At 60.3% G+C, this 57,671-nt stretch carries 48 protein-coding genes and 4 pseudogenes (2 of these 52 cut by a window edge); 38 read left to right on the top strand and 14 right to left on the bottom strand.

Going from position 1 to position 57,671, the window contains the following annotated elements; translation table 11 throughout:
* From spo0A to B5E42_RS08125, 5 genes are all read right to left on the bottom strand, one after another.
* Positions 1–644: the 5' portion of a sporulation transcription factor Spo0A gene (spo0A, locus tag B5E42_RS08105; RefSeq protein ID WP_087238501.1), read on the bottom strand. It extends 100 nt beyond the left edge of the window; the window shows 644 of its 744 coding nt (coding positions 1–644); the start codon lies at positions 642–644; its stop codon lies off the left edge, out of view.
* Positions 645–993: 349 nt separating this feature from the next.
* Positions 994–2,040 carry a hypothetical protein gene (locus tag B5E42_RS08110; RefSeq protein ID WP_087238502.1) on the bottom strand — a complete coding sequence of 349 codons (1,047 nt, stop codon included), beginning with the start codon at positions 2,038–2,040 and terminating at the stop codon, positions 994–996.
* 289 nt (positions 2,041–2,329) lie between these two features.
* Positions 2,330–4,375 carry a serine hydrolase domain-containing protein gene (locus tag B5E42_RS08115; protein WP_087238504.1) on the bottom strand — a complete coding sequence of 682 codons (2,046 nt, stop codon included), beginning with the start codon at positions 4,373–4,375 and terminating at the stop codon, positions 2,330–2,332.
* 535 nt (positions 4,376–4,910) lie between these two features.
* A complete protein-coding gene (locus B5E42_RS08120) occupies positions 4,911–5,618 on the bottom strand; it encodes a nucleoside recognition domain-containing protein (RefSeq protein ID WP_087238506.1) in 708 nt (235 codons plus the stop codon).
* A 51-nt stretch (positions 5,619–5,669) separates the two neighbouring features.
* Positions 5,670–6,965, bottom strand: coding sequence for a recombinase family protein (locus B5E42_RS08125; protein WP_087239068.1), 1,296 nt, complete (start codon positions 6,963–6,965; stop codon positions 5,670–5,672).
* Positions 6,966–7,207: 242 nt separating this feature from the next.
* On the opposite strand from B5E42_RS08125, the gene B5E42_RS08130 reads away from it, so the two are divergent.
* A complete protein-coding gene (locus tag B5E42_RS08130; RefSeq protein ID WP_087238508.1) occupies positions 7,208–7,576 on the top strand; it encodes a BlaI/MecI/CopY family transcriptional regulator in 369 nt (122 codons plus the stop codon).
* Positions 7,569–11,336: a M56 family metallopeptidase gene (locus tag B5E42_RS08135; RefSeq protein ID WP_087238511.1), complete on the top strand. Its 3,768-nt coding sequence runs from the start codon at positions 7,569–7,571 to the stop codon at positions 11,334–11,336. Before B5E42_RS08130 ends, B5E42_RS08135 begins: the two co-directional genes overlap by 8 nt.
* A gap of 48 nt (positions 11,337–11,384) precedes the next feature.
* On the opposite strand, the gene B5E42_RS08140 is transcribed toward B5E42_RS08135, so the two are convergent.
* Positions 11,385–11,636, bottom strand: a complete 252-nt coding sequence (locus B5E42_RS08140) for a TIGR03905 family TSCPD domain-containing protein (RefSeq protein WP_087238513.1) — start codon at positions 11,634–11,636, stop codon at positions 11,385–11,387.
* A 386-nt stretch (positions 11,637–12,022) separates the two neighbouring features.
* On the opposite strand from B5E42_RS08140, the pseudogene B5E42_RS20030 reads away from it, so the two are divergent.
* Positions 12,023–12,220 (top strand): annotated as a pseudogene (locus tag B5E42_RS20030) (TetR-like C-terminal domain-containing protein); the annotation flags it as partial.
* Here the strand turns inward: B5E42_RS20030 and B5E42_RS08150 are convergent.
* Both B5E42_RS08150 and B5E42_RS08155 read right to left on the bottom strand, forming a co-directional pair.
* Positions 12,201–13,922, bottom strand: a complete 1,722-nt coding sequence (locus tag B5E42_RS08150; RefSeq protein ID WP_087238517.1) for a ferrous iron transporter B — start codon at positions 13,920–13,922, stop codon at positions 12,201–12,203. The pseudogene B5E42_RS20030 and the gene B5E42_RS08150 overlap by 20 nt on opposite strands.
* Complete coding sequence (locus B5E42_RS08155) at positions 13,913–14,155, bottom strand: FeoA family protein (RefSeq protein WP_087238519.1); 243 nt, start codon at positions 14,153–14,155, stop codon at positions 13,913–13,915. The genes B5E42_RS08150 and B5E42_RS08155 overlap by 10 nt, the downstream gene beginning before the upstream one ends.
* Before the next feature lie 102 nt (positions 14,156–14,257).
* On the opposite strand from B5E42_RS08155, the gene B5E42_RS19960 reads away from it, so the two are divergent.
* Positions 14,258–14,917, top strand: coding sequence for an NlpC/P60 family protein (locus tag B5E42_RS19960; protein ID WP_087238521.1), 660 nt, complete (start codon positions 14,258–14,260; stop codon positions 14,915–14,917).
* A gap of 256 nt (positions 14,918–15,173) precedes the next feature.
* A complete protein-coding gene (locus B5E42_RS08165; protein WP_087238523.1) occupies positions 15,174–15,575 on the top strand; it encodes a hypothetical protein in 402 nt (133 codons plus the stop codon).
* A gap of 71 nt (positions 15,576–15,646) precedes the next feature.
* Here the strand turns inward: B5E42_RS08165 and B5E42_RS08170 are convergent, their stop codons facing one another.
* Both B5E42_RS08170 and B5E42_RS08175 read right to left on the bottom strand, forming a co-directional pair.
* A complete protein-coding gene (locus B5E42_RS08170) occupies positions 15,647–19,564 on the bottom strand; it encodes an S-layer homology domain-containing protein (protein ID WP_087238525.1) in 3,918 nt (1,305 codons plus the stop codon).
* 65 nt (positions 19,565–19,629) lie between these two features.
* Positions 19,630–20,331, bottom strand: coding sequence for a dipicolinate synthase subunit A N-terminal domain-containing protein (locus B5E42_RS08175; protein WP_087238527.1), 702 nt, complete (start codon positions 20,329–20,331; stop codon positions 19,630–19,632).
* 125 nt (positions 20,332–20,456) lie between these two features.
* Here B5E42_RS08175 and B5E42_RS08180 point away from each other — a divergent pair, with 125 nt between their 5' ends.
* Positions 20,457–20,843, top strand: a complete 387-nt coding sequence (locus tag B5E42_RS08180) for a hypothetical protein (RefSeq protein ID WP_087238529.1) — start codon at positions 20,457–20,459, stop codon at positions 20,841–20,843.
* Between the two features lie 80 nt (positions 20,844–20,923).
* Here the strand turns inward: B5E42_RS08180 and B5E42_RS08185 are convergent, their stop codons facing one another.
* On the bottom strand, positions 20,924–24,745 hold the full coding sequence (locus B5E42_RS08185; protein WP_087238530.1) for an S-layer homology domain-containing protein: 3,822 nt from the start codon (positions 24,743–24,745) through the stop codon (positions 20,924–20,926).
* A gap of 560 nt (positions 24,746–25,305) precedes the next feature.
* Positions 25,306–26,772 (bottom strand): recombinase family protein, encoded by a 1,467-nt coding sequence (locus tag B5E42_RS08190; protein ID WP_087238532.1) that lies wholly within the window; start codon positions 26,770–26,772, stop codon positions 25,306–25,308.
* A gap of 576 nt (positions 26,773–27,348) precedes the next feature.
* On the opposite strand from B5E42_RS08190, the gene B5E42_RS08195 reads away from it, so the two are divergent.
* The 3 genes from B5E42_RS08195 (at position 27,349) to B5E42_RS08205 (ending at position 30,091) form a co-directional block, all read left to right on the top strand.
* On the top strand, positions 27,349–27,771 hold the full coding sequence (locus B5E42_RS08195) for a hypothetical protein (RefSeq protein WP_087238533.1): 423 nt from the start codon (positions 27,349–27,351) through the stop codon (positions 27,769–27,771).
* A gap of 144 nt (positions 27,772–27,915) precedes the next feature.
* The gene (locus tag B5E42_RS08200) at positions 27,916–28,395 is read left to right on the top strand and encodes a hypothetical protein (RefSeq protein WP_087238535.1); all 480 of its coding nucleotides are present in this window, start codon (positions 27,916–27,918) and stop codon (positions 28,393–28,395) included.
* Positions 28,396–28,501: 106 nt separating this feature from the next.
* Entirely contained in the window at positions 28,502–30,091 is a 1,590-nt protein-coding gene (locus B5E42_RS08205; protein WP_087238537.1) for an S-layer homology domain-containing protein, read from the top strand.
* Positions 30,092–30,232: 141 nt separating this feature from the next.
* Here B5E42_RS08205 and B5E42_RS08210 read toward each other — a convergent pair whose 3' ends face one another.
* Positions 30,233–30,496 (bottom strand): hypothetical protein, encoded by a 264-nt coding sequence (locus tag B5E42_RS08210; RefSeq protein ID WP_087238539.1) that lies wholly within the window; start codon positions 30,494–30,496, stop codon positions 30,233–30,235.
* A gap of 42 nt (positions 30,497–30,538) precedes the next feature.
* Here B5E42_RS08210 and B5E42_RS18815 point away from each other — a divergent pair, with 42 nt between their 5' ends.
* The 29 genes and pseudogenes from B5E42_RS18815 (at position 30,539) to B5E42_RS08345 (ending at position 57,608) form a co-directional block, all read left to right on the top strand.
* Positions 30,539–30,784, top strand: a complete 246-nt coding sequence (locus B5E42_RS18815) for a hypothetical protein (RefSeq protein ID WP_141242493.1) — start codon at positions 30,539–30,541, stop codon at positions 30,782–30,784.
* Between the two features lie 548 nt (positions 30,785–31,332).
* Positions 31,333–32,154 carry an FtsK/SpoIIIE domain-containing protein gene (locus B5E42_RS19145; RefSeq protein ID WP_162613936.1) on the top strand — a complete coding sequence of 274 codons (822 nt, stop codon included), beginning with the start codon at positions 31,333–31,335 and terminating at the stop codon, positions 32,152–32,154.
* A 41-nt stretch (positions 32,155–32,195) separates the two neighbouring features.
* Entirely contained in the window at positions 32,196–33,005 is an 810-nt protein-coding gene (locus tag B5E42_RS08220) for a hypothetical protein (RefSeq protein WP_087238543.1), read from the top strand.
* Positions 33,006–33,199: 194 nt separating this feature from the next.
* Positions 33,200–33,370: a hypothetical protein gene (locus tag B5E42_RS19320; protein WP_204244392.1), complete on the top strand. Its 171-nt coding sequence runs from the start codon at positions 33,200–33,202 to the stop codon at positions 33,368–33,370.
* Between the two features lie 467 nt (positions 33,371–33,837).
* A complete protein-coding gene (locus tag B5E42_RS08225; protein WP_087238545.1) occupies positions 33,838–34,737 on the top strand; it encodes a DUF6017 domain-containing protein in 900 nt (299 codons plus the stop codon).
* 5 nt (positions 34,738–34,742) lie between these two features.
* Positions 34,743–35,225: a PcfB family protein gene (locus B5E42_RS08230; protein ID WP_087238547.1), complete on the top strand. Its 483-nt coding sequence runs from the start codon at positions 34,743–34,745 to the stop codon at positions 35,223–35,225.
* Entirely contained in the window at positions 35,222–36,991 is a 1,770-nt protein-coding gene (locus tag B5E42_RS08235) for a type IV secretory system conjugative DNA transfer family protein (RefSeq protein ID WP_087238549.1), read from the top strand. Before B5E42_RS08230 ends, B5E42_RS08235 begins: the two co-directional genes overlap by 4 nt.
* Positions 36,992–37,023: 32 nt before the next feature.
* Positions 37,024–37,242 carry a Maff2 family protein gene (locus B5E42_RS08240; RefSeq protein WP_003510921.1) on the top strand — a complete coding sequence of 73 codons (219 nt, stop codon included), beginning with the start codon at positions 37,024–37,026 and terminating at the stop codon, positions 37,240–37,242.
* A 66-nt stretch (positions 37,243–37,308) separates the two neighbouring features.
* Positions 37,309–38,175 (top strand): CD0415/CD1112 family protein, encoded by an 867-nt coding sequence (locus B5E42_RS08245; protein WP_087238551.1) that lies wholly within the window; start codon positions 37,309–37,311, stop codon positions 38,173–38,175.
* A 14-nt stretch (positions 38,176–38,189) separates the two neighbouring features.
* Positions 38,190–39,092, top strand: coding sequence for a radical SAM protein (locus B5E42_RS08250; protein ID WP_162613937.1), 903 nt, complete (start codon positions 38,190–38,192; stop codon positions 39,090–39,092).
* The gene (locus tag B5E42_RS08255) at positions 39,093–39,515 is read left to right on the top strand and encodes a PrgI family protein (protein WP_087238554.1); all 423 of its coding nucleotides are present in this window, start codon (positions 39,093–39,095) and stop codon (positions 39,513–39,515) included.
* Entirely contained in the window at positions 39,445–41,886 is a 2,442-nt protein-coding gene (locus B5E42_RS08260; protein ID WP_087238556.1) for a conjugal transfer protein TraE, read from the top strand. The genes B5E42_RS08255 and B5E42_RS08260 overlap by 71 nt, the downstream gene beginning before the upstream one ends.
* Before the next feature lie 2 nt (positions 41,887–41,888).
* The gene (locus B5E42_RS08265) at positions 41,889–42,650 is read left to right on the top strand and encodes a phage antirepressor KilAC domain-containing protein (protein WP_087235118.1); all 762 of its coding nucleotides are present in this window, start codon (positions 41,889–41,891) and stop codon (positions 42,648–42,650) included.
* 2 nt (positions 42,651–42,652) lie between these two features.
* On the top strand, positions 42,653–43,288 hold the full coding sequence (locus B5E42_RS08270) for a hypothetical protein (RefSeq protein WP_087238559.1): 636 nt from the start codon (positions 42,653–42,655) through the stop codon (positions 43,286–43,288).
* The gene (locus tag B5E42_RS08275; protein ID WP_087238561.1) at positions 43,276–44,292 is read left to right on the top strand and encodes a DNA cytosine methyltransferase; all 1,017 of its coding nucleotides are present in this window, start codon (positions 43,276–43,278) and stop codon (positions 44,290–44,292) included. Before B5E42_RS08270 ends, B5E42_RS08275 begins: the two co-directional genes overlap by 13 nt.
* A complete protein-coding gene (locus B5E42_RS08280; RefSeq protein WP_087238564.1) occupies positions 44,293–46,191 on the top strand; it encodes a C40 family peptidase in 1,899 nt (632 codons plus the stop codon).
* 16 nt (positions 46,192–46,207) lie between these two features.
* Positions 46,208–46,948 (top strand): phosphoadenosine phosphosulfate reductase, encoded by a 741-nt coding sequence (locus B5E42_RS08285; RefSeq protein ID WP_087238566.1) that lies wholly within the window; start codon positions 46,208–46,210, stop codon positions 46,946–46,948.
* Positions 46,935–47,216: a DUF4315 family protein gene (locus B5E42_RS08290; protein ID WP_071430338.1), complete on the top strand. Its 282-nt coding sequence runs from the start codon at positions 46,935–46,937 to the stop codon at positions 47,214–47,216. Before B5E42_RS08285 ends, B5E42_RS08290 begins: the two co-directional genes overlap by 14 nt.
* A 109-nt stretch (positions 47,217–47,325) precedes the next feature.
* Positions 47,326–47,694, top strand: a pseudogene (locus tag B5E42_RS20035) (SH3 domain-containing protein); the annotation flags it as partial.
* 117 nt (positions 47,695–47,811) lie between these two features.
* A pseudogene (locus B5E42_RS20040) lies at positions 47,812–48,363 on the top strand (DUF4366 domain-containing protein); the annotation flags it as partial.
* A pseudogene (locus tag B5E42_RS08300) lies at positions 48,360–50,455 on the top strand (DNA topoisomerase 3). The pseudogenes B5E42_RS20040 and B5E42_RS08300, both read left to right, overlap by 4 nt.
* A complete protein-coding gene (locus B5E42_RS08305; RefSeq protein WP_025654209.1) occupies positions 50,445–50,972 on the top strand; it encodes a hypothetical protein in 528 nt (175 codons plus the stop codon). The pseudogene B5E42_RS08300 and the gene B5E42_RS08305 overlap by 11 nt, the downstream one beginning before the upstream one ends.
* Positions 50,973–50,984: 12 nt before the next feature.
* A complete protein-coding gene (locus B5E42_RS08310) occupies positions 50,985–52,844 on the top strand; it encodes an antirestriction protein ArdA (RefSeq protein WP_087238570.1) in 1,860 nt (619 codons plus the stop codon).
* A 669-nt stretch (positions 52,845–53,513) separates the two neighbouring features.
* Complete coding sequence (locus B5E42_RS08320) at positions 53,514–54,137, top strand: class I SAM-dependent methyltransferase (protein WP_087238574.1); 624 nt, start codon at positions 53,514–53,516, stop codon at positions 54,135–54,137.
* A gap of 64 nt (positions 54,138–54,201) precedes the next feature.
* Positions 54,202–54,717 carry a hypothetical protein gene (locus tag B5E42_RS08325; RefSeq protein WP_087238576.1) on the top strand — a complete coding sequence of 172 codons (516 nt, stop codon included), beginning with the start codon at positions 54,202–54,204 and terminating at the stop codon, positions 54,715–54,717.
* Between the two features lie 12 nt (positions 54,718–54,729).
* Positions 54,730–55,545 (top strand): methyltransferase domain-containing protein, encoded by an 816-nt coding sequence (locus B5E42_RS08330; RefSeq protein WP_087238578.1) that lies wholly within the window; start codon positions 54,730–54,732, stop codon positions 55,543–55,545.
* A gap of 14 nt (positions 55,546–55,559) precedes the next feature.
* Positions 55,560–56,219, top strand: coding sequence for an L-2-amino-thiazoline-4-carboxylic acid hydrolase (locus B5E42_RS08335; protein ID WP_204244393.1), 660 nt, complete (start codon positions 55,560–55,562; stop codon positions 56,217–56,219).
* 17 nt (positions 56,220–56,236) lie between these two features.
* Positions 56,237–56,728, top strand: a complete 492-nt coding sequence (locus tag B5E42_RS08340; protein ID WP_021661275.1) for a hypothetical protein — start codon at positions 56,237–56,239, stop codon at positions 56,726–56,728.
* Positions 56,729–56,741: 13 nt separating this feature from the next.
* Positions 56,742–57,608, top strand: coding sequence for an alpha/beta hydrolase (locus B5E42_RS08345; protein ID WP_087238580.1), 867 nt, complete (start codon positions 56,742–56,744; stop codon positions 57,606–57,608).
* Positions 57,609–57,656: 48 nt separating this feature from the next.
* On the opposite strand, the gene B5E42_RS08350 is transcribed toward B5E42_RS08345, so the two are convergent.
* On the bottom strand, positions 57,657–57,671 hold the final stretch of the coding sequence (locus tag B5E42_RS08350; protein WP_087238582.1) for a DUF6050 family protein. 321 nt of this gene lie beyond the right edge of the window; 15 of the gene's 336 nt are visible here — the last part of the coding sequence; its start codon lies off the right edge, out of view — the gene reads right to left on this strand; the stop codon is at positions 57,657–57,659.

Here is a 57,671-nt window from a genome sequence, read left to right on the forward strand (position 1 = left end):
TATTTCTGCAGGGTCTCCAGATCGCCCCGATCCCAGGCCACCTCGATGGCGTGGCGGATGGCCCGCTCCACCCGGGAGGCGGTGGTGCCGAAGCGCTTGGCCACCTCGGGATAGAGCACCTTGGTCACCGCGTTGATCACATCCATGTCGGCCACCGCGATGAGGATGGCCTCCCGCAGGTACTGGTAGCCCTTGATGTGGGCGGGCACGCCGATCTCGTGGATGATGGAGGTGACCTGGCTCTCCAGGCTCTCTCCCTCGACGCTGTCTTCCGGAGTGCCGCCGGACGGCTGGCTCCGGGCCGCCAGCTGCCGGACGCGCTCCACCACGGTGGGGATGCGGCAGGGCTTCATCATATAGTAGTCCGCCCCGTGGGCGGCGGCCAGCTCCGCCACATTGCCCCGGGCGAAGCTGGAGAGCACCAGCAGGCGGGGCCGCTCCGGCAGGGCGGCCAGCTCGCCCAGCACCTCCAGCCCGTCCATGCTGGAGAGCACCAGATCCAGCACCACCACGTCGGGGCGCAGTTCCCCGGCCAGACGGACGGCCTCCTCGCCGTCGCCGGTCTCCGCGGCCACCTCCATGGAGACGTCCGCCGCCAGAGCCTCCACGATCAGGCGGCGGAACTCCTCGCCGGCGTCTGCCACCAAAATCCTCGTTTTGCTATCCAATGTTGACACCCTTTCCGGCAGGTCTCCCTGCCCTATGTTTGTGCCTGGCCAAGGCTCTTTACCGGTTGGCTATAATTTACCATAATCAGACAGCAAACGCAAGGGATTTGCTGGAAATTTGTGGATATAATCGCTCGACTTCGTTCGACCTTTTTCTCCGTCCCGCGACACCGCCGGCGGCCTTCCGCCCACGTTCGACCAGCACTCCGCCGGGATTTTGAAAATGCCCTTTGGGCCTAATGGCAGAAGACGGGAGATAAGGCGGCCCCCGGGGCGGATGCCCCGGGGGCGGCAGGTTGGGGAAATGCAAAGGGAGGGTGAGGGATCAGGTGCCAGAAGAAATTCCAGCCCCACCATCCGGAATGTTGGTCAGCGTGTACACGTAGTCGCCGCCGGAGACTGTTCTCGAAAGGCTGCCGGCAGTGATGGTAAGATTGGCATCCGAGCAGGTGAACTCCAGATAGTAGGTTCCATCCTCATTCACTTTGGAGAGGGTGGAGGAGCCGAGGCTCGCGCCGGTCTCAGCATCCCATGCAGTCACACCACTGCTGAAGGTGACGGTGGGATTGGCTTCGAGACGTACACCGATGATCAGCTTGTTGCTGCCGCTGTCCACATCCGCCAAATCTTCGCTGGCGATTGTGTATACGCCATTCTCGTCAGCCGTAAGTTCAGTCGCAGAAGCATCGCCTGCCAGCATCCAAGTCACGCGCTCCAGGTGATAGTCATCGGGGATCTGTACCGTAAAGGTGACATCCTCCGTGTTGTCAAAGTAGCTGTTCTCACTGATGCCGATAATCACGTCCTCAGCATCCACGTCATCGTTGCCATTCATGACGAAACTGCCAGTCATGGCGGAATAGATGGCGCTCTGGGTCACGGTGATCGTGACATCGCTGCTGGCTGCTGCGGCAGAGAGGGTGTAGATCGTGCCGCCGCCGGTGCAGGTTCCCTCGTCAGATGTGTTTTTCCACGCAACCGACTGGATGCTCATATCATCCGCGGGAGTAACAGTAAAGGCAACGGCGGTACCCTGTACCGCATAGCTGGGATCAAAGCCCTCCGCGGCTGCGCCATTGTCCTCAACAGTGACCTGAACCAGGGCCTGGCGGGTCACAACAATGGTATAGGCCCGGCTGGAATAGTCATCGGCAGTCAGCAGGATAGTGATGGCAGCAGTGCCGGCAGTGGTCTCGAAACTCTCGCTGTAAGAACTGAGGCCGGAGACGGCGATGTCGGTGCCGCCGAGTATACCGAGGGCCGTCATGACCTGGGCCGCCTCAATATTGGTGATTTCATCCGATTCGGTGAAATTACTGGAACTCGCAGCGCCAGCCAGAAGCATGCTGAGAGGCCGTCTGAGGTTTCTCATCTTGGATTTTCCGCCTTCTAAGATTTGAGGCTCAGATTTCCCTATTCCACCAATATCCGGTGAAATAGGGAAACCAGAGGCGTATGACGAACCTTGTATCGACTCGAAAGTGAGGAAATCGTATGGTATATGACAGTTTTGAAGACGCTTGCAAGTCAAAAAGTGCCCTTGATAAACATTTAGTAGACCTGAGGCGGCAAAAGAAAGGGCGCGCAGCGGGAAGCCGCTGCGCGCCAATGGGTTGCGGGATTGAATTGGTAGACATCTGGTAGACTCGGACTCCGGTGGCTCACTCTGCGGCCTCGGTGAGGGCCAGGTGGAACCGCACGCCGGGGTCGCCGGCAAAGACCACCCAGCCCCCCTCGGGCAGAGTGGCGGAGGTGTCGCCCCAGGCCCAGGAGGCCGCCACGTTGGCCCCGTTGGCGTCGTAGACGGCGAAGCCGCCGTGCTCCGGCACCTGGACGGTCAGGGTCTTGCCCGCCGCGTCCGCGCCGATCTGATACCACCGGGCATAGCCGTCGGCCTGGATGGTGGAGTGGGAGGAGGGGCCGCCGTAGAGGGTCTCGATGGTGGTTCCGTCCACATAGAGGCCCCCCATGAGGGACAGGTACTCCACCCCGTCCTGCTCGGTCATGGTGATGTTCTGCCAGTCCCGGCCGTACAGGCTGGGGATCTGGGCCGCGCCCTCGGCCCGGTTGGCGTCCACGATGCGGTCAAAGGCCATGTAGCCGGGCATGTTCACCGGGTCGGTGGCCAGGGCCGCCGCGGGGAGGGCCAGGGGGTAGTTGATGTTGGTGTACTTCATATTCAGGGCCAGGTAGAGCTTGCCGCTGCGGGCATCCCAGGCGGCCTGGGTTTCCGGGGAGACCGGGTTCTCCGGCAGCTTCACGTAGATGTAGGAGGAGCTGGGCTGCTCCCCCAGGCCGGGAATGGAGGAGTAGCCCTTCTGCCACAGGTAGACCTGGCCGTTGTCCTCCTCCACGAACTTGAGCATAACGATCTGGTTCTCGTCCCGGAAGGAGCCGTCGCTGTAGTAGTACAGGGGCGTGTTTCCGGTGGACAGGACGCCGTCGGCCGTCACGGTGACAATGGCCGCCGAGGAGGAATCCCCGTATATGCCGGCGTAGTCCATCAGCTCGGCGGGCATCTCCGCCCGCTCCGCGGCGGGGAGGGTGTGGGCGGTCTGATCCACTTCCACCCCCTGCTGAGCCAGGACGGCGATGAGCATCTGGCCCGCCGCCATCTCGTTGTAGGTGCTGACGCCGCCGGAGGACAGCACCGCCGCCGCCAGGTTGTGCTCGGGGATCACCACCAGCCCGGCGTGGTAGACGATGGTGTCGCCCCCCTTGGCCGCGGCCTGGATATCGCTGTAGGCGAAGGGATACCAGTGGACGCTGTCCCAGCCCAGGCCGTAGCTCACCACGTCCTCGTCGTCCTCCGGCCACAGGCCCCGGGCGTACTCGTCGGCCAGGGCGGCGGTGCGGCTCTCCTGGTTGAGCACCGCGTCGGTGCACCACACCTGCCCGCCGAAGGCGGCCAGGTCGGAGGCGGAGGCGTAGATGCCGCCGGTGCCGTGGATGCCCACCGTCTCGTTGGGCAGGGCCCGGGTGTCCTCAGCGGTGAGATAGGTTTTGGCCAGCAGGCTCTGGTCAAAGTCCTCGCCGGGGAACCAGGTGTTGTCCAGCCCGGCGGGCTCCAGAATGGCCTGGCGGACGTAGGCGTCAAAGTCCATGCCGCTGACCGCCTCCACCACCAGCTCCGCCAGGGTGAAGCCGTCGTTGCAGTAGACGCTGAAGGCGCCGGGGTCGGCCTTCAGGGTCTCACCAGAGAGCTCCTCCAGCAGGGTGTCCGCCGCCAGGGTGTCCGGATCGTTCAGCAGGAAGCCGTTGGCGGTGGTGGAGCCGGGCAGGCCGGAGGAGTGGTTGAGCAGCATCCGCACGGTGATATCGGTATAGCGCTCATCCGCCATGGTGAAATCGGGCAGATAGGCGGTCACCGGGGCATCCAGGTCGATTTTTCCCTCCTCCGCCAGGTTGAGCACGGCGGCGGCGGTGTATGCCTTGCTCACCGAGCCGATGCCGTAGAGCATATCGTCGGTGAGGGCCCGGTTCTCCGTCCGGGAGTAGTCCCCGGCGTGGCCGGTGAGGATAATCTCCCCGTCCTGCCAGACGGCGTACTGAATGCTCTGGGCCCCGCCGGTGGTCAGGGCGGCCTGGGCGGCGGTCTGAGCCGTCTCCTCCAGGGTGGCCGGGGCGGCCTCCGCCGCGCCGGCGCCGGGGATCACCAGGGGAAAGACCAGGGCCCCTGCCACGAGCAGGGAGCAAATTCGTTTCATATCCAAATCCTCCTTTTTGACGGGGCAGCCCGGTTCGGCCGGGCCGCCCTGCGGTTCCAGGGAACCATATACCCTCCACACGGTGGAAGGTCAAGTAGACTTACGGTTGAACGCTGTGGATTTTGGGATTCTCCTCTCCTTCCCGATGATTTCCGACGGACGGCCCGGGCGGGGGCAAGCCCCCGCCGCAGGGTTCCGCCGGAAACATAAAAGCGGTGTTGAGTGCATAGCTCAACACCGCCTGATTGTGCTCAATCAAAGCGAACACGCGACTCCGATTTCCTGCTGTTCAGACTTGCAATGGGCACACTCCAACAGTATAATGGGAGTACGGTGCGGTCAAAACCGTGGTGCTGAGTGGTGCGTCACTCATCATCGGAGCATGGCGGGCGGCCACCCGCCATGCTCTGCCGCTATTTATGTTTCCACGCCAATTCTAACCGATAGCGGTGAAAAATGCAAGAGCCTTTCCCGGTGAAACGGCCCCCGCCGGCGCACAGCGCCCGGCGGGGGCCGTTCTATGTCTCCGGCAGGCTCAGGCCAGGCCCAGCAGGCGGGCGGTGGAGGCCGTCAGGAGGCACAGGGCCATGCCCACCCCGGTGGGGAGGGCGATGGACAGGGCCGTCCACTTGATGCTCCTGGTCTCCCTGGCGATGGTAAGGCAGGTGGTGGAGCAGGGCCAGTGGGCCAGGGAGAACAGCATGGTGCACACCGCTGTCAGCCACGTCCAGCCGTGGTCTGCCAGCAGGGTTTTCAGCGCCGCCAGGTTCTCGTATTCCACAAGGCTCCCCGTGGAGAGATAGGCCATGATGACGATGGGAAGTACGATCTCGTTTGCGGGGAAGCCCAGCAGGAAGGCCATGAGGATCACCCCGTCCAGGCCCAGCAGGCGGGCGAAGGGGTCTAAAAAGCCGGTGCACCAGTTGAGGATGCTGTCTCCCCCCACCTGCACGTTGGCGCACAGCCAGATCAGCAGGCCCGCCGGGGCGGCCACCGCCGCCGCCCGCCCCAGCACGAACAGGGTGCGGTCCAGCACTGAGCGCACCACCACCTGCCCCACCCGGGGCCTCCGGAAGGGGGGCAGCTCCAGAGTGAAGGAGGAGGGCACCCCCTTCAGCACCGTGGCGGACAGCAGGCGGGAGGTCCAGAAGGTGAGCAGGATGCCCAGCAGGATCACCCCGGTCAGCAGCAGGGCGGCCAGCAGGCCCCCCGCCAGTCCCCCCGCTGTGCCCGCGAAGAACATGGAGAGGATTGCAATGAGGGTGGGGAATGGGCCGCCAACGAAAGGGCAAACTCACAGCCGGCAGAGAGCCAGGGTCAGCGTCTCCCCGTCCCACCGGCACCCCTGGAGCATGGCCCGGCACAGGGCCCGCTGCTCCTCCCGGTTCAGCGCCGCCCCCGCCAGGGCTTCGTATTTCCCGGGGAGCTGCTCCAGCACCCGGGAGAGCACCAGCGCGTCGGTATCCGCGCCGCTGAGGTTCTGGCAGGGGCAGGCCCCCGTCCCGCCCCGCAGCTTGGCCCGGCAGATGTAGTCGTAGGCACCATCTTTCCGGGCCTTGGGCAGCATGGGAGAGCCGCACCGGGCGCAGAGCAGCAGGCCGGACAGCAGGGCTTTGGGGTTGTGCACCGCCGGGGCGCGGCCCGGATTCAGCAGGGCCTGGGCGGCGACCCACGTCTTCCCCGGCACCAGGGCCGGGTGCCTCCCCAGGGCCACGATCCACCTCTCCACCGGGTTGCGGGGGGAGCGGCCGCCGGTGTAGTCCCGCTTCTGGTAGGCCAGCAGGCCCCGGCGGGGGTCGCAGTCCGGCCGGCCGAAGCACAGATCGGCCCCCCGCTCCGCGAACCAGGCCCAGGCGTCGCCGTCGGCGGCGCAGTACACCGGGTTCTGCAAAATCTCCCGCAGGCCCGCCGGGGAGAAGGGCTTCCCCTGCCGGTTGACCACCCCCATGTCCCCCAGGGCGGCGGGCAGGCCGGTGAGGCCCTGCCGGGCCAGAAACAGGCGGAAGATCTCCCCCGCCGCCCTCCATTCGGCGGGCTCGGGGACAAGGCGGCAGGCGGTGCGGCAGCGGCCGTCCACGATCACCTCCGCCGCCCGCTCGGCCCGGAAGCCGGTGGGGGGCACGCCCCCCAGCCACCGCCCCGTCCGGGCCAGCAGGCGCATGTTGTCCCGTACCCGCTGGGCGATGGTCTCCCGCTCCAGCTGGGCGAACACGCTGGCGATGTACATCATGGCCTTGCCCATGGGGGTGGATGTGTCGAACCTCTCCCGGATGCAGAGGAAGCCCACCCCCCAGCCCTCCAGCTTCCGGATCAGATCGGCGAAGTCCCCCACGCTGCGGCTCACCCGATCCAGGCGGTAGCACACCAGGGCCTCCGGCCGCTCCCGGCGGATGTCCTCCAGCATCCGGCGGAACTGGGGCCGCTGGAGATCCCTGCCGGAAAAGCCCTCGTCCTCGTAGACGGCGATCTCCTCCGGCCCCACGTCCGGATACTGGGCCGCCAGACAGCGGCGGCACAGCTCCACCTGGTTTTCCACCGACTCCCCTCGGTCGGTGAGCACCGATTTGCGGCTGTAGATGGCAAAGCGCACGGTTTCCACCCCCGGTTTCCATCTGTACGCGGCGAGGGATGGGAAGTTGCGGGAGTTGTGGGCGCGCCGAGTCGTCGCGCCCCACAGGCCGGGCCGCCGCGCCCTACGCGTGTAGGGGCGCACAGCGTGCGCTCGCCTCACAGGGGCAGGCGGAAAAATTTCTCTTGACAGGAGAGGTTTGTTCGGATAAACTAGTTTTACAGAAAGGTTTCTTTGAACAAACCAACCAGGAGGACGAGCCTATGGAGGAGTATAAGCTGTTTGACGCGGAGTACCGGCTGATGGATCTGGTGTGGAGCCTGGAGCCGGTGAACTCCACCGCCCTGGCCAGGCGGTGCGAGGAGGCCTTCGGCTGGAAGAAGTCCACCGCCTTCAACCTGATCCGCAAGCTGGGGGAGCGGGGCTTCCTGCAAAACGACCACGCCACCGTCACCGCCCTGGTGAAGCGGGAGCAGGTGCGCCAGTACGAGAGCGCGGCGGTGGTGGAGCGGGGCTTCGGCGGCTCCCTGCCCGCCTTTGTGGCGGCCTTTTTGAAGGGCAACAAGCTGTCCCGGGAGGAGGCGGAGGAGCTGCGGCGGATGATCGACGAAAGCGGGGCGCGCCATGACTAATCTGTTCCTCATGTTCCTCCAGATGAGCCTGATGGCCGCCGGGGTGACGGTGATCGCCCTGCCCCTGCGGTGGCTGTTCCGGCGGCTCCGGCTGCCCGCCCTGGCCTGTGTGCTCCTGTGGCTGGTGGTGGCCCTGCGGATGGTGCTGCCGGTGGGGATGGTCACCTCCTCCTTCTCCCTGATGGGGTGGCTCACCCCGGCGGTGGAGGAGCGGGTGGACGCCCTGGCCCGGATGGAACCGGCGGCAGAGGTGCCGCCCGCCGCTGTCCCGGCGGCGGAGCCCGCCGCCACGGCCCCGGCGTCAGAGAGCGCCGCCCCTGACTTTGTCATCCCCGAGCCGGAGCCCGCCCCGGAAACGCAGACCGAGCCGGAAGGGCTGTCGCTCCCGGACATCCTGGCCCGGGTGTGGCTGGCCGGTGTGATCGCGGTGTGGGGCTATACCCTGTTCTCCTGGCTGAGAACCCGTGCCCTGCTGTCCACCGCCGTGCGGAAGGGCTCCATCCGGGAGGGATGGTGGTGGGAGAGCGACCGGATCCCCACCGCCTTCGTGTTCGGCGTGATCCGCCCCAGGGTGTACGTCCCCGCCGGGCTGGAGGGGGAGAACCTACGGTGGGTGCGCATACACGAGGAGAGCCACATCGAGCTGGGCCACTCCCGGTGTAAGCTCATCTATTTTCTGATCATGGGCGTCCACTGGTTCAACCCGGTTCTCTGGCTGTCCTGGGTTCTGCTGGTGCGGGATCTGGAGCTGGAATGTGACGAGAGAGTGCTGAAATCCTGCGGCAGCCCCAGGGAGTACTCCGCCGCCCTGCTGGCCCTGGCCTCCCCCCGTCGGGGGCCCCTGCTGCCCCCCGGCTTTGGGGAGACAGGGGTGAAGGATCGGATCAAGCGGGCCCTGAAGTGGAAACCCGCCGCCCGGTGGGCCGCGGTGGTGGTGGCGGTGCTGGGGACGCTGCTGGTGTTTACCCTGGCCGCCGACCCCACCTTCCCGGACACCGGCCTGGACGGCCAGTACCCCACCCTGCGGGTTCATCTGGACACGGACGACACGGAGGGGGAGACGGTGGTGGACATGGGCGCGCCGGAGGACGCCGACTGGCCGGAGACGCTGCCCGAGACGGCGTGCACCGCCGCCACACCCAGCCCCTGGGTGGATCTCTACCTGGACAACGGGCAGTTCCCCGACCAGTGGGTCATGACCGAGTACCTGGTGGAGGACGGCACAGCCGTCAATCCCCGGGAGGTGGAGCTGTCCACCCAGCGGGCGGAAAACGGCTTCCTCCTGCGGGTAGAACCCCGGGAGGACGCCCCCGGCACGGGCATGGAGACCCGGGTGTACGTGCTCTCCTGCACCTGGCAGGCGGGGCTCCGCACCCACGAGCTGGAGTACGCCTTCCGGCTCACCCTGCCCTCGGTGCCCCCCGGCCCCCTGACGGAGCCGGTGGTGGTGGCGGGTGACCAGCGGGTGGACTTCACCGGGGACGCCTCCGTGACGGCGGCCATGGGAGAGACCCTCACCATCATCCACCCGGACGAGCCGGGAAGCTATATGCTGTACTGCGGCGATCCGGCCGGGCCAAGCGGCAATACGGCGCAGCTCGGGGCCGGGATGTGGAACAGTTCCGGCTGGGATTCACTGACCCTCGGATACCTTGCGGATGGTATGATGCGGGCCGCCGAGCCCGGTGATCCCCCTGCACAGGAACAGCACTATACCCTGTCCTACACCTGGGAGGACGGAAGCCACGAGAACTATTACTTTACGGTTTATGCCTACCAGCCCAAGCCGGAGTGGGACGCGGAAAACCTGCGCATCCGCTTCCCCGGGGAGACAGAGTGGGTCAATCTGGACACCCTGATCCCCGTGCCCGCCGAGTGGGCCAACCAGGATCTGGCGGGCCGGAATGAGGCCACCGACCTGGTGGGCCTGCTGTCCGGCACCGGCGGGATGGTGGACGGTCTCAACGGCTGGTTTGTGTTCACCATCGGCCCGGCGGCGGGCAACGCGGACACCTACGTCTACCGCACTCACGACGGGGGCCGCACCTGGACGGAGACGGGGCGGCCCACCATGGCGTCGGAGACGGAAACGGTACACTGGTTTCCCTCCTGCGCCTGTTTTGTGACCGACGAGATCGGATTCCTCGGCTTCAGCCACTTCAACGGCGCCCCCGTGTTCCGCACCACCGACGGCGGCGAGACCTGGGAACGGATCACCCTCCCCCTGTCCGACGAGAGCTGGGAGCTGAGCAGGATGTACGCCAGCGGCTCCGGCGTGCTGGCGGTGATGACAAACTACCGGAGCGGCGAGCCGGAGAGCGCCGTCCTGTTCAGCCGGGACGCCGGGGAGACCTGGGAGACCCTGGAGCTGCCCCAGACCCAGTATGACAGCCTGGGCGAGCTGACGGTGGACCCCGACCAGTGGCTCAGCGCCCCCGTGCGCCTGCTGGGGGCCCTGCCCGACGGAAGCGCGGCCCTCTACGGCCTGAACCCGGAGGAGACCGGCCTGGACGGCCTGCTGGTGGAGTGGAACGGCAGCCTGTCCTATTTCTCCAATTTGACCTACAACACCGGCCCGCAGATCATGCTTTCCGGCCTGTCCCTGGACGACTACGACGGGGACGGGGCGGAGGAGCTGGCCGCCGCCACCTGCACCGGCACGGGCACCGGCATGTCGTCCTGGCGGCTGGATCTCTTTGAATGGCAGAACACCGGCGCCCAGTGGCAGCCCGCCGGGGCCCGGCTGGCCGACTCCCTGACGGAGGAGGAGCTGGCGGCGCAGATCAACGCCGCCGTGGACAGCACCTACGACCCGGAGAACAGGAGCTATCTGCTCCAGACCGGCGTGGAGACCTGGACGGCGGATCTCTCCTCGGAGGACGCCGACGCGCCCCTGGGCGGCCCGGTGGTGTGCGGCTCCTGGTTCCAGTACGAGCCGGAGGAGCAGCTGGCGGTCTATGCCCTGCTCTATCCCCAGGACATGCCCATGACGGCGGTGGCAGCCTATGCCTCCCACGTGAACTATGAGGACGGCCTTCTGGAGCTGAACACCGCCACCGGCACCCTTATGCCGGATGGGGACTACCCGCTGACCTTGCAACCCCCCGAAGCGCCCGCAACGCCCATCTCAGACCCGGAGGCCATCCTTCCGGATGAGCTGCCCTGGCCGTCCTATGAGGTGGAGGGGGAGTTCTGGCCCGACAACTACAACTGGCACGAGGCCCCGGTGAAGCTCATCGGCCTCTCCAATGACCGCGACCGCACCGCCGCGGTGTTCGCCTTTGACGGGTACGAAACAGGACAGGAGGGCCTGATGCTGTGCGTGGGCGGGCATCTGGCCTACTTCCCGGAGCTGACGTACCAGGTTACCTCCCAAGTGCACCCGGCCAATCCGGTGTGGGGGGATTTTGACGGGGACGGGGCGGACGAGCTGGCCGTGATCCCCACGCCCGGCACGGGCACCGGCGTCCTCATGCAGGATCTGTACGTATTTGAGTGGGACGGGGCGGAGCTCACCCTGGGCGGGGCCATCGACGCCTATGAGGTGGCAGACATGGATCTGGGCCTGCCCGCCAACCGGGGAGCGGAGAGCATCGTCCTCTTCGGGGCGGAGGGGGACGCCCTCCAGGTGAGCATCGGCGTGACCGACGGCAGCATCTTCAACTATGTGGGGGAGCTCACCGGCCCGGTGCGCTATGACGAACGGGGCCTGACCCTCGACCCGGCGGCGCTGGCCTACACGGAGGACACCAGCTTCTAGCAGGCCCGCAGACGCAAAAGCACCGGGACGCGATGCGTCCCGGTGCTTTTACGCTTCCTTCTTATACTGCTTGAGGGCCTGGGCCAGCTGGTCGGGGCAGGAGGTGGGCTTGAAGCCGCACCGGATGCCGTCCAGGCGGCGGATGGCCTCGTCCACGTTCATGCCCTCCACCAGGCGGGAAATGCCCTGGAGGTTGCCGCTGCACCCGCCCAGCACCTGGAAGGAACGGATCACGCCGTCCTCAACCTCAATCTGCATCTGCTGGGAGCACACGCCCCTGGGGCGGTAATTGATGGTCATGTCGGTTTCGCTCCTTTTCTGGTTTCGGGGGATATCATAACATATCTTTTCCAGGATTGCAATTCCTCTGCACGATGTGGTATAATGTTCCCTAGCGGGTTTCTATGGAATCCCCGGAGGAGGTGAGGCGGATGGCCCCCAGCACCAAGCTGGCTCTGGCGAACGCCCTGAAGGCGCAGCTGCAAAAAAAGTTCCTGGACGACATCACGGTCAAGGAGCTGGTGGAGGCCTGCGAGATCAACCGCCAGACCTTCTACTACCATTTTCAGGACATCTACGACCTGCTGCGCTGGCTCCTGGAGCACGAGACGGGGGAGGCCCTGGGCGGGGCGGAGGACTGGCAGGCGGCCCTGCTGGACGCCTTCCGCTACATCCGGGACAACCACATGGTGATCTATCACATCTACCGCTCCGCCGGCCGGGACAACCTGCTGGACTGCCCCTTTTACAGCCTGGCCCGGGCCATTGCCTCCGCCAGCCTGGAGCGGGAGGCCCGGGAGCTCCGCCTGCCGGAGGCGGACGCCGACTTCCTCACCGACTTCTACATGTATGCCATCGCCGGGGTCATGATCGGCTGGTTCGCCGGCGACATGCGGGAGGAGCCGGAGGAGTTGGTGGGGCGGCTGTCCCGCCTGCTGGAGGGGGAGTTCCGCCGCTCGGCGGAGAAATTTGCCCCAGAGGAGACGGCTGTCTGACCGCACAAAGCACCAGGGCCCCCGGCCCGCCGTTCGGCGGGCCGGGGGCCTTTTTGCGCCCTCCGGCGCATATCCTGTGGGGGAAGGAGGCGGTTCCGTGGGGAAAAACAGACCCCGGCGGGTGGTCGTGGAGCCGGCGGCGCCGGAGGATCCGGCGGCCCGGCTGGAGGTGCTGGAGGCCCTGCTGGCGGGGGTCAATTTGCCCTTCGGCCGGAGGGGGGAAACGCCCGTTGCAGGGCACAAAGCTGTTGGTGAGAATGGCGATGAGCCGCTCCCGGGGGGAGTCGATGATGCGGCAGCCCACCACCCCGGCGGCGTTGCAGCCGAAGCCCATGGACATGGTCAGCGCCTGTTTGCCGCAGGCCCGGGCCTTCTGGAAGGCGTGATCCAGGACGAAGGCCACCCGGGGGAGGTAGCCCAGATCCTCCAGCAGGGTGAACAGGGGGAAGAAAATAGCCATGGGGGGCAGCATGACGGACACCACCCAGGCCAGCACCCGGTACACCCCGTCCACCAGGGCGCCGAGGAGCCAGGCGGGGGTGTTGAGCCAGGCTAACAGCTCTCCCAGCCGGTCTCCCGCCCAGAACAGGGCGGTGGAGAGAAGCCGGGAGGGCACATTGGCCCCCGCGATGGTGAGCCACAGCACCCCGGCCAGCAGCAGGAGCATCAGCGGCACGGCGGCAATGCGGCTGGTGAGCAGCCGCTCCGCCCGCCCCCGCAGCGCCCCGCCGGGGCCGTCACCACGCCGGCGGCCGCCTTCTCGGCGGCGGACACCAGGGCGGCGGCGCACGCCCCCAGCCTCCGGCTCCACCCCGCCCGGCGCAGCCCGTCCGGGCCTGTTCCACGGCCCGGGACAGGGCTCGTCCATGGGCTCCGGCAAAGCTGCGTCCCCCTCCAGCAGGCGCAGGGCCGCCTGCCGGGCGGGGAGCCGTCCCCCCAGCCGCCCCTCCAGCAGGGGCCGCAGGGAGGAGACGGCAAACTCCACCGCCGGCGGATAGCGCACCTCCATGGCCCGGGGCGGCTCCGGGGCGGAGACGGTCTCCTCCACCGCGTCCAGCAGCTCAGACAGGCCCTCCCCCCGCCCTGCCGAGGCACCCACCACGGGCACCCCCAGCCGGGCGGACAGGGCCTCCAGATCCACCCGGATGCCCCGGCGCTCCGCCTCGTCCAGCAGGTTGAGGCACACCACCGTCCGGGGCATCAGCCCGATCACCTGGAGGGCCAGGATCAGCCCCCGCTCCAGACAGGTGGCGTCGCACACCACCACGGCCCCGTCCGCCCCGCCGGAGCGGAGGAAGTCCCGGGCCACCACCTCCTCCGCCGAGCGGGCCAGCAGGGAGTAAGTACCGGGGAGATCCACCAGCACATAGCCCCGGCCGCCCCGCTCGCACCGGCCCTGGGCGGTGGTCACCGTCTTGCCCGGCCAGTTGCCCGTGTGCTGCCGCAGGCCGGTGAGGGCGTTGAACACGGTGGACTTGCCCACATTGGGGTTGCCCGCCAGGGCGATGAGCCGGTCGTCCGGCCGCTCCCGGCGGACGGCCCGGCCGATGTCCGCCGCCCCGGCGCCGGTGGCGGCTCTGGTCAGTCCCATGCCGGCCCCTCCCCCAGGCGGACGCCTCCGGCGTCCTTGCGCCGCAGGGCGATCACCGCCCCCCGGATCAGGTAGGCCGCCGGATCCCCGGCGGGGCTCACCGCCGCGCAGGTCACCCGGGTGCCCGGCACCAGGCCCAGCTCCAGCAGGCGGCGGCGCATGGCGGGCTCGGCCTCAATGTGGCTGACAAGGGCGCTCTCCCCCACACGGAGGGTATTCAACGAGGGATTCATAGGTCTCCGCTCTCCTTACATACATTAGGTTGCGGGGACGGAGCCCCGCAACCTATCCTATTGCCCGCCCGCGCCGTTGGTGCGGCGGAGAGGAGGCCTTCCATGCGTCCATACCGCCGGCGCCGTCCGGGCGGCTCCATCCGCCCCCATCTGGCCGTTGTGCTTCTGCTGCTTGGCGTCCTGATCCCGCTGCTGCTCCGGGAGCCGGCCCCACCGGCCCCCGCGCCCCTGCCGGAGGGGGAGGTGCTGGAGTCCGTCCGCGCCGCCCTGCCCGAGGATCTGGAGCCCCTGCGGCGGGCTTTTGTGGAGGGCGGGGCCGCCCTGGCCGGGCGGGTGGGCTACTTCTGGGGCGGCAAGTCCGACGCGGTGGGGTGGGACGCCCGCTGGGGCGTGCCTGCGGTGGTCACCGCCCCCGGCAGCGACACCACCGGGGAGAGCATCCCCTTCGGCCTGGACTGCTCCGGCTTTGTGTCCTGGTGCGCGGTCAACGCCGCCGGGGACGCCGCCGCCGGAGCGGTGATCGGCAGCGGCGTGCGGGATCAGTGGGCCCGGTGCACCCCCGTGGCGTGGGACGAGGCCCAGCCGGGGGATCTGCTGGTTTTCCCGGATCTCTCCCACGTGGGCATCGCGGCGGGCCGGGGAGCGGACGGGAAGCTGATGGTGCTCCACTGCTCCCGCAGCCTGGGCGGCGTGGTGTGCTCCCCCGACGCCCGGGCCGTGGGCTTTGCCGGTGCGGGCCGCCCGGCGTTCTTCGGGCCGTAGGGCGGGGGCCTGCCCCCGCCGCGTTTCCGGGGCACCCAAGGAACGAGAATGGCGGCACCCCCTCATCCGTCACGGCTGCACCGTGCCACCACGGGGTAAGGAAGGGTTCCTTTTATCGGACTGTCCCCCGGACAGTCCGACCCCCCACGGGGGAAGGCTTCGGACGGATGACACACGCCCCCGCGTGGGGCGCGATGTCCGCTTTTTGCTGTACCGAGAACATCCCTCCCGGCGTGACAGCCGGGAGGGATGCTTTATGGCAGCGTATACAAGCAACTATCAGCTGCACCAGTGGGTGCCGGAGGACGACTTCCTCCGCACGGATTTCAACGAGGACTTCGCCAAGATCGACGCGGCGCTGGGGGAGGCTGCCACAGAGAGCGACTTGGCAGTGATCCGAGGGAATCTGTTGGACAAGTGCAGGGCCTACTGCGGGACATTCCTGGGGGATGGCACAGCGTCCCGGGTGGTAAATATCGGTGTGCGGCCCTATGCGGTGATCGTGACCAGCTCGGTCAATATGTTCGCCACCATGATTGTGGGCTCCACGCCGCTGGGCCCGCTGTCCATCGTTGACAACGGGTTTCAGACCGGTACCGGCGGCAACATTCCCCAGAACGAATCGGGAAAGCGGTATTACTTCTGCTGTCTGCGGTAAAAGCAAGCCCCGCCCCCTGTAAAGGGGGCGGGGCTATCAACTAATCGGAGAATCAGATAATTCTCAACTAGTTAGGCGCTAGCACTCATGGAGAGCTGAGCGTCTGCAGTACCCAGAGTGAGGGTAAAGGTCCAAGTGCCAGTCTGGCCGCTCGTCGTGGCCACAGTGCCGGTAGATCCGTCAGGACCAACAATGCTATTGCCGGTGCCGGTTACACTCAGAGTCAGATTGCCATTTGCAGACCCAGTGGCGGTCTGCGTAACGGTAACCGTAATCTGATCACCGGTCTCGCCGCTCAGGCGGTCAGTACTGACGTGATAGGTACCGAAGGTGGTGAGTGCCTGATCATTGTTGTTCGGCAACAGGACGTTGACGGTCACAGGGGTATCATCCACGCCCACAACGATATCCGCAGCAGGCATAGTGAAGTTGAAGGTCTGACCAGCGGTGGTGGGAGTAAAGCTCTTGCTCTCAGTACCGTAGGTTACGGTTACAGTTCTGCCAACGTTGCAGGTCAGTTCAACCGTCTCACCAGCGGCATAGTAGTAATCGCCGCCAACCTGTACCATGTCGCTAGTCTCGTTGACGACAGCATGCATATTGCCATCGACCTTCCAGCCGTCCACGATCACAATGTCGGTTCGGCTACCCACGGCCACAGGAGCGTTCAGAGTATAGATGTACTCACCGGCGTTGGGGCTGCTGACACGGGCAGAGGCATCGGCGTAGGTGGTTACACCGCCAATGGTGCTGACAGACAGAACCACGGGGCTGTTCACGTCGATGGACTCACCCTGAGCCAGGAAGTAATCGCGGTTGTTGTAGGTGATGCGGCGGACATCCTCGATGAGGACATCATAGATGCTGCTGTAGCCGTCGGTCTCCTCGATGGTGACCTCATAGGCATACGGAGCAGAGCCGGAGCGGATGGAGACACGCTCAATATCCATGCCCTCCATCTCGTCGCCGATGAGCTTGCTGACGTCGCGGCTGCTCAGATCATCAAAGACGTACTTACGGATGGTGATCACGTTGCCGGTGACGTCGTACAGGTTGGGATCATACACGCCGGAGACGTGGCCGGGGGTGGTGTCCTCGTCCTTATCCCACACCCAGGCGGTGCGGATGTTCTCGCCGCGGTCGCCGCCGGTAACCACAACAGCGTTCTTGTCGTTGTAGGTGAAGGAACCAGCGGTAACCTCCTCGTCGGCGCGGGTCACATCGGTGACATCCCACACGTTGGTGCTGTCCACGATGGTCAGGTAGTTCTCATTGCCCCACTCCACGGTGTCGCGGCGGATCAGAACGCCGTCATTCACGCCGATGGGGGCCTTAGTGGAGACGTCGTAGGTGCCGTCAGCGTTCTCGGTGTAGGCATAGGCCTTCATGTAGGAGTCCTCGACGTCGAAGTCGTGGTTGCCGTCGTCGTCGATCTGGATCTCAGCGGCGGTGCCGTCCTCAAACACCACGTTCAGCCACAGCTCGTCGCCGCGGTAGTAGTTGGCGTCCAGAACCAGCATGTAGTCGTTGCTGTCATTGGTGGGCGCGGAGTTGAACAGAACCAGATCAGCCAGACGGGTGGCCTCCCAGCCGCCCTGGCCGTCCTTCTGGAGCACGGGGTAGACCTGCGCGGCCGCGCCAGCGTCCACGTCGCTCATCTTGTCCCAGCCGGTAGCCACGCCGTAGGTGTCGCTGTCCACATAGTAGAAGGCGACGGTGTCCTTGTCGATGGCATAGGCAACATTATCACCGCGGGCATTGGGGTTGTCAACGTTGTTGTTGTTCTTCACGGTCAGGTACAGGGTACCGTCGCCGGTGCGGTAGTTGCTGCGCACCTCGTACTGGAGGTTCTGGTTCATGCTGGCGGAGGCGTTGTTGACGATGTAGGCGATGTCAGTATCCTCGTCGTCCACGTCCTCCAGAGGATCGCTGTTGGCGGCCTCACCAGTGTAGCCGTTGTCATCCAGGGTGTTGAGGTTCATGATGTTCTCGATGGTCAGCTCGTCGCCGGCATCGTTCAGGCTGTACTCGATGACAGTGCCGATGGCGGCGCCGGTGTTCTGGCCGCCCAGCACGTCGCGGGTGCCCAGGTAATCCTCCAGGGCCTCGTCACGGACGGTGCTGGAGGTGCCCAGGTAGGCAAAGACCTTGCGGGACTCGCTCCAGTTGATGTCGAAGGTCTTCTCAGTGCCGTCGGCCATGAGGACCTTGACCTCGCCGGACTTGGTCAGGGCGTTCTGCGTCCAAGCGGACTCCAGAACCAGGGCGTAGTTGGTCACCTTCTCCTCGGCGGGGCGGATGGCGATCACGTAGCCGTTGGAGTCCAGGATGAAGTCGTACAGATCATCGAAGCCGGGCTCGTTCTTGGCGTTGGTGATGTCAAAGCGGGTGACATCCACGTCCACCAGGGAGGCGGCATCCATGATATAGGACTGGCGATACTCGTCCGCGTCGTCCACGGTGATGTAGAGCTCGTTGTCCTTGTCGCGGTCGACACGGGTCATGGTGCCGGTGACGATCTCGGGCAGGTACACATAGGTGCGGCCGCCGTACTCCACGTACAGGATCAGGTCGTCGGTGGCCAGATCCAGGGCGTCGGTGGTCACCACGCCGCCCAGGGACACGGACTCGGTGTACACCACGTCGGCCAGGTCACGGGTGGCGGTCACCAGGGTGTCGCTGGTGGCCAGGTCGCCGTCCTTGTCATAGGGGGTGTAGAAGGAGAGCTCCTCGTTGCGCTCGCTGTAGCGGCTGACCTCGGAGAGGGTCTCCACCAGGTACAGGACATAGTCGGCGGTGCCGTCGTCATCGTTGTCGATGACCTCCACCTCGATGCCGTTCAGGTCAAACTTGCCGTCGCGGGCATAGGTGGTGTGCTCGTTGATCAGATCGATGGCGGCGTTCTCGCTCTCCACCGCGCCATAGTTCACGTAGTACTCGGTGTCGTTGTCCGCAGTCACGCCGGTGCCCTTCAGGTAGTCGCTGGAGGTGTCCTCGTTGGACACGTTGGTCAGCACCACGTTCTGGTCATCGTTGGTGGCCACGCCGATGACGGTGGAGTTGGACAGGATGGTGGTCTTCTCCACGTACAGGGTCACGGCCTTGCCGATGTACTCCACGGGGGTGGACACGTTGAAGGGCACGATGCCGTCAACCACGATGCCCTCTTCCACGCGGGTGTTGGCGGTGGTGGAGTCGTACCAGACCACGTTCTCCAGGTTGGTGCGGCCCTCACGCAGGGAGGCGTCGGAGTTGGTTCCCTGCAGCTGCGCCCACTCGTTGCCCACAACCACGCCCTCGACGCGGATCACGCCGAACACGGAGGACAGGATGGTGCGGTGGTCGTCATAGGCGATGGCGTAGCCGTTGCGGTACTCCTGGATCAGCTCCACGTCCAGGGCGTTGTAGATGAGCAGAGCGGCGTCGTCGCGGCTCAGAGGCTCGCTCACGTCCTTGGTGAAGTTGCGGAAGATGCCCAGCTGCTGCGCCAGGGCGGCGGTGTTCAGCGCCCAGTCGGGGCCCACCAGGCCCTCGATCTCAGCGTTGTAGCCCAGGGCGGCCAGCAGCATCTTGGCGGCCTCAACGCCGGTCACGTTGGCATCGGGGTCGAAGGTGTTGTCGCCGCGGCCGGCGATGATGCCGCGGACATAGCAGTAGTTGATGTAGCCGCGGGCCCAGTTGGCGGTAATGTCGGTGAGGCCGCTGTTCACGTTCGTGTAGAGCGTGTCGCAGTCCTCGTTGTTGGTCAGGGCGACAGAGATCATCTTCGCCATCTGCGCGCGGTCCACGTCGCCAGTGGGATTGTAAGAGCCGTCGGGCTGGCCCTCAATAATGCCCAGCGTGGTGAGCATGGAAACCGCATCCTTGTTCACGATCTCTTCCCGGTCGGAGAAATCGTTGTAGCTCACAGCGCCGGCGCCGACGACCATCAGGCCAATGACCATAACGACGGCCAGCACCAGGCTGAGAGCCCGTTTGAGGTTTCTCATCTTGGATTTTCCTCCTTCTAAAATTTGAGGCCAGTTTTGCCACTTTCATCCAATTTGCACCCATTTTATCCCAATATCAGGTAAAATAGGGAAACTAGAGCCGTATGACGACCCTTGCACGGGATTAGAAGTGAGAAAATCCTGCGGTATGCGGGTGTTTTTAGCCTGATTTGCAGCTTGGAAGTTCCCGTGGTAGACATTTGGTAGACACGAGACGGCAAAAGAAAGGGCGCGCAGCGGGAAACCGCTGCGCGCCAATGAATTGCGGGATTAAATTGGTAGACATCTGGTAGACACGGACTCAAAACACAAGAAAAGGGGCCAGCCAGGCAGCTTTGGAGAAGCACAATGTGTCCTTTCGCCAATGCGGTGGGCACGGCGTTGGCCACGGCCAGCTCCTCCCGGGCGAAGTAGTCGCGGAGGGTGAGGCCAAGCGCCTCCGCCTGTGCCCTGGCGGACGCATCCACCCGGCCGGCGCATACCACCTGCCCGGGGCGCAGGGCAGAGAATACCTCTGCCAAAGGGAGAGACTGCCGGGACAGGGGGGTATTGAGCCGGCCGTCCCCGCCGGCCGCCGGCAGGGGCAGCACCACGCAGTCGGCCAGCTCTGCCTCCGCCAGACCTTTCTCCTGCCGAACGCCCTCCAGCGGGCCCAGCTCCTCCAGGGCGAAGGTATGTACCGTGTGGCCGTCGGCGGAGAGCAGCTCGGCCAGCTTGGCCTGCCGCATATCGCCCCCCACCACCCAGAAATTCAGTTCGTTGCGCATGGGTATCCTCCCTTCGAGTGGTCTGCCCCATCCTATGCGGCGGGCCCGGAGAGGTGCGGGAGCCGCCCCATGTTCCCCCGTACCGCGAACATCCCTCCCGCTTCCACGAGCGGGAGGGATGCTTTTTGGCAACTTATACAGAAAACTTTGGCCTGCACCAGTGGGTCCCGGAGGACGACTTTCTCAGGACGGATTTTAACCATGATTTTCAGAAGATCGACGAGGCCATCAGGGCTGTGGCAGACACGGCGGGGCTGGTGGCAGACAAGTGCGAGCCACTGACCGGCGTTTTCACTGGCGACGGAGAGCCGTTTCGGGACATTGAGCTGGGAGTAGCGCCCAGAGCGGTCTTTCTGGTTAACCGCTCTACGATGGACATCTACCTGGCGACAGAGATCTGCGCCATGGGCTCTTTGCTGACCACGGAAACCGGCTTCCGTACCGGTGTCAACGACCGCACGGACCAGCAGAACAAGCGCTCCGTTGGCTATCTCTATCTGGCCCTTGCCTGAAGGACGGCAAAAAGGCGCGCCCACAGTGCGGGCGCGCCTTTTTGCGCTAGGTCAGGGATAATGCTGCGTAACGCTGGAAATCAGGGAGCAACGTCAGTAACATTGGAGATGGTCAGCTCAGGCTTCACGCCGCTGTCACCCATGGTCCAGGTGAAGGTGGCCTCGAAGTCGAGGACGGTGTCGCCGTTCGTGCCGGTGAAGGTGATGGTGTCAGTGCCCACAGTAGTGGTGACGCCGGCGGGATCGTTGTTATCCTCATCCTCCACATGATAGAGCAGCTTGGCAGTCATAGTGCTGTCGGGACTACTGGACGCATTGTCGTCCATGGTAAAGGTGGCGGAGGTGCCGCTCAGATCGAAGCTGCCGTAGACCTTCACGGTGAGGGTGGCGCCGGGCTTGGCGAAGATGTAGTCCGGGCCGACGGGGACAGAGGTGCCGTCCTCCAGCTCAACCTTGATATCGGTAGCCGGATTGGTGAAGGCGGAAGCCTCCAGCACGAAACGATAGTAGCCGGTGGAAACGACGACGTCGTGGGCGGGCATTTTGACGAACTTGCCCCTGGTATAGTTTACACCGTTGTCGACAGTATAGTAGGTGTTAGCGGTACCGACCTGATCCGCAGCGGCGAGCGCGCCAGCCGGATGGTAGGACACCTTGCCGTCGGCGGTCAGCTTGTAGACCTGAATCAGATCCATGCTGGTAGCGGCGCCGCTCCCGGTGTAGTCAACCATGAGGAAGCGGGAGATGCCGTCGGGATCGGTGTAGCGGATGGCCATATCGGTCCAGGCGGTGACCTCAATGTCGGTGCAGCCGTCGTCCTTCATCTTGGCCAGCAGGGCGTTGAACATGTCGTCAGTGGTGAGCAGGGTGCCGTCCTCGATGTAGAAGGTCGCATCGTTGTAGCGGCCGGCATTGGCGCGGAACACCTGAATCTCGTCGCTCAGAGTGGGAGCGGGAGAGGTGCCGGGCTTGGCCCAGATCCAGGCGGTGCGGACGCTGTCGCCATCGTCGGGCACAAACACGGTGTAGACGCGGACGTTGGTGAAGGAGCCCAGAGCAGCGGTATCATCGGAACGCTCCACATCGGACACATCCCAGATGCTCACGCCGCTGGGCAGAGACCAATACTGGTGGGTGATGACATCGGTGGTACCGGTATCGAAGTCGATGGTATCCCGCTTCAGCAGGTAGGCGGAACCAGCCTTAGACTCGCCCATGTCGCCGATGGAGTAGTTGCCGTCGGCCTTCTCACTGTAGGTCCAGGCCTTCATGAAGTGGCTGTTGTTGTCGGGATCGAAGTCGCCCAGGTCGTCTTCGTCCACATTGACAGCGGACACAGTGCCATCCTCAAAGACCACAGTCAGTTCCCACAGATCCTTGGTCTTGGCGTTGGCGTCCAGCACCAGCATATAGTTGGCGGTAGTGGTCTGAGGCTCGGCCTCAAACAGGATGACCTCGGCCAGATCGGAAGCGCTGTAGGTGCGGTTGGCCTCCTTGGTCAGCACGGGGTAGACCTGCACGTCGGTGACGTTCTCAATAGTGCTCATGTTGTCCCAGCCAGTGGCCACGCCGTACTTCACGGTATCCTTACCGTTGACGCGCTCGGTCCAGTAGTAGAAGGCAACAGTGTTGCGGTCCACGGCGTAGGTCTTGGTGTTGCCATTGTAGGTGTAGCTGTCCGTGTCGTTGTAGTCCACAGTCAAGCGGCTGCTTCCGGTGGTATAGCCGTTGATCTCATACTGCAGGTTGCAGGAGTCAGTGTAGTTACCAGCCGTGGTATCCAGGTAGATCACCACACCATTGTCGGACACGCCGGCGGTGGAAGTAGTGTTGATGTCCTGGATCTCCAGGCCATTCTCACCGGCCACATTGCTGTAGCCGTCGGCATCCAGCTCCAGGCTGTTGCCCTGAAGAACACTTTTGATGGTAAGGATGTTGTCCTCAGTCAGGGAGTAGGTGATCACAGAGCCGGTGGCGCCGCCGGTACGGCCGCTACCGTCCATAACGTCGCGGGTACCCAGGTAGTACTCCAGCTTCGCAGAGTCGCTCATGCCATCCACGTCGTCGCCACGGATGTCAGTCACCTCAGCAAAGGCATCGTCGGACTTGTTCCAGTTCAGAGTGTAGGTATTCTCAGTGCCGTCGGCCTTGAGGATCTTTACCTGACCGGAGCGGTCCAGGGCGTTCTGAGTCCAGGCGGAGTCCAGAACCAGGGCGTAGTTGACCTCGACCTCCTCAGCAGGACGAACGGCCACCACAAATCCATTGGAGTCCAGGATGAAGTCGTACTCGGTGTCGAAGCCGGGAATGTCGCGGGCGTCATCAATGTCAAAGTGCTCCATGTCCACGTCCACCATGGAGGCGGCATCGGGGATGTAGGACTGATAGTAAGTCTCGTCGTTGACAGTGATGTAGAGCTGGTCGTCACGGTCACGGTCCACACGGGTCATGGTACCGGTGATGATCTCAGGCAGGGACACATAGGTCCGGCCGCCGTACTCCACGTACAGGATCAGGTCGTTGTCGGCCACATCATCGGCAAATACCACATCGTCGAAGTCGCGGGTGACGGGAGAAGCGGTCAGATCCAGACGGCCGTTGGTGCGGTCGGGCACATAGAAGGTGAGCTCCTCGTTGCGCTCGCTGTAGCGGTAGACCTGAGACAGAGTCTCAACTGTGTACAGCACATACTCGGCGGTGCCGTCATCGTTATTGTCGATGACCTCCACCTCAATGCCGTTCAGGCCAAACTTGGCATTGTTGGTACCATGGAACGCGTTAGCGTACTCGTTGATCATCTCAACAGCGGCCTCACCGTTCTCGCAGTAGCCGTAGTTGACGTAGTAATCAGTCTCGGTAGCGGAGACAGATACGCCGGTACCCTTCAGGTAATCCTTTGCGGTATCCTCGGTCTCTACGGTGGTGTTGATGACGTTCATCTCGTCATTTGTAGCCACGCCGATGACCTTGGAATTGGCAAGAATGGTGGTCTTCTCCACGTACATGGTCACGGCCTTGCCCATGTAGTCCACGGGAGTGCTCCAGTTGAAGGTGATGGGTTCATCCTCCTTCACGCCCTCCTCCACGCGGGTGTTGGAGGTGGTGGAGTCATACCACACCACGTTGGACAGGGTGGTCTTGCCCTCGCGCAGAGCCTGGTCGGAGTCGGTCTCCTCCAGGCGGGCCCACTCGTTGGCGGTGACAACGCCCTCGACGCGGATCACGCCGAACACGGAGGACAGGATGGTGCGGTGGTCGCTGTACACCAGGGCGTAGCCGTTCTGGTACTGCTGGATCATCTCAACGTCCAGGGCGTTGTAGATCAGCAGGGCGGCGTCGTCCCGGTTCAGGGGGGCGTTCACGTCCTTGGTGAAGTTGCGGAAGATGCCCAGCTGCTGCGCCAGGGCGGCGGTGTTCAGCGCCCAGTCGGGGCCAACCAGGCCCTCGATCTCAGCGTTGTAGCCCAGGGCGGCCAGCAGCATCTTGGCGGCCTCAACGCCGGTCACATTGGCGCTGGGGTCAAAGGTGTTGTCGCCGCGGCCGGCAATGATGCCGCGCACATAGCAGTAGTTGATGTAGCCGCGGGCCCAGTTGGCTGCGATGTCGGTGAGGCCGCTGTTGACATTCTGATACAGAGTGTCACAGTCCTCGTTGTTGGTGAGGGCGACAGAGATCATCTTCGCCATCTGCGCGCGGTCCACGTCGCCAGTGGGATTGTAAGAGCCGTCGGGCTGGCCCTCAATAATGCCCAGCGTGGTGAGCATGGAAACCGCATCCTTGTTCACGATCTCTTCCCGGTCGGAGAAATCGTTGTAGCTCACAGCGGAAGCGCCGACAACCATCATGCCGATGAGCATGGCAGCGGCCAGCACCAGGCTGAGAGCCCGTTTGAGGTTTCTCATCTTGGATTTTCCTCCTTCTAAAATTTGAAGCTTGGATTGCCATATTCCACCAATATCCGGTAAAATAGGGAAATCAGAGGCGTATGACGACCCTTACACGCGATTAGAAGTGAGGAAATCCTGCAGTATGCGGGTGTTTTTGGCTTGATTTGCAGCTTAAATGTTCCCATGGTAGACATATGGTAGACGCAAGACGGCAAAAGAAAGGGCGCGCAGCGGAAAGCCGCTGCGCGCCAATGGGTTGCGGGATTGAATTGGTAGACATCTGGTAGAATTCTTCTAAAAACTCTGAATGACAGAAGGCCAATTACATGAGGCTACCATGCAGGGGTGTTCCGCCTCATGTACGGAGATGCTTTTGTGTCAGGCGTGCATTTTGCCACAGTCAGAACCCTGGTGGTTGGGTGGGACAATCTTGTTTAACTGAGCATTTTCATCCCGAAGGGTGGAGCAGCTCTATGACCGCCGGAAGCCTAGACCCTCTGGCCGGCGGCGCATTTGCGCCGAGCATGTAAAATCTCCTGCGGTACCCATAAAAATAACCACACCTTTCGGTGTGGTTATTTTTTTGGTGCAGTAGCCGCACCTAAATCCGAACCCTCCACGTCCTGGAGCGAAACAGTCTTAGACCCGTCTTTGTAGTTGAATGTCAAGACGATTTTATCGTCATAGAGGTAAATCGCATTGATAAAGCTGTCGATCAGGCGTTGCCGCTCCGTGGGCTTGGACATATCCATCGAGCGGAAGCGGTGGAGCCAGAAAAGAAACTGCTCCCGGCTGATAATGGGCTTTTGCAACTCGGCCAGCGTCAGACTGGTTTCAAGCTGGGCCTTTGTTTCCTCCAACTGTTCCAGCCTCGCCTTTGTGGAGGGGGTCAAAATACCCTGCTGGATGGCGTTCAGCAGGTTTTCAATGCCCTGCGCCGTTTCCGCAAGCTGTTTTTTCAAAAGGGGAATGTCGGTGTTCTCCCGCCTCTGGAAGTCCACCAGCTTGTCCGCCAGCGCCTCCATGACGGTATCATCGTACACCATACGCATGGTTTCCCGGACAACAAGCTCCTCTATCCACTCTTTCTTCACAGATTTCTTGTCGCACCCTTTCCGCTTCTTGGCGGTGGCACACTTGTAATAGCGGTGGACAGTCCCCGAGTGGCTGGTGCCGCTCTCCCCAATCATGGAGGCCCCGCACTTGCCGCAAAAGAGCTTTGTCGTCAGCAAGTATTCCTCGTCCCTGGCCTTTTTCCGGGCCGGGGCTTTCTTATTCTTCGCCAGACGCTCCTGCACCCGGTCAAACAAGTCTTTGGGGACGATGGCGGGAATAGCGTCCTCTTTCACAATGTCCCGGTAGCGGTATTCCCCGATATAGCGGCGGTTGTGGAGAATGCGGGTCACAACGTCAATCCGCATAGGGCGGTTGACCTGTGAGCGCAAGCCCCTTTCGTTGAGGTAGTCCACCAACTGCTTGATGGTGGCCCCCTGGTCGTAGCGGGTGAATGCCTCCAGCACCAGCGGGGCGGTGATGGGGTCGATTTGGAAATGCTGTTCCCGGTCGATGGTGTAGCCCACGGGGAGGCCGCCGCCGTTGTACCGGGTCTTTAGGGCGTTGTCGGTGAGGCCCCGGATCACTTTCTCGGACAGCTCGGCGGAGTAAAACTCGGCGTAGCCCTCCAGCAGACTTTCCAGCAAAATGCCCGTGCTGTCCTCGGCTATGGCCCCCTTTGCGGAAACGACCTTGACCCCGTTCTTGCGGAGGATGGCCTTATAGTGGGCGCTGTCGTAGCGGTTGCGGGCGAACCTGTCCAGCTTCCAGACGATTACCACGTCAAAAAGCTGTTTGTGGCTGTCCTTAATCATGCGCTGGAACTCCGGGCGGTGGTCTGTCTTGGCGGACAAGGCCCGGTCTATGTAGTGGGAGAAAATTGTAATGCCGTTGCGCTCTGCGTACTCCATGCACTCCCGGAGCTGGCCCTCTATGCTCTCCTCTCGCTGGTTGTCGGAGGAGTAACGGGCATAAATCACGCCTTTCATGTGGTCACGACCTTTCTTTATTCGTGGGCGGCTGTCGCCGCCGCTCGGTGGGGCGGTTCCCTTGAGTACATGACATTCAAAAAAATTCCTCTGTCAAGGGCTGATACCACATCAGTTCACTTCACCCTTGACAGAGGAATTTTTTTGAATATACTCCGCAAGGGGAACCGTCCTCCCGTCCGCTTCTCCCGCAATTATCATTTCTCCGGCAAATACTTATTTGCCAAAAACAGGCTTGCTTGCCGTGGGAAAATGTGCTATTCTTGTTCCATCGAGATAAATAGAGGCAGGACGTGGAGAGTTCGCACCTCCCCACGTCCCTATGCAGGAGAAGCGTCCTCCCACACAGCAGAGTTTCTGCGCCACACCCATTATGCCGATAACAACCCGGCATTTCAAGGGCGTGTTTTTGGTGAAATAGGTCTGTGGCGTTCCTCGGCGGTGTAGGGTAGTCATATCCTGCACCGCTTTTATTTATCTCGACGGGAAGCCCAAAGGGGGCCGGGAGCAATCCCGCCCCCAGCGGGCGGCACCGTTGAGAGAAAAGGCCCCACGGCCACACAGGAGGAGAACACAGTGAAAAAGGCGCTTATATTTGCCCTGTCTTTTGCATTGGCCTGTACACTGGCCGCTTGCGGCGATACAGGCAGCCAGACAGGAGGCACCAGTACAGACCCAGCAGACACCAGCACCACGGAAAACGCCCCGGAGCCAGCAGACACCACCCCAAGCCAGGGTGAGGACGGCAACGGGACAGAGAAAGTCATAACCATAGATGATGAAGATGGAACCATCTACGGCACCATTACCCTGTCCAGCTGGATAGACACCGGGAATGATGAATTTACCTTTGCGGATGGGGGAACTAAAAATTGGGTGTATTGGGACGTGGGGCTTGGAGGCACCTGTACCGTTGAACCCTCTGAACTGATAGGCTATACCTATATCCATTTGGTGGGCTACGAGCAGGAGAACGGGGTGTACTTTTTGACTGAGTAGGAAGGTTCCCCATACCACAGGCTCTTTGCAGACGGAGAAATTCATAATATCGCATTTGGCGACCAGGGCGGGGAATATCCGACCGCCAGCTATGGACACCCGGCTTATTTCACGCTTGGCCCTAATGATGGAGGCGAGCCGAATGTGGAGGGTGATCTGGACGATTTCACCTTGAAAGCTGACGGCACCATGTATCTGCTTGAGATCGAATTTTACGGGGAAGATGGTGAATATCTGTACAGTTGTCCCTCTCCGTTCTTTGTACAGGGAGGCAACGAAGAAGAACCACAAAGCGAGGGCAACACAATCGAGATAGAGGGTATCTCTTTTACCTATCCCGAGGGAATAGAAGCCACAAAACTGAATGAAAGTACGACCGAGCTTTCTTCAGGAGTTGCCCGGCTTGAAATTTCGGTGACACCACAGGAATATACAGGCGGCTTTTATGATGGAATTGTTGAGCATGGGACAAGGGAAACCAGCTCTGGCGGCGACCTCTACTACTATCAGGCGGATGAATACGGCTGGACAATCGCCACAGACAGCGGTGTGCTGATTGATATGACCGGGGACAGTGATTGGCGGTCAATCGCCGGTGCGGTAGAGTGGAGCGTTATCCAGTAAAGCCATATTGTTGTAGAGTGACAGAAAAAGGAGCTGAAGAACAAAAAGAAACATCAAAGTAAAAAGTGTTGCTCTCTAAAAATTATATCTTTGGGAGGGAAAAAGGATGAAAGGGAAACTTCTAAAGGCAATCTCCGTATTGCTCCTATTGGCAACCTTCTTGGCGACACCACCAGTGGCGTATGCCGACAGCACACAGGATTTCAGGAACAGCGAAACCTATCTGCGCACTTCATACAATAATGATAACTATGTAGAGTTGTCTATTTCCGGGAACTCGCTGACCGTCAGGGGGAAGCTCCAACTGGATGGCTTAACGGGGATTATGGTCAGATGCGGGGAACAAGGCCGCAAATATATTGATGCGGCCAGCGGGCAAGAGTTCTCCGTTCGCGTCGCTTTGTCCCATAGTGGGTCACTACCGATTAGTATATATACCCAAAAGAGCGGAGAAAGCTCATACTGGAGTTACGTTTGGGATAAAATATTTATTGAAAAGACAAGCGGAGGATACCGCATTATGCCCTCCCTTGTACTCGACCAAAACCTCTCCTTTGTCCAGGCCTATGTTGACCCAGACAATTTCCGAGACAGCAGCAAAGTCCCGGATTCCGTCAAATCCCTGTCAAACCAGATCGTCGGTGGAGAAACAGACGACTATGCTAAGATTTTTCTGCTCCACAAATGGGTAGCAGAGAACATTTACTATGACTACGATGCTTATCGCAGCGGCAAGAGCACTTTTTATGATTCGGCAGATATTCTCGTTAACAAACGTTCTGTGTGTGAAGGCTATGCCAATTTGCTCAGGGATCTTATCCTTGCGCAAGGGATTCCTTGTATGAAAGCAACGACCTACTCGTTAGGCGTTAGTACGAATGGCGGCTCTTTTTCCGTGAGAGCGGATGAAATTAACGCAGCTCGCTCCAATCACGCCCATGTCGAAGCGTGGGTTGACGGGCGCTGGGTCATCATGGATGCCACATGGGATTCCAATAACAAGTACGAGGACGGAAACTACAATACAGATCTGCCAAACGGATTTTACTATTTTGATATTACGCCGGAAGCTTTGGCTTTCGACCATAAGTACATCACCCGTGCCAATGGGCAACTAAAAATGCAAAATGGGACAGTCACCGGCGCGGATACCCCCACCGTACCCACCGAGCCGTCTGGCCGAGTTTTCTCCGATGTTCCCGCCGAAGCTTACTATGCCTCCCCTGTGGAGTGGGCTGTGGAGCAGGGAATAACCAGCGGCACCAGCGCAACCACGTTTTCTCCCGACAGCACTTGCACCACAGCACAGATTTTGACGTTCCTGTGGAGGGCGAAAGGTTCTCCCGAACCGGCCAGCGCCGCAAGCACCTTTACCGACATTCAGGAGAGCGACTATTTCTATAAGGCCGCACTTTGGGCCAAAGAAAACGGTTTGGTGACGGGAACAACTTTCAATGGCGATACCCCCTGCACCCGGTATGCCACTGTGACCTATCTGTGGAAGCTGGCGGGTCAGCCGGAGCCGGAGGGGGACAATCCCTTTACCGATGTTCCCAGCGAGGTACAGCCGGTCGTGTGGGCTATGGAGCAGGATATTACCGCCGGTACAAGCGCAACGACATTCTCACCCTCTGCAACCTGTACACGAGGCCAGATCGTGACGTTCCTCTATCGGGCCTATGCTGATAAATACTGAAAGATTGATTTCATGCTACATCTAAAAGGAACACAAAGTTTGCGGAAAATTACACAAGAAAGACGGTCAGGCTTGCTCCCTGGCCGTCTTTCTTCATGTAGGGAAAGCCCTTGCAGTAAGAAGCTACAAGGGCCTATTTATTTACGTTTGGAACTTCTGGCGCTGGATTATTTCCATCACTTCTGGTGTCATAAGAGATATATCAATAAACGCATATTGCCTTGTTTGTTCCTCTCTGTTTTCGTCTAACAACACATCTTTGAATTTCTGTATTTTCTCGTTTCTCCACTCCGCTTTAATAAATTCAGAAACATTTGCGTTCTCAGCCTCGTAAATTCCGTTTAAATAGGAGTTAAAAGATTCACTAATAGATATGGCGAAAAACAATGAGTCTATTTTGAGCACTCCGAACTTCCAGTCATCGAATATCGCCGCTGAACCAGATATATGAACGGAAAACCAACAGAATTTCAAGAGAGTGTGTATACTGTACTATACAATTACGATAAGATAGAAGTTGCCATTCAGGATGATGGCAAAGTGGTGACACAAGAACAAGTCAAAGCAGCGGCGGACGCCGGTACACCTATCCAGATGGTTTTTCAAGCCCTGGAATTCACCATTAAGGGAAAGAGCCAGTGGGAGGTACAGGCCAACGCATGTGCGAATAAGGCCCAAATTGTTAAGGGATAAGCCACCGGGGCGGCGAATCTCGCCGCCCCCCATCAAACCCCAATGACAGGAGGTTGATACTGATGCGGTTTTACTTCGAGGTCTTGCGCGGTTCCCTTGTTAATGCAATATGCAAGCCGCACCTTGGCCGGCGTGCAAGTGTTTTCATGGCCGTTATAGCGGCGCTGTTCGTCCTGTCCGCCTGTTTGGGAAACGGCCTCCTGCGCTGGGTGTGGTGCCCCCTGCCCGTCCTATATGTCGTACTCCACTATGGGGAACCGTTGCGGCGGCGGAGACTGGCTCATTTCTTTTCCCGGCTAAGGTTCTGGGGATATGATGGGAGGCTCCCCGTCTATTGGGGGCAAGACATTGTTAACAAGTATCTTGTGCTTGTCCGTTTTCGTTCCACAGTCCCCCCGACCCAATGGGAGAAGTTAAAGGGCGATTTCGAGATTTTTTATAAAATGCCACTATACAAAATGGAGCAATCCAGAAAGGATAAAAGAGTAATGAGCGTATCTTTTATCAAGGAAGAACTCCCCCACTATATCGAGTGGAGGGATAATCTAATGGAAGCTAGCGCGCGGTTCGCCATCGGGGAGAGCTACACCGGGAAAGTGGTGTGGGACGCTTCCGCCATGCCCCATGGTCTGATCGGCGGCTCCACCGGGAGCGGCAAGACGGGCCTCCTCCGCTGTATTATCCATCAGGCCATCAAGAAGCATTGGAATATAAGCGTGCTTGACTTCAAGGGGGGCGGGGATTATACCACCGTAGAGCGGCAATACCAGGATTTAGCAAAGGACTACGGCCCGTTTATCATCAGCGAAGCGGAGGAAGCCCGTCAACTGCTCATGGGGCTGACAATCGAGGTCAAAGGCCGGCTTGCGGCGTTCAAGGAGGCCGGGGTCAGCAATATCGAGGAGTACAACGCCCGGGGCCGGGAGCGGTTTGTCCCCTGGCTGTTGGTAGTGGACGAGGCGGCGGAATTGCTGGACGTGAAACCGAAAGACAAAGCCGAGAAAGAAATGTATTCCGAGATAGACCACTACCTCCGTACACTGGCCCGCCTGTCCCGAGCGGCGGGGGTGCATATCCTTATGGGCTTTATCCGCCCATCTGCTGACGTGCTTGACGGGCAAATCAAGAATAATCTCCTGTGGCGTGTGTGCGGCTACTTTTCAGATCCAGCGGCCTCCCGTATCGTGCTGGACAGTGAGAGGGCCACGGAACTGCCGCCCGAGGTCAAGGGACGGTTCATCGTGGGCGAGGAGGAAACACAGGCATATTATTTTCCCGTACCCCCTATTGCTGTGGAGGCCGAGGACGGCGGCGAAGCGGAGCGGGAGCCGTCCGCCCCGGCGTCCCCTGCGGAGCAGGGGACTACTTGACTAAATAACATATATCGATACCTGGGGGGAGGTGGTGCCTATTGAATGGACTGTATGTGAGCGGAAGCGATGTCTATCAGCGGGATATAGCGACATTGAAGCAATACCGGGAGGACTACTATCGGATAACGCTCCATAAGCAGATACGCCGTGCGGGATATGAGGCGATAGACGGAGATGGGACGAAAGGGAAAAAGAACACGGCGGGGAATGAGCGAAAATTAGCTGAAAGCCTTTCCCGGACGAAATCAACAATATTTGAATTGGCGCTCTGCAATCCTTGGGAGTGGTTTGTAACTCTAACACTCAATCCAGAATACCACGACAGGGGAAATTTGAAAGTCTATCAAAAGAAACTATCTGAATTTCTAAAGAACTATAATAGGCTGAACAAGACAGCGATAAGGTACTTATTGATACCGGAACTACATAACGACAAAATATCATGGCATATGCACGGGCTAATGATGGGCCTGCCAGAAGAGCATTTGGAAGCGTTCAGCGAAAAAGAGAGATTGCCACTACAAATACTAATTGAACTAAAACGGGGAAATCAAATATATCACTGGCCTGCCTACGAAAAGGCATTTGGCTACATCACAATATCGAAAATAAGAAGCGGCGAAGCCGTGTCAAAATATATAACAAAATACATCACAAAAGAATTGAACGAAACAAGGATAGACCTGAACGACCATTTATATTATTGCTCAAAGGGATTGAAGCGGGCGGAGAAGTTATATCAAGGGCCGCTGACAAGAGAGATAGAAGCAGATTACAGCAATGAGTATGTGCAGATCAAGACAATACGAACATTAGAAGAAGCCTTGACATATTTCACCGACGAGTAAAAAGGGCAAGCTAAGATAAGCCACCTTGGAATAACGGCCCACAGGCCGCACCTTAGAAAAAAGGAGGAGGCACAGGAAAGAAACAGTGAGGAAGAAACGTAGAAGTTAAAGTGTAGGCCCCTATATTTATATAACGCCCACGCATGGGCGCACCGCTGAAAAAGGAAATCATATAGGGAACTGTGCGGCGATGTATGGGAGCGCACAAGTGCTGGATACCCGACCACGAGCTGGAGGCCCTGGCCCGGAGCTTGTTCCCGGAGATACAAGCATATTTCGAGAGCGAGGAGGGCAAGCGGGAGTTTGCGGCGTGGCAGGAGGAGCAACAAGCCATAAAGCGCAAGGCCACGGCAACAGAGCAATAAAAGAAATGCGGACACACCAGAAAAGGTGCGTCCGCATTTTCGTTAAACCGCCTTTTTCTTCCTTGGGCCTCTCGGCTTGGAGGTGGGCCTGCGCCGTACCCCGTTGCGGAAGTATATGGCCTCGTAGCGGTCAAAGAAAACAACAAACCCGAACCCCTCGCCAATCAGCGTTAGGTTCGGATTTGTTGCGTTTGGTACGAATGGCGATACAGAACTTTTCAAAAAATCCCGTAATATCAACAGTTTCCGGGCTTGCCGGATAGCAAATAACTTGTATTAGACCCCCTTTTTCTATCCCCAAAATCCAGTGTGTGTTTTAGGGTGGGAAATCCCCTGTTTTTTCGCCTTTGGGCGGCGCAAGCGAGGCCACCTATATCCTTTCCCTCATGGGAGGCCGGGCGGCGATATGGGGGCGCAAACCCGCCGAAACGAACACTTTTCAAAATCAACGGAAGGAGGTATCCAACATGGCGGTATTCCGCATTGAGAAAACCCGCGATTACACGGTGATGTCCAACCATCACCTGCGGGACAAGTCGCTCTCGTTGAAAGCGAAGGGCCTTCTCTCCCTCATGCTCTCCCTGCCGGAGGAGTGGGACTATACCACCAAGGGGCTGGCCCGGATCTGCAAGGATGGCGTTGACAGTATCTGCGCCGGGGTGCGGGAGCTGGAGGAACACGGCTATGTGATCCGCCAGCGGGTCCGCAACCCCAACGGCCAGCTCGGCGCCATCGAGTACACCATCCTGGAGCAGCCCAGACCGCCGGAACCAAAACCGCAAAAACCTGAACGGGAAAATCCAGTCTTGGATAATCCTGAACAGGCTTCCCCTGTCTTGGAAGAACCTGAACAGGGAAACCCCGCACAATTAAATACTAATAGATCAAGTAAAGAAAAATCAAAAAAAGATCTATCAAGTACGGAAGGATCAAATCCTATCCTATCAAGCCCCCAAACCCCCAGGGGCTCGGATAGGGCCGGACGGGATTGGATGCGGGAGCGAGAGAGCTATCGGGAATTGATTTTGGAGAACATCGAGTATGACATCCTCGTACAGAATGAGCGCCTGGACCGTGACCGTCTGGATGAACTGGTGGAGCTCATGGTGGACACGGTCTGCTCCCACCGAGAGATGATCCGCATTGCCGGAGACGACTATCCGGCGGAGGTGGTCAAATCCCGGTTCCTGAAACTGAACAGTTCCCATATCGAGTATGTGCTGGACCGTATGCGGGAGAACACCACCTATGTCCGGAACATCAAGAAATATCTGCTGGCTGCCCTGTATAACGCTCCGGCCACTATTGACAGCTACTACACTTCCCTGGTGAGCCACGATATGTACGGCAGCGGAGAACGGAGGTGATGTGAGTGCAGGAAGAAATCACGCAGCGGACGGTATCCCTCTCGGTGGAGGCCGGCAAGATGACGGCGGACCTGCTCCAAAAGGCCGTGAAAAAGGTGCTGGAGGAGATGCAGAAGAAGCCCTCCCAGCGCACCCTCCACCAGGGAAAGCAGACCCTGCACCAGCTCAAACAGCATGGGGCCTCCCTGACCAACATCGAGATCACCGAACAGAACATCAAGGCGTTTTCCGTGGTGGCGAAAAAGTATGACATCGACTATGCCCTGAAGAAGGACCCCACCACGGCCCCCCCGCATTACTATGTGTTTTTCAAGGCGAAGGATAAGGACCAGCTCCAGCCGGCCTTCAAGGAGTTCACCGCCATGACCCTGGATCGGGAGAAGCGCCCCACCATCCGGGAGCGGCTGGCCCAGGCTCAGGAACAGTCCAAGACCAAACACTGGGAACGGGAGAAGGTCAAGACCAAGGACCGGGAGGTGGCACGATGACCGATAAGCTGAAAAAGCAGCTCATCCTCAACCTTCCGTATCTCGTCTTTGTGTATCTCTTTGACAAGCTCTGCCAGGGCGTGCGGCTGGCTCCTGGGGTTGACGCCTCGGAGAAGCTGCTCCATATCGGGCAGGGCTTTTCAACGGCCTTCACAAGTCTGGCGCCCAGTTTCCATCTGCTGGACCTGTGCGCGGGTGCCGCCGGCGCGGTGCTGATCCGGCTGGCGGTCTACTCCAAGGGCAAAAACGCCAAGAAATACCGCCGCGGCATCGAGTACGGGAGTGCCCGTTGGGGCACACCGGCCGATATCGCTCCCTATGTGGATAAGGACTTCTCCCAAAATGTTCTCCTCACCCAAACGGAGCGGATCACCATGTCAAGCCGCCCAAAGGAGCCCAAGTACGCCCGGAACAAAAATATCCTGGTCATCGGCGGTTCCGGTAGCGGCAAGACGCGGTTCTTCGTTAAGCCCAACCTGCTCCAATGCCATTCCTCGTATGTGGTCACGGACCCGAAGGGCACCATCTTACAGGAGGTTGGCGCTCTGCTGGAGCGCAGGCAATACCGCATCAAAAGCCTGAACCTCATCAATTTCAAAAAATCCATGAAATACAATCCCCTTGCGTATATCCGTAGCGAAAAGGACATTTTGAAACTGGTGAACGCCCTCATTCTCAACACCAAGGGAGAGGGCGAAAAGAGTTCCGAAGATTTTTGGGTCAAGGCCGAGCGGTTATACTATTCTGCCCTCATCGGCTACATCTGGTATGAGGCGGAGCCGGAGGAGCGCAACTTCATCACCCTGCTGGACCTTATCAACGCATCGGAGGCCAGAGAGGATGACGAGGAGTTTCAGTCCCCGGTGGATCTGCTGTTTGCCAAGCTGGAGAAGGAGCACCCGGACCACTTCGCCGTGAAGCAGTACCGCAAATTTAAGATGGCGGCGGGCAAAACTCTGAAATCCATCCTGATTAGCTGCGGCGCCCGCCTCTCACCCTTTGACATCCAAGAGCTGCGGGACCTCATGGCGGAGGACGAGCTGGAGCTGGACACCCTGGGCGACCGGAAATCGGCGCTGTTCGTGATTTTGTCAGATACGGACAGCACCTTCAATTTTGTGGCGGCGCTCATGTACTCCCAGCTTTTCAACCTTCTGTGCGACAAGGCGGACGACTTCTACGGCGGCCGCCTGCCGGTCCATGTGCGGTGCCTCCTGGACGAGTTCGCCAACATCGGGCAGATACCAAACTTTGACAAGCTGATCGCCACCATCCGGAGCCGGGAAATCTCGGCTTCTATTATTTTGCAGTCCCAAAGCCAGTTAAAGACCATCTACAAGGACGCCGCGGATACCATTGTTGGCAACTGCGACAGCACCTTGTTTTTGGGAGGCAAGGAGAAATCCACCCTGAAAGAAATCTCGGAGCTGCTGGGCAAGGAGACCATCGACAGCTTCAATCAATCCGAGAACCGGGGCAGCCAGGTCTCCCACGGCCTCAACTATCAGAAATTGGGAAAGGAGTTGATGACACAAGACGAATTGGCAGTAATGGACGGAGGCAAGTGTATCTTCATGCTGCGGGGCGTGCGCCCGTTTCTCTCGGACAAGTACGACCTGACCAAGCATCCAAATTACAAATACACCGCCGACGCCGACAAGAAGTACCTCTTTGATATGGAACGGTACATGAAACGCAAACCGGCTGTTGTAAAGCCGGATGAGCCTTTCGAGATGTACGAATTGACAGCAGCGGACCTTCAATAACAATTCTACAACGAAGAAAGGAAATATGATTTATGGATTTTTTCACTAATGCTATCGACGTATTGCAGACTCTGGTGATCGCCCTGGGCGGCGGCCTGTGCGTGTGGGGCGGCATCAACCTCCTGGAAGGTTACGGCCAGGACAACCCTGCCTCCAAAAGCCAGGGCATCAAGCAGCTCATGGCCGGCGGCGGTGTCGCCCTCATCGGCCTGACCCTGATCCCCCTGCTGTCCGGCCTGCTCTCCGCCTGATGTCTGCCAGCAGACCCCACGGGAGGCCCCGGCACACGGGGCCTCCCGGAAAGGAGGTGATCCCCGTTGATCTTTGACGCGATACAGGAGTGGTTCCAGGAACTGCTCATCGACGGTATCATTTCAAACCTGACCGGGATGTTTGATACCCTGAATACCAAGGTGGGCGAGATCGCCGGGGAGGTGGGCATGACGCCCTCCGCGTGGAACAGCGGCATTTTCAACATGGTCCGCAACCTCTCGGAGACCGTGATCGTCCCCATCGCCGGCATCGTCCTCACCTTTGTCATGTGCTACGAGCTGATCCAGCTCATCGTAGAAAAGAACAACCTCCACGACTTCGACACCTGGATCTTCTTCAAGTGGATCTTCAAGACCTTCTGCGCGGTGCTCATCGTCACCAACACCTGGAACATCGTCATGGCGGTGTTCGATGTGGCGCAGAACGTGGTCAGCCAGAGCGCCGGCGTCATCATCTCGGACGCGGGCATCGACATATCCAGCGTGACCGCCGACCTGGAGACCCAGCTCGCGGACTGGAGCATCGGCGCCCTGCTGGGGCTGTGGTTCCAGAGCATCTTCGTGGGGCTGTGTACGCAGATCCTCTCCATCTGCATCTTCCTGGTGATCTATGGCAGGATGATCGAGGTGTATTTGGTGACCTCGATAGGTCCCATCCCCTTTGCCACGATGGTGAACCGGGAATGGGGCAACACGGGGCAGAACTATCTCCGCTCCCTGCTGGCCCTGGGCTTCCAGGCGTTCCTCATTATGATCTGCGTGGGCATCTACGCGGTGCTGGTGGAGGGCATCTCCCTGAGCGGCGACAACATTTCCGGCGCCATCTGGGGGTGCATGGGGTACACGGTGCTCCTGTGCTTCACCCTCTTTAAGACCGGCAGCCTCGCAAAGTCCCTGTTCGGGGCGCACTAAAGGGGGGTGGCTGATTGAAAATAGGATTGATAGACGTGGACTCCCACAACTTTCCCAACCTCTGCCTGATGAAGCTCTCCGAGTACCATACCAGGCGGGGCGACCGGGTGGAGTGGTGGAGCCCCAAGGGACGCTATGACCTGGTTTACAAGAGCCGGGTGTTCACGGACACCTACTCCAAGGACACCATCGTGGTGAACAACGCGGATAAGGTCATCCAAGGCGGCACCGGCTACGGGCCGGGCGGAAAAGACCTCCCCTATGAGATCGAGCACATCCGGCCGGACTACTTTTTGTATCCGCGGTTTTTGGGAACGGCCTACGGCTTTTTGAGCCGGGGCTGTCCGAGGAACTGCGGATTTTGCATCGTCAGCGGCAAGGAGGGACGCAGGAGCGTCAAAGTCGCTGACCTTTCTGAATTTTGGCGCGGTGAGGATGAGATCAAACTGCTGGACCCCAACCTGCTGGCCTGCCCGGATCATGAGGCGCTTCTGGAACAGCTTGCCGCCAGCCGGGCGCTGGTGGACTTCACCCAGGGGCTGGACATCCGGCTGACGAACCCGGACAACATCGCCCTGCTGAACAGGGTGCGGACCAAGGCGGTGCATTTCGCCTGGGACAACCCGGAGGAGGACCTGACGGAGCACTTCAAACGCTTTGTGGCGCATACCGCCATCCGAAGCGACCGGAACCGGCGGGTGTATGTACTGACCAACTACGGCAGTACCCATGAGCAGGACCTCTACCGGGTGAACACCCTGCGGGCCTTGGGGTATGACCCCTATGTGATGATCTATGAGCGCCCTACCGCTCCAAAAATCACCCGCCATCTTCAGCGGTGGGTGAACAACAAACGGATTTTCCACACGGTAAAAGATTTCAAGGACTATGCTCCCATGAAAAAGGAGGTGCATTGATTGGCCTATGTAACGATCCCGAAGGACCTGAGCAAGGTACAGAGCAAGGTCCTGTTCGGGCTGACCAAACGGCAGGTGATCTGTTTCGGAGCGGCAGCAATTATCGGCGTGCCGCTTTTCTTTTTGACCAAGGGGGCACTTGGCACCACCACGGCGGCCCTGTGCATGATCCTGGTGATGCTTCCCTTCTTCCTGTTCGCCATGTACGAGAAGAACGGGCAGCCCCTGGAGGTGTTCCTGGGACATCTCATTGAAAACAAATTTATCCGCCCAAAGACGCGGATCTACCAGACCAACAACCTGTACTCCGCCCTGGTGCGGCAGTACGAATTGGAACAGGAGGTGAGAGCGATTGCAGGCAAAAACGGCAAGACCCGCAAAACCGGCAGGGGCAAGGCGCAAGCTGACCCGCGCCGAGCGTAAGCAGATCGAGGCGGTGGTCCGGCAGGCCAAGGGGGACGGGAAAGCCCATACGGTGCAGGAGAGCATCCCCTTCCGTAATATGTTCCCGGACGGCCTGTGCCGGCTGGAGGGCGGGACCTTCTCCAAGACCATCGCCTTCGAGGACGTCAACTACCGTCTGGCTTCGCCGGAGGACCAGCGGGATATTTTTGAACACCTCTGCGATTTCTACAACGGCTACGACCCCACCATTGGGGTGCAGGTGTCGCTCAGCAGCCGGTATGTGGAGCATGGGCCGGAGGAGGACCTGTTCGGCATCCGTCCCCAGGGGGATGACCTGGACCCTGTCCGGGAGGACGCGGCCGGAATACTGCGCTTCCAGTATGAGCGGGGCAGCAACGGCTATGTGAAAACCAAGTATGTGACCCTGACCATCGAGGCGGAGAACCTTCCGGCGGCGCGGGCGCGGTTCGCCCGTATTGAGACCGACACCCTCAACCGCTTCAAGGTCATGGGCGCCGCCGCCCATGTGCTGGACGGGAAAGAGCGGCTGGAGCTGCTTCACGGCATCCTCCACCCGGCAGACGGCCGCCGTCCGGAGGGCGGGAAGTTCGCCTTCGATTGGGACTGGCTGGCGCCCAGCGGCCTTTCGGTCAAGGACTTCATCGCCCCGTCCTCCTTCCACTTCGGGGAGACCCGCACCTTCCGCATTGGCGAGATGTACGGGGCGGTGAGCTTTTTGCAGATCACCGCCCCGGAGATCCACGACCGCATTTTGGCGGAGTTTATGGAGACCGAGGGCAACATCCTGGTAACTATGCACATCCGGGGCATCAACCAGAACGAGGCCATCAAGATGGTCAAGCGCAAGATCACCGACCTGGACGCCATGAAGATTGCGGAGCAGAAGCGGGCGGTACGCAGCGGCTACGACATGGACATCCTCCCCAGCGACCTTGCCACCTACGGCGGCGCGGCAAAGACCATCCTCCAGGACCTGCAAAGCAGGAATGAGCGAATGTTCAATCTGACCTTCCTGGTCATGCACATGGCGGAGACCAAGCAGAAGCTGGAGATTGCCGTGTCCCAGGCGGCCAGCGTGGCGCAGACCTACAACTGCCTCCTCACCCGGCTGGACTTCCAGCAGGAGGACGGACTGATGAGCAGCCTTCCCCTGGGGCTCAACCGTATCAAAATCGAGCGGAGCCTCACCACTTCGGCGCTGGCGGTGTTCGTCCCCTTCGTCACCCAGGAGCTGTTTATGGGAGGGGACGCCATGTACTACGGCCTCAACGCTTTGAGTAACAACATGATCCTTCTGGACCGCAAACAGTCCAGAAGCCCCAACGGGCTGGTGTTCGGCACGCCGGGCAGCGGCAAGTCCATGAGCTGCAAGCGGGAGATCACTTTCATCATCCTGACCACAAAAGATAATGTCATCATCTGCGACCCGGAGGACGAGTATTCGCCCCTGGTGCGCCGGCTGGGCGGGCAGGTCATCCGGCTGTCCCCGTCCAGCACCGACTATGTGAACCCCCTGGACATCAACCTCAACTATTCAGACGAGGAGAACCCCCTGGCGCTGAAAAGTGATTTTGTCCTGTCCTTCTGCGAGCTCATCATGGGGAGCAAGACGGGGCTGGAGGCCATCGAGAAAACGGTCATCGACCGGGCGGTGCAGAAGATCTACCAGCCCTACTTCGCAGACCCCCGGCCGGAGAATATGCCCATCCTGGGCGACCTGATGGAGGCGCTGCTGGCGCAGGGCATCCCGGAGGCCGACCGTGTGGCGCAGGCGCTGGATCTGTATGTGAACGGCTCCCTCAACTTCTTCAACCACCGCACCACGGTGGACATCCGCAACCGGCTGGTCTGCTTTGACATCAAGGGCCTTGGCAAAAACCTGAAAAAGCCGGGGATGCTCATTGTCCAGGATGCGGTGTGGAACACCGTCACCATCAACCGGGCCATTGGGCGCTCCACCTGGTATTTCGTGGACGAGTTCCACCTCCTGCTGAAGGAGGAGCAGACGGCGGCCTATTCGGCGGAGATCTGGAAACGGTTTAGAAAATGGGGCGGGGTGCCCACCGGGGCGACCCAGAACCCCAAGGACCTGCTCTCCTCCCCGGAGATCGAGAACATCCTGGAAAACAGCGATTTCATCTATATGCTCAACCAGGCCGCCGGCGACCGCAAGATTTTGGCGGAGCGGCTGGGCATTTCGGCGGAACAGCTTGCCTATGTGACCAATTCCGAGCCGGGCCATGGGCTGCTGTTCTTCAACAATGTGATCCTGCCCTTTGCGGACGACTTCCCAAAGGACACGGAGCTTTATAAGCTGCTTACCACCAAGCCCAGCGAGGTGGAGCACGCGGCGGAAACGGAGGCGTGAATATGAACATGGAGATATTCAGAAACAGTGAATTTGGCAGTATCCGCGTGATCGAGGAGGACGGGAAATACCTGTTCTGCGGTTCGGATGTGGCAAAGGCCCTGGGGTACAGCAATCCCCGAAAGGCTGTCCGTGACCATGCGAGGGGTGGAACGAAACGTTCCATCCCCACCGCAAGCGGTGACCAGACAATGACCTTCCTCCCGGAGGGCGACGTCTACCGCCTGATCGTTCATAGCCGGCTGCCCGGCGCGGAGCGGTTTGAGAAATGGGTGTTCGATGAGGTGCTTCCCACGATCCGCAGGACCGGGGGCTACATGACGCCCTCCCTGCTGGAGGAGGCGGCCAGGCACCCGGAGATCCTGCTCTCCTTTGCGGACCAGCTCCTGGCGGAGCATGAGAAGAACCGCCGCCTTACCGGGGAGGTGGAGCGGCTGCGGCCGAAAGCGGATTTTTACGACGCCTTTGTGCGTCCCGGCAACTGCACCAATATCCGGGCCACAGCCAAGGAGCTGGGCGTGGGCGAGCGCGACTTTTGCCGCTTCCTGATGGAGGAGGGCTTCCTCTACCGCTGCCCGGCCGGATACCTTCTGCCCTACGCCAAGCCCTCCAATAAGGGGCTGTTCCAGGTGAAGGACTTCTGGAAGTACGGGCATTTCCGCCAGCAGACCCTTATCACGCCCCAGGGGAAGGACCTCCTGCGGATGATGCTCTGCGGTGGACAGATGAGCATGGAATTTGATTTTTGTGAAAGCGAGGCGTGAATATGAAAAACAAGATCTACATTATCGAGGGCAAGACCTATCTCAACCACATCAACGATGAGGTCCACCTGTACGGCCTTCTCCACCAGCTCGCCTTCCTGGCGGGCCGGATCAAGGACGAGGAGGACGTGTTCCATGTGCTGGACGCGGCGAAGCGCTACGGCGAGATCGCCGAGGAGAAATTCCAGGGCTGGGGCATCCCCGGCCGCTACCTGGTATTCGGCGACCCGAAGGACCTGAAGGACCTTATGGCAAAGGAGCTGGCGGAGGCCACCCCGGTGCCCGTGGAGGAGCCGAAGCCCAAGAAATATAAGGATGAGTACATCATCCCCGGCTACGGCTTCCGTATGCTGGTGGGCGACATCCACCACCTGATCGTCCTCTACTATTCGCTGGCCCGCCGCCTGTCCGAGGCGGAAACGGAGAAGGACTTCCTCCGGCTGAAGAAAAAGGCCGGCGGCTATGAAAAGGTGCTGAAAAAGCTCTTCCGCAGCCTGGGCCTCCCGGAGGACAGCAATGCCGCCCAGGACGTCCTGGAGGAGTCCATCATCCGCCGCCATAACCTGGTCCGCCTGGAGGATGTGGAGGAGCCCCAGGACGAAGGCGATCTTGAAGGGGACGAGGTATGGAGCGACTGACCCATGTGAGCCTGTTCTCCGGCATCGGCGGTCTGGACCTGGCGGCGGAGGCGGCCGGGTTCGAGACCGTCTGCCAGTGTGAATGGGCGGACTCCCCCTATTCCGTCCTGGAGCGGCACTGGCCGGACGTGCCGAAGTTCCGGGACATCACCACATTCACGAAGGAGGCGTTTTTTGAGAAAACAGGACTTGAAACAGTCACCATCATCTCCGGCGGCTTCCCCTGCCAGCCCTTCTCCACCGCCGGAAAGCGGCGGGGCTTTGCGGATGAACGCTACCTGTGGCCGGAGATGTGCCGCGTTATTGCCGAACTGCGGCCCCATTGGGTGCTTGGGGAAAATGTTGCTGGCTTCATCAATATGGGGCTCGACAAAACGATTTTTGACCTGGCAAAAGCGGGATACGCTGTTCTCCCATTCGTATTTCCGGCTTGCGGCGTCGGCGCGTGGCATGAGCGCCAGCGAACTTTTATCGTCGCGGCTGATGTTTCCCACACCCCTTGCCTCCGACAAATCCACCTGCAGGGACGCGGCAAACCTGGATGTGTACCTGTCGGACAATGGGATCTTCCGCAAGCGGAACAGGGATGGGACGATCTGGAGCCTGAGCCTTTCGGCGGCGGTGTTCTACCTGACGCCGGCGGCGTCGGAGGGCTACCGCTCCACCCTGAAACCCACGGCCTTCCAGGGCAAGTCCCCGTCCAGCAACCTGTCGGCCCAGGTGATCCACCAGGAGCAGCCCCTGTCGGAGAAGGCGGCACTGAACCCGGATTGGGTGGAATGGCTCATGGGCTTCCCGAAAGGATGGACGGCCGTATCCTCTGGCGAGAGGAACCCGCAGATGTCCCCCGCATAACTGATGACACGAAGGACCGGGCCCTGCGCCTGAAAACCCTGGGCAACGCAGTCTGCCCGCCCCAGGCCTATCCCATTTTTCACTATATCGCGGCGATTGAGACCGGGGCGTGCGCCAGCATCTGCCCCTATGGAGGAGGTGACGGATAAATGCAGGAATGGAAAGCCTCCGAGAAGGAGGCCCAGAAGATGACCCGTGACGGGGCCATTTCGGTGAACCTGGTGACCGGCGAGGCCACCCATATTTCAGACCGTCCCCCGGAGCAGGATTATTCTTCTGCGGATGAAACGGCAGGGGCATTGAACCGGGCGGCGGACGAGGTGGTGGGACACCGGGAACGCCGACAGGCGAAAAAGGCGCGGCGCAAGCGGCGCGACACCTTCCGGGAGGGGGAGGCGGCCAGGGACCGCCCTTCCTCCCGTTTGCAGTTTTCCGAGGCAGACCGGGCGGCGCCGGAGCTGAAAAAGGCTGTCCGAAAGTCCGACAAGGCGGCGGATAAGCTGGACGCGGCAAAGGCCGCCGTCCCCGTGAAGCCTCCCGGCAAGGAGCATGGCAATCCCTTATCCCGGCCGGTGCAGGAGGTCAAGTCCACCCTCCACGGCGAGGTGAGCAAGGTGGAGGGCGACAACTCCGGCGTCCAGGCCGGCCACCTGGGGGAGCGGCAGATCGAGAAGGCCGTGGGCTATGGCGGCCGCCGCTTCCACCAGGCGCGTGCGAACTGTAAGCTGAAACCCTGGCGGGATGTATCAAAAGCGGAGCAGGTAGCGGTGAAGGCCAATGCGGATTTCTATTGGCAGAAGTCCGTTATGGAGAACCCCCAGCTTGCGTCCAGCAATCCCATCTCCCGGCTGTGGCAGAAGAAGCGCCTGCAAAAGCAGTACGCCGCCGCCCACCGGGCAGGGACCGGCGCGGTCCAGGCCGCGGGCAAGGCGTCCCAGACCGCCGCCTCCGCCGCAAAGAAGGGCGGCGGGACCATCGCCCAGAAGTTGGGCGGGCTTGTGGCGAAGAACAAACACACCCTTCTCATTGTGGGAGGGATCGGCTTGATCCTCATGCTCATCATGGGGCTGATGCAGTCCTGTACCTCCATGTTCGGGGGCGGGACTTCCGGCCTGGTGGCGTCTTCCTATCTCTCCGAGGACGCGGACCTGACCGGGGCCGAGGCCGCCTATTGCGGGATGGAGGCGGAGCTTCAAGAATACCTGGATACCTACGAGGCTACCCACGACTATGACGAATATCACTTTGACCTGGACGAGATCGAGCATGACCCTTATGTGCTGCTGTCCATCCTGTCGGCGCTCCACGAAGGGGTGTTTACCCTGGACGAGGTGCAAAGCGACCTGGAAATGCTCTTTGACAAGCAGTACATCCTCACTGAAACTGTGACCACCGAAACAAGGTATCGGACGGAAACCCGGACAGACAGCGAGGGCAACGAGTACGAAGTGGAGGTGCCATACACCTGGTATATCTGCACCGTCACACTGGAAAATTTTGACCTCTCCCATGTGCCGGTCTACATCATGGGCGAGGATCAGCTTTCCATGTATGCCGTGTATATGTCCACCCTGGGCAACCGGCCGGATCTGTTCCCATCCTCCGGATATGTGGGCAAGTACATCGAGAACCCACCTACGGCCTGGGACATCCCCGCCGAGTACCTGACGGATGAACGGTTTGCCACCCTCATCACCGAGGCGGAGAAATACCTGGGATACCCCTATGTGTGGGGCGGGAGCAGCCCGGAGACATCGTTTGACTGTTCAGGCTTCGTCAGCTATGTGCTGACCAGCACCGGGCTTTGTAACACCGGGCGGCTGGGCGCCCAGGGGCTCTACAATATCTCCACGCCGGTATCCGACCCCCAGCCGGGCGACCTGGTGTTCTTTGTGGGCACCTATGACACCAGCGGTATCTCCCATGTGGGTATTTATGTGGGCGACGGGATGATGCTGCATTGCGGAGACCCGATTTCCTACACCAATTTGAACACCAGCTACTGGCAGTCTCACTTTTATGCCTACGGCCGGCCGCCGTACAACTGATGGGAGGTGGTAAAGCATCAATATGGTTTCCTACGGGGGCGGTGTCAACAGCACCGCCCTTTTGATCGGCCTGCACCAGCACCGCATCCCGGTGGACCTGATCCTCTTTGCGGATACCGGGGCGGAGCATCCCCACACCTATGCCTACCTGGACATTATGGACCGCTGGCTGAAGGGCCACGGGATGCCGCCCATCACCAGAGTCTACAAGACCACGCGGGACAGCAAGCGGCTGACCCTGGAGCAGGAGTGCTTGCAGAGCGGCACCCTGCCCTCCATCGCCTACGGCTTCAAGCGGTGTTCCCTGAAACACAAGATCGGGCCGCAGGAAAAGTTCTGCAATCACTATTTGCCCTGCCAAAAGGTATGGGCAGCGGGCAAGCGGGTGGTGAAATTCATCGGCTACGACGCCGGCGAGGGCTACCGCAGCGACAAGGTGCTGCTGGGCGACCTGGCCGACCCCAAGTACAGCAAGTGGTATCCCCTGATGGAATGGGGATGGGACCGGGCAGCGTGTATGCAGGCCATTGAAAATGCGGGTCTGCCCCAGCCGGGCAAATCCTCCTGCTTCTTCTGCCCCAGCATGAGGGCGGAGGAGATCATCCACCTGCGGGACCACCACCCGGACCTGTTCCGAAGGGCCATCGCCCTGGAGGACAACGCCCGCCCCAATTTGAAAACGGTCCAGGGCCTGGGCCGTAACTATTCATGGAAAGAACGATATGGAAAGGAGTTTTGCACACATGGCAACTGTTGAGAAGATCCGCCGTGACATTGAAAAGACCAAGGAGAAAATCTCCGAGCAGCAGAAGCGCCTCCGCGCCCTGGAGGCCCAGCTCACCGAGGAGGAGAACCTGGAGATCGTCCGCATGGTCAAGGCGGTGAAGATGGACAACCGGGAACTGACGGCCTTCCTGAAGGCCTACGCCAGCGGCCTCATCACCCTGCCGGAGGGCATGATGGAGGCGGAGGCCGCGGCGGACCCCGGCGAGAATGAGATGGAGGATACCGAGTATGAAGAATAAGAAGATCATCCGCCTGTTTACGGCGGCCCTGGCCGTGGCGCTCTGTGCCACGGCCTTTGCTGTCCCCGCTTTCGCCGGCGGTGGGGAGGGCGAACCCTACTACACCGAAATGGAGGCAGACCTCACGGAGGATGACGGGACCCCGGAAATTACGGTTTCCGATGATGAAGATACTGCCGGCGGCGATAATGCGGAGACCGGCGGTGACACCCTGGACCAGCTCACCGAACTGTTGGGCAGCCTGGGAACCGTGACAGTCACCGAGGATGGTATCCTGTTCACCCCCAACCTGGAGGGGCTGGAGCCCCTGCGCACCGGCACCGTGACCACCTGCGGCGGCAATCTGAATGTCCGCACCGGCGCAGGGCTGGACAATGACGCTTTCACCCAGCTTCCCAACGGGGCGCAGGTGGAAGTCATCGGCACCGAGGGCGAATGGGTCAAGGTGCTTCTGCCGGAGCGGGAGGGCTATGTTCATTCCGACTACCTGACCATCACGGACACGGGCAGCTTCTCCCTCTCCCTGGACGGGACGGACCTCTCCGCCCTGTTGGAGCTGTTCGCCTCCGGCCTCTCCGGGGGCGGAGGGGCAGCCCTGACCCCGGATGGGAACCTGTCCCTCATTGACGACCTGGGCGGGACATCCTCCGGCAAGCAGTTCATCACGGTGGAGACAAAGGGCGGCAACGTGTTCTATCTCATCATCGACCGGGATGACGAGGGGGCGCAGACCGTCCACTTCCTGAACCAGGTGGACGAGGCGGACCTCCTGGCACTGATGGAGGATGGCGAGGCTCAGGAGGCGCCGGCGGTCTGCACCTGTACGGAGAAATGCCAGGCCGGGGCGGTGAACACCTCCTGCGAGGTGTGCGCGGTGAATATGGCCGAGTGCGCCGGCGCGGAGCCGGAGCCGGAACCCGAACCGGAGCCGGAGGCGGAGAAGTCCGGGGGCATGGGCGCCCTGGCGCTGGTCCTGGCGCTGGTGGTGCTGGGCGGCGGCGGAGCCTTCGCCTATATCAAGTTTATCCGTCCCAAGCAGGCGTCCAAGGTCAGCGCAGACCCGGACGACTATGATTTTGCGGATGAGGAGGAGTATATCAACGAGGACGAACCGGAACCGGAGGAAGAAATGGAGGATACGAAATGAAGCTGGTGATCTGTGAGAAACCGAGTGTTGCAAAAGCCGTCGCGTCGGCCCTGGGTGTCACATCCAGGGCCGATGGCTGTTTTGAAGGAAATGGGCTCATCGTTTCCTGGTGCGTGGGGCATTTGGTGTCCCCGATGGACGCAGCCGGGTACGACCTTGGTTATAAGAAATGGAAGTATGATGACCTTCCCATCCTGCCGGAGCCCTTCCGCTATGTGCTGGCGAAGGGCAAGGAGGACGCCTTCCAGAACTTGAAGCACCTCATGGAGCGAGAGGACGTCACCGAGCTGGTCAACGCCTGCGACGCCGGGCGGGAGGGCGAGCTCATCTTCCGGCTGGCCTATGAGATGGCGGGATGCCAGAAGCCCTTCTCCCGTCTGTGGATCTCTTCCATGGAGGACGCGGCGATCCGGGAGGGCTTCCAGGACCTGCGCCCCGGCGCGAAGTATGACCCGCTGTACCAGTCCGCCCTCTGCCGCCAGAAAGCAGACTGGCTCATTGGGATCAACGCCACAAGACTTTTTTCTGTCCTCTACCACCGCACCCTGAATGTGGGGCGGGTGCAGACCCCCACCCTTGCCATGCTGGTGGACCGGGACAGCAAAATCACAATGTTCCGCAAAGAGAAATACCATCATGTGCGCCTGACCCTGGGCGGGGCCGAGGCGGTGTCGGAGAAGATCGCCGCCCCGGAGGAGGCGGAGGCCCTGAGGGCGGCCTGTGCCGGCGCGGAGGCAGTCTGCGCTTCCGTCACCCGTGAACAGAAGAAAGAGGCACCGCCCAGGCTCTACGACCTGACCACCCTCCAGCGGGAGGCCAACCGCATCTTCGGCTACACGGCGAAACAGACGCTGGACTACGCACAATCCCTCTATGAGAAAAAGCTGCTGACCTATCCCCGGACGGACAGCCGGTTTTTGACCGCCGACATGGCGGAGACCGCTTCGGTGGTCCTCCACCTGGCGGCCAAGGTACCGCCCTTTGACGGGTGCGGGAGTTCTTCCCGGATGTGTCCTTGCTGGTAAATGACAAGAAGGTGTCCGACCACCACGCCATCATCCCCACGCTGGAGCTGGAGAAGGCGGACCTGTCCGAACTGCCCGTGGGTGAGCGCAATATCCTTCTGCTGGTGTGCCGGGAGCTGCTGTGCGCGGTTGCGGAGCCCTATGTGTACGAGGCGGTGACGGCGACCTTTACCTGCGGCGGGCAGACCTTCACCGCCAAGGGGCGGCGCATCCTCTCCGAGGGCTGGCGTGAGATCGACCACATTTTCCGCGCTTCCCTGAAGGAGCAGCCGGAGGGCGAGGCGGAACCCGCCGCTCTGCCGGACTTCACCGAGGGTCAACTTTTTGACCAGGTGGAGGCCGCTGTCACCGAACACTTCACCGCCCCGCCCAAGGCGTACACGGAGGACACCCTCCTGGCGGCGATGGAGACTGCCGGGAAAGAGGAGATGCCGGAGGACGCCGAGCGCAAGGGCCTGGGCACCCCGGCCACCAGGGCGGCGATCCTGGAGAAGCTGGTGGCGGCCGGGTTTGTGGAGCGCAAAGGGAAAAGCCTCATCCCTACCAAGGCGGGGATCAACCTGGTCACCGTCCTGCCGGATACTTTGACCTCTCCCATGCTCACGGCGGAGTGGGAGCAGAAGCTGACCGCCATCGCCAGGGGTGAGGGCGATCCCGCCGCTTTCATGGCGGGGATCTCTGACATGGCGCGGGAACTGGTGAAAACCTATTCCCACATCTCCGAGGAGGGCCAGAAGCTGTTCGCCCCGGAGCGGGAGGCCGTGGGTCTCTGCCCCCGCTGCGGCAAGCCGGTCTATGAGGGCAGGAAGAATTTTTACTGCTCCGACCGCGCCTGCCGCTTTGTCCTTTGGAAGGACGACCGCTTCTGGACCTCCCGCAAGAAGGAGCTGACAAAAAAGATGGCCGGCGACCTTTTGAAGAAGGGCCGCACCTCCGTCAAGGGGATGTGGTCTGAAAAGAAGGGCGCCGCCTATGACGCGGTGGTGGTGCTGGACGATACCGGCGAGAAGTATGTCCGCTTCAAATTGGAGTTCCCCAAACGGAAGGAGGGCGTGAATGGCAGATAAAGCAATCCCGGATATTTCCCTGGGCGGCGCTGAACAGAACATGAGCCGGGAGGAGCTGGCGGCGGTAGCGAAAGCCGTTGCCGCCCTATCCCAGGAGGACCGGGATCTTCTGGCCGCCGTCCAGGAGTCCCCCTATCGGCTGACCACGGCGGAGCAGTTCCTGGAATTTGAGAAAAATGTGGACTGCTTCGTGCTGGAGCCCCATGTTCGGACCCTGGAGGACCTGGGCTGGGAGTACCTGGAGGAGAAACTGACCATCGGCCTGACGGACGACCTCCGGGCCGCCATTGACCCCGCCCCCTTCGGCCGGCGCGCCCTGGAGGAGGACCGGGGGTGCTTCACCAGCCGGGGGTATCTGTTCCCCACGGATGACCCATGGCAGCACGACCGCCCCCAGGCGAAGCAGGCGGACCGCAAGCCCTCCATCAGGGAGCGGCTGGAACAGAGCAAACAGGAGTGCAGGAACAAAAATAAGGCCCAGGCGCCCCGCAAGGGGAAGTCTGAGCCGGAGCTGTAAGGAGGTGCGTATATGCCCCATTATGAATATGACAAGGATTATCCCTTTGCCGCCTTCATCACCAACCTGGGCAAGTACAACGAGGGCGACCTGGTGGGCGAATGGGTGAAGTTCCCCACCACGCCAGAGGAGATGCAGAAGGTGTTTGAACGGATCGGCATTGGGCAGAAGGATGACTTCGGCCAGCCCTATGAGGAGTGGTTCATCACTGACTATGACTGCTATGTGGACGGCCTCTACGACAAGCTGGGCGAGTATGAGAACCTGGACGAGCTCAACTACCTGGCCTCCAAACTGGACGAGATGAGCCAGGGCGAGTACGAACAGTTCCAGGCGGCGATGGAGATCGGCGACCATTCGGGCAGCTTGCAGGAGATCATCAACCTGACCGAGAACCTGGACTGCTACGACATTTACCCCGACATCCACGACCACGACGACCTGGGCCGGTATTACATCGAGGAGCTGGACGCCATGCAGGTGCCGGAGCACCTGCGGAACTACATCGACTATGAGGCCTACGGCCGGGACGTCGCCCTGGAGGAGGGCGGCGAGTTCACCGACCTGGGGTATGTGCGGGACACCGGGAGCAGCTTCCATGAGTATTACGATGGGGAGCATGGCAGCATCCCGGAGGAATACCGGGTGATGACCTTCCAGGACGCGGAGGAGTTGACCGAGGAGGAAAAATCCGAATGGGCGATGGACATCGCCTACGATATGGACGAGTTCTTCCGCCAGCACGACCCGCAGTATGCCGCCGAGCACCCGGAGGAGCACGCGGCCAAGGAGGAGATCTACGAAAATCTGATGGCCGGCCGCATTTCCGCCCTGGATGAGAAGCTGGCCGCCCTGGGGCAGACCCAGGAGGACTATCTCCCTTCGGAGATTGAGAAATTCAAAGACGCCACCGGCTATGAGGAATTTCTTGACTTTGATCCGGCTGTAATCAAAGCGGCATTGGAGGACCCGGACAAGTCCCATGTGGACGAGATGCTGGCCTTTGCGGAGCAGGCGGGCCGGGAGTATGAGGCGGAGCTGGCCGGACAGACCCCGGCGCCCTCCCCGGATGACCGGGAGACCGGCGAAACGGTGCGGACTCCCAGGGGCACCTTCTATGTGACGGATATGAGCCGGGAGCAGATGGAGGCGGCCGGGTACGGCTTCCACCATCAGTCTGACGATGGGAAGTACCTCATCATGGGCAACGGTTCCCGTTCCTTCGCTATCCGCAGCGAGGAGGCCCAGGAGCACGCCGCCCCGGAGAAGATGACCGTCCTGGTGGTGGAGCCGATGAAGGAGCCCTATGTGAAGGAGATCGACCCCGGCCTCCATTCGTTACAGGCGGAAGTGGGCGGCGACATTGCCACCGCCTATCCCTTCTCCGACCCGGTGGGGCTGGTCTGCAACGATGAGGGCAAGCTCATCGGCCTGGAGCTGAACCGGGGCCTGAGGGATGAGCATGGAGAGATTTACGACATCATGGCCGGCACTTTCCTGGTGGTGGGGCTGAGTGAGGACAGCTTCACCTCCCTGACCCCGGAGCAGGTGCAGAAGTACACGGAGCACTTCAAGCAGCCGGAGCAGTTCATCAGCCTGAACGGGCAGATCATCGCCCTGCCAGCGGAGCCGGAGAACCCGCTCCGCACCGCCGAGATGACCCTGGAGGACGACTACGGGATGATCGACGGGGTGCTGAACAACGGCCGCAAAGGTGAGGAGCAGGAGAAGGCCCAGGGCGAAGCGCATAGGGGCGCCCCGGAGAAGCGCCCTTCCATCCGGGAGCGGCTGGCGGAGGCCAAACGGGAGTGCGGCGAGCGCAAGCCCCCGGACAGGGCCCAGCAGAAGAAGCCCCCGGAGCATGACCTGTGAGCCGGAGCAAGAAGTGGCGGCTGGAATGGTCCTTCTTCCTCGGGGAGAACGGCCGCCGCAGATATAACAAGATCTGCAAGGGTTGTGTCCATCCCTGCAAGCAGAGCTTCCGGGCAGTCCTCATCGCCTGTCCCCATTACCAGTCCGCACGCTCGAAAAAATGCGGGAATAGGGGTTGAAAACGGGCTGAAAAATCGCCTGTGGCGGCTTTTCCGGGAGCCGCCCTTATGATTTCCCCATGTGGGCCTCTCCCTCTGATTTGAGGGGGGACAAAGAGGCTGTTTTGAACACTTTTCCATAACAGAGTGGGAGCGCCGCCTTCGGTTTAGGCCGAGGGTGACGCTCCCGCTTCTTTTTTTGTTCTCTTTTTTCTCTTTCAATCAGGATCGGACGGGAAGGATATTCGCCGTAGTAGGCGCTGTGGGAATGTGCGTAAACGGTCATGCTTGCGGAACTGTGGGAAACGATGTTTGCGGGCTGTGGGAAAGCCGGCGGCTTTTCCATCGGGCCGTGAATATCTGTTTTCCATCGGCGGAGCGGCCGTTTTCCACATTTCCATAGCGCAAAATGGTCAGAGAACGCTCTTGTCTGTTGCGTTTCCGTGTAGGAAGATGTATAATGAACATAGTTAGTCTTTGCTAACCTAAATTTCAACTTCTGGAGGCAGTTATGGGGATATGGAAGGCTTTTTTCAATAATACCCGCAAGCCGGAAGGTTTGCTGGGCAAGTGTATGGTGGGCAGTATGAACCATGCCCATGCCGCCCTCGCGGATTGGGGCCTTAGTCATTTGCCGGAAACAGGTCCGGCCAAGATTGCGGAGCTGGGCTGCGGCGGCGGTCGGAATATTCGGGCGCTTCTGCGAAAATATCCGGCTGCAACTATTACTGCTCTGGATTATTCAGAAATATCCGTAGAAAAGGCTAAGAGGGTCAATCGTGAGGGTCTGCAAGCCGGCCGCTGCCAGATTTTGCAGGGAGATGTATCCCGCCTCCCCTTTGGGGATGGTTCGTTTGATCTGGCGACCGCATTTGAAACCGTATATTTCTGGCCTGGCCCGGTGGAGAGTTTCCGGGAGGTGTACCGCACCCTGCAACCGGGCGGCATTTTTTTAATCGTCAATGAGTCGGACGGGGAAAACTCCCAGGACAACAAATGGCTTTCTGTCATTGATGGGATGAGAATCTACAATGGAGACCAGCTTGCCCGTTTTCTCACCGAGGCTGGTTTTTCTAAGGTCATCATGGATAAAGACGCCAAAAAGCACTGGCTCTGTGCGCTGGCGATCCGGTAGAATACGGGGCAAATCCATAACAGAGAGTTCCTTATGAAAAACGCAGTAGGGCAGGAGAATTTCCATGAACTGGACGCGCACCATCCTGGACGGGCTTGCCATGGCGGCCTACTTTAACCTATTTGCCGCTACGGTGGCGCTGTATCAGCCCCGGCTGATGTTTCCCAGCTATCCGCCCGCCATCATCAAGGCGGCGAACAGTCCGCCTACCAGAGAGGAAAACCGTTTTTACTGGCTTTGGATCTGCTTTGGAGAGCTGCTGCCTCTCCTTCTTTATGGTGCGGTCAGCGCTGTGGAGGGCGGGACAACCGGATTCTGGCGTCTATCCCTGATGGGATACATCCAGTGGATGATGATCAACATAGGCGATCTTCTTTTTCTGGATGTGTGGCTGATCCAGAAAAAAGCGAAAGACCGTTTTGTGATCCCTGGTACAGAGGGACATCCCGGCTATGAGTTCACAGACTGGATGAAGGGCTATGCGCTGCCAGAGCACCTGCTCCAATGGCCGCTGCTGCTGTGCCCGCTCATGGCGGCGGCTCAGGCGGGATTGGGGCTGTTATTGCAAAAGATAGGATAGGAGATGGTTCAAATGAAACAACATCAAAAGCAACAAAAAATAATCCGACTCGGCACCCACGGCGAGGACTACGGAAGCTGGATGTCTAACCCGGTTTTTTACATGATCGGTGGGCTGTTGACCCTGTCGGCGGTGCTGGCAGCGCTATCCTTTTCCATGTTTCATATTGCCGCGCTCGGCATCCTGTTCTCTGTTGCCGCAGCGGCGCTGCTTGCCCTGCTGATCTGGTGTGCATGGATACGGAAACAGTACGCTTTCGGCGGCGGAGGAATGATGGAGCGGGTCCATCAGGTCGTCCTCTCCCATCTGGATTTTGACGGGCAGGGACAACTTCTGGAGGTTGGATGCGGCTCCGGCGCACTGAGCATACGGGCGGCTCTCACCTGGCCGGACGCCCAAATCACCGGCATGGACTATTGGGGTGTGGCCTACGGCTATGGTCAGGCCATGTGCGAGAAAAATGCCGAGAGCGAGGGCGTCGGCTTCAGGTGTGCGTTCCGGCACGGGGATGCCAACAAGCTGGATTTCCCTGATGAGAGTTTCGACGCCGTGGTGAGCAACTATGTCTACCACAATGTAATGGGTGCGGACAAGCAGGCTCTGCTGTTGGAGACCCTGCGGGTGCTGAAAAAGGGCGGCGTCTTTGCGCTCAACGATGACATGAAGCCAAAAATGTACGGGGACATGGATGCCTTTGTCCAAAAGCTGCGGGACATGGGCTATGAGGACGTGCGCCTCATCGACACGGCCACGGAGGTCTTCGGCTCCCGCCGGCGGGCGGGCATGATGATGCTGGGCGACTCCCGGATGCTGGTGGGGCGGAAGTAAGACGGAGGTTTGTCATGACCTATACATATTGTGAAAGGCTGATGTGGGCTGCCATCGCTCCTGCCGCATTTCGGTATCTGGCAAGGCAGGAGTTGGGATGGGATATTTCTGCGTTGAAGCAGCTCTCTAAGCAGATTTACCGGCAAATGGTATCCCGTACCCCGGATATTGGCTCCATGATGGAAAACCCGTTGCGGGTCTGCCTGACTGGTGGAATTCTATGGCTGTCTATCTATAAGGCGGCAGAAGAAAAAATGAGTGAAAAGTGCTTTGAGGGCATGGTAAGTGCCAGTATGCGTTCTCCTCTGGTTGTGACCGCCTTCCGGGGCAAAGCCAAGACTGCATTTACTTTGAAGGCTCAATATAAGCGAGCAGCGACTGCATCTTTGGCGGATGCAGATAGGAACCCCTTTCAGTGGAATGCCGAGGTCATCTTCGGCCGGGATGCAGAGGAATATACGATCCTTTACCACCAGTGCGGTCTGTGTGCCCTGGGCCGACAGGAGGGCCTTCCTCATCTGGTTCCCTATCTATGCGCTCTGGACACGATGTCCGTCGACTGGATGGGTGGGCGGCTCTACCGTACCAAAACGCTGGCTGCCGGCGGTGACTGCTGTGACTTTTATATCTGCAAAAAGGGTTCCCGTTGGGACAAAGAACGGCAGGGAAAATAGAAATCGGGAGATGGAAGATGGTTCAAATGCTGCTGGCAGAGGGTATGCTCCTGTGTTCCTTGTTTTGGGCTTTTTGCTGGCTGGGCACCGGGAGCGACGAGAAAAACATCCGTAATTTTTCTACTTACCCGGACGAGGTACAGAAGATTGTGAAAGCCCGCCCGGAGCTATCAGGAAATATTCGGCAGCGAGGTCCTGCGGCCATCTTCGCTGGAAATCTGCTTTTGTTTACTGCGCTCCTGTTTGCGATGGGGCTTCTCACCCGGCAGGAATATTTTGCAGGCAACTTTTTGAACACTCTGCTTTTAGGACAGGCGCTGAATCTGTTTGATTTTTTGGTGATCGACCTGCTTTGGTGGCGGCACACAAAACGGGTGCGGTTTTCCGGCACCGAGGAAAGTCCGGAATTATATGCGGACCCCCGCAAACACTTTTACGCTTTCCTGCGGGGAGTTCTTCTGTTTTTGGCTGTTGCTTTAATCAACGGGTATCTGCTCACCTGGATCTGAAAGGAGGAGTTCCATGACACTTGCAGAATTTCGCCGGGTTTATCCAACCGCTGCCTTCACGGTCAGCAGCGGGAAACTCTTTACCTATCGCTACTATCAAAATCCCCAGGCCAAAGCCACGCTGGTCCTGCTCACGGGCGGCATTGGGCTGTCCGACCTGTTTTATAAGCACTTTGCCCGGTTCGCCAGGGATTTTTCGGTGCTGACCTTTGACTATCAGCTCCAGTTCGGGGACAACGGCGAGTTTGCCGATGCCGTGGCTGAACTACTCCGCCACCTGAAGGAAAAGGTCTGGCTGGTGGGACAGTCCCTGGGCGGCGTAGTGGCCCAGGTCATCGCCTCCCGCCACCCGGAAGTGGTGGAGGGGCTGGTCCTCTCCAACACCTGCTCGCTGTCCGGCAACATGAGCAAGGCCGGGTATCAGGATCTGATGAAGATAATCGAAAGCCAGCGGAAGTTCAAAAAATGGCTTGCCTTCCTGCCGTTTCCGCTCATCAAGCGGATGATGAGATGGGCGGTGATGAAAAAGAAAACCGATGGCTTTACAGCCCAGGAAAAGGCCGCTATGGAGGAACTGTGCGGCGCTATGATGGAACTGCTCACCAAGCCCTATGAACAGCACATGATTGACTTTCTCTGTGACGCAGAACACTACTTTGGCATGACCCGCAATGATTTTGCCCCGTGGGAGGGGCGGGTGCTGCTGATTTTGTCCGAGGACGACACCACCTTCACCCCGGCCTGCCGGGAGGACCTGATCGCCCTGATGCCAAGTCCCACGGTGGTCACCGACCTGACCGGCGGCCACCTGGCGCTGATGGTGCGGCTGGAACAGTATGCGGATCTGGTAACAAAATTTATTCTGGAGCGGACACCATGAGGAGAGCCGGCTGGTCAATGCCAGCCGGCTCTCTATCATTTGTCCATCTCAATATCCCACGAT

The sequence above is a fragment of the Flavonifractor sp. An10 genome (genome assembly GCF_002161215.1).
GTDB lineage: Bacteria > Bacillota > Clostridia > Oscillospirales > Oscillospiraceae > Flavonifractor > Flavonifractor avistercoris.

Bases quoted from the DNA above. Each gene is read 5' to 3' on its own strand.
- B5E42_RS08110 (WP_087238502.1), bottom strand. From the start codon at position 2,040: ATGAGAAACCTCAGACGGCCTCTCAGCATGCTTCTGGCTGGCGCTGCG.
- B5E42_RS08115 (WP_087238504.1), bottom strand. From the start codon at position 4,375: ATGAAACGAATTTGCTCCCTGCTCGTGGCAGGGGCCCTGGTCTTTCCC.
- B5E42_RS08120 (WP_087238506.1), bottom strand. From the start codon at position 5,618: ATGTTCTTCGCGGGCACAGCGGGGGGACTGGCGGGGGGCCTGCTGGCC.
- B5E42_RS08130 (WP_087238508.1), top strand. From the start codon at position 7,208: ATGGAGGAGTATAAGCTGTTTGACGCGGAGTACCGGCTGATGGATCTG.
- B5E42_RS08135 (WP_087238511.1), top strand. From the start codon at position 7,569: ATGACTAATCTGTTCCTCATGTTCCTCCAGATGAGCCTGATGGCCGCC.
- B5E42_RS08140 (WP_087238513.1), bottom strand. From the start codon at position 11,636: ATGACCATCAATTACCGCCCCAGGGGCGTGTGCTCCCAGCAGATGCAG.
- B5E42_RS08150 (WP_087238517.1), bottom strand. From the start codon at position 13,922: ATGGGACTGACCAGAGCCGCCACCGGCGCCGGGGCGGCGGACATCGGC.
- B5E42_RS08155 (WP_087238519.1), bottom strand. From the start codon at position 14,155: ATGAATCCCTCGTTGAATACCCTCCGTGTGGGGGAGAGCGCCCTTGTC.
- B5E42_RS19960 (WP_087238521.1), top strand. From the start codon at position 14,258: ATGCGTCCATACCGCCGGCGCCGTCCGGGCGGCTCCATCCGCCCCCAT.
- B5E42_RS08165 (WP_087238523.1), top strand. From the start codon at position 15,174: ATGGCAGCGTATACAAGCAACTATCAGCTGCACCAGTGGGTGCCGGAG.
- B5E42_RS08170 (WP_087238525.1), bottom strand. From the start codon at position 19,564: ATGAGAAACCTCAAACGGGCTCTCAGCCTGGTGCTGGCCGTCGTTATG.
- B5E42_RS08175 (WP_087238527.1), bottom strand. From the start codon at position 20,331: ATGCGCAACGAACTGAATTTCTGGGTGGTGGGGGGCGATATGCGGCAG.
- B5E42_RS08185 (WP_087238530.1), bottom strand. From the start codon at position 24,745: ATGAGAAACCTCAAACGGGCTCTCAGCCTGGTGCTGGCCGCTGCCATG.
- B5E42_RS08190 (WP_087238532.1), bottom strand. From the start codon at position 26,772: ATGAAAGGCGTGATTTATGCCCGTTACTCCTCCGACAACCAGCGAGAG.
- B5E42_RS08205 (WP_087238537.1), top strand. From the start codon at position 28,502: ATGAAAGGGAAACTTCTAAAGGCAATCTCCGTATTGCTCCTATTGGCA.
- B5E42_RS18815 (WP_141242493.1), top strand. From the start codon at position 30,539: ATGAACGGAAAACCAACAGAATTTCAAGAGAGTGTGTATACTGTACTA.
- B5E42_RS19145 (WP_162613936.1), top strand. From the start codon at position 31,333: ATGGAAGCTAGCGCGCGGTTCGCCATCGGGGAGAGCTACACCGGGAAA.
- B5E42_RS19320 (WP_204244392.1), top strand. From the start codon at position 33,200: ATGGGAGCGCACAAGTGCTGGATACCCGACCACGAGCTGGAGGCCCTG.
- B5E42_RS08225 (WP_087238545.1), top strand. From the start codon at position 33,838: ATGGCGGTATTCCGCATTGAGAAAACCCGCGATTACACGGTGATGTCC.
- B5E42_RS08235 (WP_087238549.1), top strand. From the start codon at position 35,222: ATGACCGATAAGCTGAAAAAGCAGCTCATCCTCAACCTTCCGTATCTC.
- B5E42_RS08240 (WP_003510921.1), top strand. From the start codon at position 37,024: ATGGATTTTTTCACTAATGCTATCGACGTATTGCAGACTCTGGTGATC.
- B5E42_RS08265 (WP_087235118.1), top strand. From the start codon at position 41,889: ATGAACATGGAGATATTCAGAAACAGTGAATTTGGCAGTATCCGCGTG.
- B5E42_RS08270 (WP_087238559.1), top strand. From the start codon at position 42,653: ATGAAAAACAAGATCTACATTATCGAGGGCAAGACCTATCTCAACCAC.
- B5E42_RS08275 (WP_087238561.1), top strand. From the start codon at position 43,276: ATGGAGCGACTGACCCATGTGAGCCTGTTCTCCGGCATCGGCGGTCTG.
- B5E42_RS08280 (WP_087238564.1), top strand. From the start codon at position 44,293: ATGCAGGAATGGAAAGCCTCCGAGAAGGAGGCCCAGAAGATGACCCGT.
- B5E42_RS08290 (WP_071430338.1), top strand. From the start codon at position 46,935: ATGGCAACTGTTGAGAAGATCCGCCGTGACATTGAAAAGACCAAGGAG.
- B5E42_RS08305 (WP_025654209.1), top strand. From the start codon at position 50,445: ATGGCAGATAAAGCAATCCCGGATATTTCCCTGGGCGGCGCTGAACAG.
- B5E42_RS08310 (WP_087238570.1), top strand. From the start codon at position 50,985: ATGCCCCATTATGAATATGACAAGGATTATCCCTTTGCCGCCTTCATC.
- B5E42_RS08320 (WP_087238574.1), top strand. From the start codon at position 53,514: ATGGGGATATGGAAGGCTTTTTTCAATAATACCCGCAAGCCGGAAGGT.
- B5E42_RS08325 (WP_087238576.1), top strand. From the start codon at position 54,202: ATGAACTGGACGCGCACCATCCTGGACGGGCTTGCCATGGCGGCCTAC.
- B5E42_RS08330 (WP_087238578.1), top strand. From the start codon at position 54,730: ATGAAACAACATCAAAAGCAACAAAAAATAATCCGACTCGGCACCCAC.
- B5E42_RS08335 (WP_204244393.1), top strand. From the start codon at position 55,560: ATGACCTATACATATTGTGAAAGGCTGATGTGGGCTGCCATCGCTCCT.
- B5E42_RS08340 (WP_021661275.1), top strand. From the start codon at position 56,237: ATGGTTCAAATGCTGCTGGCAGAGGGTATGCTCCTGTGTTCCTTGTTT.
- B5E42_RS08345 (WP_087238580.1), top strand. From the start codon at position 56,742: ATGACACTTGCAGAATTTCGCCGGGTTTATCCAACCGCTGCCTTCACG.